The following is a 57,641-nucleotide window of genomic DNA, read 5'->3' on the forward strand; positions in this document are numbered from 1 at the left end:
CGGGACCATGCGGACGAGCAGGTCCATGCCCGTGTCGGATAACTCGTATTCGACTCTAGGGGGCACTTCTTCGAAATCGTGACGGAGCACCAGGCCGTCACGTTCGAGTTGTCGTAACGTGCGCGTCAACATCCGCTGAGTCACCCCGTGCATGCGCCTGCCGATTTCGGCGTGGCGCAGCCTGCCGTACACGCCGAGCGTGTGGACGACACCGAGCGACCAACGGCTTCCGGCGTGTGCGAGCACCTCCCGCCGCAGCCCGTCATCGTCGTCTCGCAGGCCGTCGCACACGGCCTGCGAATATTGGAGAAGTTCGTCTCGATCCAACTATCTGGCTCCCAGTATCACGCGTGTACCTTCTTTCATCCACGTCCATGCGCCGCTAGACTGCGTGCAACGCATTCCTCAACAGGCTGAACGATGAACCAGACAGATCCTAACGCAACGTCTCAAAACATTCTCGTGCTCGGTGCAGGCGAACTCGGCCTCCCGGTGCTACGCCATCTGGCGCGTCGAGCGAAGGACATTGCAGGCGCGAAGATCAGCGTGCTGCTGCGCGCGAGCGCCGTCGAGTCCAGCGCACCGGCCAAGCGGCACGATATCGCGGAGATTCGGGATCTCGGGATCGAGATCGTCGTAGGCGATTTCGTGAAGCACTCGATCGATGAGCTCGCCGCCCTGTTCGCGCGATATGACACGGTGATCGGTTGCGCGGGCATTACAGCCGGAATCGACACGCCGATGAAGCTGGCGCGGGCTGCGTTGCAGGCGCGCATCCCGCGGTACTTCCCGTGGCAGTTCGGGGTCGATTTCGACGTGATCGGCCGCGGCAGTCCGCAGGACATCTTCGACGCGCAGCTGGACGTGCGCGAGTTGCTGCGCAGTCAGCACAAGACCGAGTGGGTCATCATCTCGACCGGCATGTTCATGAGCTACCTGTTCGAGCCGGAATTCGGTGTCGTCGACCTGCAGAACGATGCCGTCCACGCGCTGGGCAGCCTCGACACCGCCGTGACGCTGACGACGCCCGACGATATCGGTGCGCTGACTGCCGCGATCGTGTTCGCGCAGCCTCGTATCCGGAACGAGATCGTGTATCTGGCCGGCGATACCGTGACTTACGCGGAGGTTGCCGACAAGCTGCAAGCGGGCCTCGGCCGACCGTTCAGCCGTTCGGTGTGGAGCGAGCAGTATTTGCTGGATGAGCTGGCGCGCGACCCGAACAACATGATGCGCAAGTATCGTGCGGCTTTTGCTCAGGGGCGAGGCGTCGCATGGGACAAGCGTGGGACGTTCAACCAACGCCACGCCATTCCGGTCACCGACGTGGCATCGTGGATCAATGCAAACCTTGTTTCGGGCCACGGCGAGGCATCGTAAGTCCGGCCATCGAGGCAAACAGGATCGAGGCTCGTCCCTCCGAGCGCAAAACCCGACCCCGGCCGATGGTCGCTGCGCATCGCCTGACTCGACCGCCTGCGCCCCCGGACGGCACCGCTGACGCAAGCGAGCCGTCCATTCTCGACGGCCACGCCTGCGGCAAGCCGGTGGCGACGTCCTACTTCTGCAACGAGATTTCCACCCGGCGATTGCGCGCCCGCCCTTCGGCGGTCTCGTTCGATGCGGCCGGGTTGGTCTCTCCGTGCCCCGTCGCCGCGAACGAATCCGCCTTCAGCCCGTGCTCGCGCAGATACCCGGCGACGGCATCGGCGCGACGCTTCGACAGTGCCTGGTTGTGTGCATCCGAGCCGGTCGCGTCGGTATAACCGTCCACTTCCACACGCGAAAAATGCCTGTCCCCCTGCTGGTTCAGCAACGTGTCGAGCGCGGCGGTGGCGGCGGACGTCAGCACCGCGGAGTCGGTCGCGAAGTACGCATCGCCGGTCAGGCTCACCTTCTCGACCGCGGCGGGCGCGGGCGCAGCCGCCGCGGCGACCGGCGCGGGTGCCGCACCGCACTGGAACACGATCGAGTGCGGATCGGCGCCGTCGCGGTACGGCGTCGTGGAATCGACCCTGCGCACGGCCTCGTTGCCGCACATACGCGTCGCGACCTTCATGCAGGTATTGGCGCTCGACAGGATGCCGTGGCAGTCGACGCGGAACGTCCGGATGCCGTCGCGCGGCTGAAGTTCGTATGCGTTGTACGTCGGCCCCGATGCGCTCGAACAGGCCGCGAGGGAAACGACGGACGCCAGCAGTGCAAGATGAATGTTTTTCACTTGATTACTCCGAAAATGCCAGGGGCGCAGCGCGGGCGGCGCAATGGCGCAGCCGCATCCGCGTGCGTTTGCGTTCAGCGCGGTCCGCTCCGGCAATGCGTGCCGGAACGAACCGCAGCGCGCGATTACTTCCACTGATACAGCATGCCCGCGCCGACGACGCGCTGGCTGCCGGCGAAGCCGCCGTTCAGCGTCGCCTTCAGGTTTTCCGTGACACGCGCCTGCACGCCGACCGCCATGGCCTTCTGCCCCTGGAACGTCGCCGTGCCGACCCCCATCGCGAAGTTCGAGTCGCGGTCCATGTGCGGGATCGACGCCATCGCGGCGGTGGCCGCGATCCCCTCGCGTGCCATCGAATCGGTCTGCTGGATCTGCTGCTGCATCTGCGTGAGCTGGTTGTTGACCGTGTTCAGCGACTGCGTGAACTGGTTCGACACCGCGTTCAGCTGGTTCACGTTCACCGCATCCGTGCCCTGCGTACCGGCCGCGACGTTGACCACCTGGCGCGCCGAATCCGCCGAACCGACCGCGACGACGTTCGAGCGCCCGCCGTCGTTGCTGCCCGTGCCGATCGCGGTCGAATTGTTGCCCGACGCCGTCGAGCCCACGCCGAAGGCAGTGGAACCGTTGCCCGATGCGAGCGAGTTGTTGCCGACCGCCGTGCTGTTCGAGCCCGATGCCACCGCCCCCGAACCACCCGCCGACGAATTCGCGCCGGTCGAGCCCGGCGGCACGTTCGTGCCGCTCGGGTTCGTCGTGTACTGGCCGCCGAGGTTGGTCGTGCGCTGGTCGATCAGCGTCGTCAGCTGGTTCGCGACCGAGTCGAGCTGCGACACGTTCACCGCGTCCGTGCCGTTCTTGCCGGCCGCGAGGCCCGTGATCTGCCGGTTGCCGATGTTCACTTCGCCGGCCGACGATTGCGGACTGCTCAGGCCGTACGCAACGTAGTTCGTCAGCGCGCCGACCGTCGTGAGCGAACCGGCGCCCAATGCCACGCTGTTCGCGAACGTCGCGGACGCCCCGGCGCCCAGCGCGAGCGCATCGGTTGCGTTGCCGAGCGCGCCGGAACCCAGCGCGACGCTGCCCACGCTGACCGCCTTCGCATTGGCGCCTTGCGCGACCGACTGCGCGCCCAGTGCCGTCGCGCCGCTGCCGAGCGCGATCGCGTCGGCCTGCGCGGAACTCGCCGCCTGCCCGATCGCAACGCCGCCAGGGGCGGTCTGGTCGACGATCGCGCCGTTGCCGATGCCCACGCCATTGTCGCCGTTGACGACCGACGTCGGTCCCACCGCGACCGATTCCGCGCCGACGGCGAGCGAATCGGCCGCCGTCGAATTCGCGTGGAAATACTTCTGGCCCGTGACCGCGAACGATTGCAACGCGCCGGCCAGCTGCCGCACGGTCACCGCATCCTGCTGCCCGGTGCCGTCCGCGACGTTGGTGATCTGGCGATACGTCTTGCCGGTTGCGTCGCCGACCGAAACCGCGCCGAGCAGCGTCTGGTCCGTCGTGTTGAACGGGATCGATGCGGTGCCGTTGCGGAGGATGCCCGACGCCGGCGTCGTCGCGCGGTCGGAGACCGACCCCGCACCGAGCGCGATGCTGCCGTCCACCTTCGAGATCGCATTCGGGCCGATCGCGACGCTGTCGAGCCCGACGGCCTGGCTGTCCGGCGCGGTCGAGTTCGCGTGGAAATACTTGATGCCGTGCGCGTTGATGTTGTCGATCGCCGAGCCGACGTTGTTGTTGATCGTCGTCGAGCCGTCGCTGTTGTACGTCACGTACGACGGGGCCGAAATCGTGCCGGTCGTCGGATCGTAGGTGGCCCCGCCGCCGATCGCGCCCGCCGTGCTGTTGCCGAGGTTGGTGTTGTTGTTGGCGATCGAGCTGAGGCCGGTGGACAGCGAGCTGATGCCCGTCGACGTCGCGGTGGACAGCGAAGTCAGGTTGCTGTTGGTGCTCGACAGCCCGGTGGACAGCGAACCGACGGTCGTCGAGGTCGACGTCGACAGCGACGCGATCGAGCTCGTCGTCGAACTGAGCCCGGTCGACAGCGAACCGATGCTCGTCGAGGTCGCGGTCGACAGCGACGTGACGGTGCTGTTCGTCGTGCTCAGGCCGGTGGACAGCGAGCCGACCACCGTCGAGGTGGACGTCGACAGCGACGTGATCGAACTGTTCGTCGAACTCAAACCGGTGGACAGCGAGCTGATGCCCGTCGACGTCGAAGTCGATAGCGACGTCACCGTGCTGTTCGTCGAACTCAGGCCGGTGGACAGCGAGCTGATGCCCGTCGACGTCGAAGTCGACAACGACGTCACCGTGCTGTTCGTCGAACTCAGGCCGGTGGACAGCGAGCTGATGCCCGTCGACGTCGAAGTCGACAACGACGTCACCGTGCTATTGGTCGAGCTCAATCCCGTCGACAACGAGCTGATCCCTGTCGAAGCCGACGTGGAAAGCGACGTGATCGAGCTGTTGGCCGACGACAACCCGGTCGACAGCGACGACACCCCCGTCGACAAAGAACTGACACTCGACGCCGTGGAAGTCGACAGCGAATTCACCGCCTGATTCGTCGCATCGAGCTGCGACCCGTTGATCGCATCCGTGCTCGCCGAACTGATGCGCCCGGCCGCGACGTTGGTGATCTGTCGCTCGGTACCCGCTGCGCCGACGCTGACGACGCTGGTCGGATTCGTGCCGTTGAACGTGTACGTCACGCCGCCGATCGTCGCGCTGGCGGTCGGGTTCGGCGCGGCCGTCGTCGAGCCCGAGCCGAGCGCGACGTCGCCTGCATTGTTTGCCACGGCCGACGCGCCGAACGCCAGCGCACCGGCCGCCGCGGCCGTCGACGTGTTGCCGAGCGCGACCGAACCGGTGCCCTGCGCGATGTTCGAATTGCCGATGGCGACCGCGCCGTTGCCGTTCGCCGTGTTGTTCGCCCCGGCCGTGACCGCACCGGTGCCGATCGCGGTGCTCGGGTCGCCGATCGCCACCGCACCGTTGCCGCTGACCGTCTGCCCCAGGCCCAGCGCGACGGCGCCACTGCCGCCCAGCACCTTCGAGTTGTTGCCGCCGGCAATCGAGCCCGCTCCCGCCGCTGCCGCGACCGAGTTGCTGTCGCCGATCGCCACTGTGGAACCCGCCGCCGCGACGCTGTTGATGCCGATGGCCGTCGCATTTGTGGCCGACGCCGTCGCACCGGGCCCCAATGCGCTCGCCGACACGCCGGTCGCACGGGCAAGATTACCGACCGCGGTCGCGAACTGCTGCGTCGCGGTCGACTGCACACCCATCGCGATCGAGCTGACCCCCGACGCGTTCGCGTTCAGGCCGACGGCCATCGCGCTATCGGCGCCGGCCGTCGTGGCCGAACCCAGCGCGATCGAACTGGTGCCCAGAGACTGCGTGCCCGAGCCCGGTACACCGGCTGTCCCGCCCCAGCCGATCGCAATCGACGACGTGCCCTTCGCACCGCTGTTCACCCCCATCGCCACGCCCGAATTGCCGGAAGCCAGCGCGCCGCTGCCCACGGCAACGGCGGCTGCGCCCGAGCTAGTCGATTGATTGCCGAGGGCCACCGAGCCCGTAAGGTCCGCATGCGACGCATAGCCGAGCGCGACGCTTTGCGCGCCGGCGGCACTCGCCCCAAGGCCGAGCGCGGCCGCGTACTGGCCGGAAGCCAGCGCATTGTTGCCGAGCCCGATGGCGGACACTCCGGTCGCGGCCGCGCCGCTGCCCATCGCCACCGCGCCGCTTTGCGTCGCACTCGACAGGTTGCCGATGGCAACCGAGTAGTCGCCCGAACCGATCGCCTGCACGCCCATCGACGTGCTGTTGACGCCCGTTGCCTGCGCGTTGATGCCGACGGCCGTCGAAGCGTCGCCCATCGCATGCGCACCCGGGCCGAGGGCAGTGGCCGATACGCCCTGCGCTGTCGACAGATTGCCCAACGCGGTGGAATTCGTCTGCGCGGCGCTCGACCCGACGCCGATCGAGATCGACGAGACACCGCCGGTAGCCGAGCCACCATCCGGCTGGTACTGCGCATGCGCACCGGCATGGAACAGCGCGAGATACGCGGACGCCATCAGCAGGGTGAGCCGCCTGAGCGACGGAGCCGCTCCTTCGGCGGCACGCTCCGCCGTGCCACGCGACGACGCAACGCGCTTTCCGCGTGCCCGATCAAGCTCCGAAGCCGCAACCCAGGCTCCCAGTGCTTCGTTCCAGATCGACTTGAACGTCTTGTTCATCTTGTCTTCCCTCGGTTCTCATGTGCTGGATGACGCAACGGCGAACACGGCGACCGGCGAGAACACCCTCTGTACGTTCCCGTCCGCCTCGCGACGCCCCGCAACTCACTTTGGATCACTAACTAAACAGCCGGGTAATGCTGCACGACACGCGCGATGGACATCGCGATCACGCGATCGCGCGCCGGCCGTGCCGGTCGACACGATGCGAGGCGACGATCGCCGCTTATCGAATCACGGAAGCCGACGCGGCAAGCCCGACAGGCCGGCGCTGGGCGTGCAGTTCATTCGCGCACGCGCGCGCCGTCGCGCCGAACCCGCGACGACCTCGAATCTCATGGGAAAGCGTCATTCAGACGCCGGATAGGCGAAAAGCCGGCCCGCACCCGGGGGCGGCCCGCCGTGTTTCATTCAGGAGGAGGAGGATGGCGCCGTGCGATCCCCGGGACTGAAGCATGCGCGGCCGGTTCGTGCGAACCGGTGCGTTGGCCTGTCATGCCTGTTGTGCTCATCGTTTTCGTACCCGCCTGATTCGAGAGCGCGCCGCGCGCGACCGTCCCCCGATGGATCGAACCCTCGGACGGCCCACGCGCAGCCACTCACCCTTTTCCGTCCGGCATTCAAACGCTTTTCCGGAATTCCGGAAAGCATCGACGACTTGCCTGACGACCCCTGCACCGAATTAATCGATCGAATTTCCTTGAAAATTTCGTCTCGATAGGTGCCCCACACCCCAACTGCATTCCAGAACTCACCGATTTCTCTTATATCGCTACGTATTCGGTGAACAATGAAATTTGCATCACCCTCGTGCCAGTTATTTGTTCGCCGCTGCCATCCCATATCCTGGAATGGAACATCGGTCAATGTCTCATTGGTATCGCATGCATCGGAATAAAATTTCGGCATGTGATCCGCGCGATCCCGACCGTTTCAAAGAACCGATTCCAGCCGCGCCGGGGCTAGTTTGCTGGCATCCGCCAGAACGAACCTTTTCCTGAGCGGAAAAATCCTTTTCCGGAGCGGACAGCATTTACATTCATACATTCCAACAAAAAATGCGATTTCGCGACTAACATGATTCCGACCGGACATCGAGAAAAAATTAATCAGGAGACCAACGATTTCTTCATTCTCTTTACATAGAAGGTGTCGGCTAATGAACGTACGTCGAACTGATTCCCCATCCCTGGCAATTCAAATTATTCCAAATTAATCCGGCAATAAAGACCGATTATTAAATTCCGGTTCGGCATGTTTTTCCACTTCCGTTTCTTCCGGCCGGACGCCGTGGCGGCAAACACGCAACACGGCACCGCACAAGCCCCCACGTGCCGCACGGAATCCTCACAATGTGACCTGTCGTCGGCATATAATTTTTCGCAACAATCGCGCAGACCGCGATGCACATCATCTGACCGGCCACCCTTCCAACGCTTCCGCAACCATGTCATCCCGCTCGTCCAGTCCGGCGTCGCCTCGTCCCACGCCGGATCTTGCTGACGCACATATTCTTGTCGTCGACGATCGCCCGAACGACTTGCGGCTTCTCACGGAAATCCTGCGTGCCGCACGGTGCCGGATCAGTGTCGCGTTCGACGGGCTGCAGGCGTATCACCGTGCCCAGGCGATCGCGCCCGACCTGATCCTGATGGATGTCCGCATGCCGCGCATGGACGGCTTCGCCGCGTGCCGGCTGCTGGCGTCGACGCCTTCGACGCAATCGATCCCGGTCATCATCCTGACGGCCGCGGGCGATCTCGAGGATCGCATCGCGGGGCTCGAAACCGGCGCGATCGACTACATCATCAAGCCGTTCGAGCCGACCGAAGTGCTGGCCCGGATCCGCAATCACCTGAAACGCGCGCGGCGCAGCCAGCCGTTCGCGCATCTGCCCGAGCTGCCCGACAACCCGGATGCGGCCCTCGTGCGCGCGGCGTCCGAGGTCCTGCTGCGCGACCTGCGCCATCCGCCGGCGCTCGAGGCGCTCGCCAGACAGGTCGGTACGCACGAGAAGCGCCTGTCCCGCGTATTCCGCGATCATCTCGGCCAGACCGTGTTCGAATATCTGCGCGACACGCGCCTGCGCGCCGCGATGCACTTCCTCGCGGAGACGTCGATGGGGATCGGCGACATCGCCGAGGAAATCGGCTTTTCCACGCCCGGCAACTTCGCCACCGCCTTCCGCGAACGCTTCGGCATCACGCCGTCCGACTGGCGGCGCCAGCGCCATGCGGTCAATGCCCCGCCCGCCACGCCCGGGGCGCACCATCACGATGATTAGGCGCCACGCGGCATGGGCATCCGGATGTCGCGCGGTGCTGCTGTTTCTGCTCGCGATGGCCGTCATGTGCGCGACGGCGCGCGCCGCGTCGGCGCCGAACCCCGCGCAACTGGACGCCGTGTCGGTATTCGAGGACGCGAGCACGACGATGTCCGCCGATCAGGTGGCCGCGCGGCTCGCCGATCCGGCGCATGGCACGCCGGTGGCCGGCACGTCGTCGTTCAACGTCGAGTTCTCGCGATCGGCGTGGTGGATCCGCGCGACGCTGACCAACCGCGACAACGCCGCGCGGCCGCTGGTGCTGGTGATTCGCGACGCCCGCGTCGACCGGGCGGACTTCTATATAGCCCGCAACGGCCGGTGGGCACTCGACAGCCGCTTCCCGGCCGCCGGCCCCGGCGGTGATGCTGCCGCGCCATCGTCGCGCTACCCGGCACTCGACGTCACGCTGAGCGCCGGCGAAAGCGTCCCCATGCTCATCCGCGTCACGTCGCGCAAGGAAATGCGGCTCGCGCCGGCTGCGTTCACGCGTGCGGCGTGGGATGCGCTGGAACGACGCGCGACGATGTGGGACTTCGGCTTCTTCGGTGGGCTGCTCGCGCTGATGTGGTGCGCGCTGCTGATCGGGTTCTTTTCGCGCAGCAGCGTGTTTCACGTGCTGGCCGCGGTCGCACTGGGCACGACGCTGTTCGAAGCGGCTTACCGCGGCTATCTGGCGATGGCGTTGCCGCCTGCGCTGCGTGAATGGTCGGCGCGCGGCGAAGTGATCTTCGCGTACCTGGCGGTTTCCTGCTTCTTCCTCTTCATCCTCATGGTCGCCCGGCGCGAGCAGGCGAAGCTGCCGATGCGCGCGATCTACATGGCATTCATTGCGCTCGAAGGTGTCGGCATGATCGGCGCCGCCTGCGGCGACCTGCTGACGTTCACGTGGTTCTGCCTGCGGCTGAACGCGTTGACCGCGATCGTCAACATCAGCCTCGCGCTGCTGCTCGCGATCCGCCGGACGCCGACCGGCCGCGTGATGCTGATCGCCATCGCGATCGCCACCTTCAACATGCTGATCCGCGTGCTCGACGGCATGAACGCGCTGCCGGCGGCGCTCGCCTGGCTGAAATCCGACATCTTCCCGAACCCCGTCATCCCGATCGTCGGGCTCGCCACGCACCTGCTGGTGCTGGCCGCGTGGATCCATCACGTCGGCCGCCAGCGCACCGAGGCCAGGAAGCGGCTCGAGCACTGGCAACTCACCGAACAGGATCGCCTGCGCGACGAAGTCGCACGACGCACGCTCGCGCTCAACGACGCGCTGCAACAGGTGACGACCCACATGCAGCAGAAGATCGAGACGCTCGGCTACGTCAGCCACGACCTGCGCGCGCCGCTGTCCACGATCAACGGCTACGCGAAGCTGCTGTTGCAAGGCGCGACGCGCGGGCAGGCGCGGCTGATCCGGTCGATCGACCGCAGCATCCGCTACCAGCTCACGCTGATCGACGAACTGCTCGCGTTCACGAAGGCCGAGCTGCAGCCGCTCGGCGTGACGCCGGACGCCACCGACCTGCCCGGCCTGCTCGACGACATCGGCCACTATGCGGTCGCGCTGTGCGCGCAACAGGACAACCGTTTCGTCTACCGGCCGGCCACGCCGCTGCCGCGCACGGTGTCGGTCGACGGCATGCGGCTGCAGCAGGTGCTGCTCAACCTGCTGTCCAACGCATCGAAGTTCACGCGCGACGGCACGGTCACGCTGTCGATTCATGCCGCGCGCGAAGGCGACACCTGGCGCCTGCTGTTCGAAGTAGCCGATACGGGCATCGGGATCGACATCAGCGGAAACCGCGACATCTTCCGCGCGTACCAGCAGGTGCAGGCCGTGAACGGCGGCACCGGGCTCGGCCTGTTCATCGCGCAGCGCATCGTCGGCGCGATGGGGGGCGAGCTGGCCGTCGCCAGCCAGCCGGGCGTCGGCACGGCATTCTCGTTCGCGATCGTCGCGCCGGCCGTCGGGCAGGCGCTCGTGCCGGTGTCGGAGCTCGTCCGGCGGTTCCATCCGGACGGCGAGGCCGAGCCGGACGCCCCCGCGCCCACGACGCCGTGCCCGCCCGACGATGCGCTCGACCGGTTGATCCTGCTGGCCGACAACGGGCAGCTGACCGATATCGAGGAATGGCTCGGCCCGTATGCGGACGAGCCGGATTACGCGGCCTTCGTGCGGGACGTGCGCGAACACCTCGATGCGCTCGATCTGGACGCGATCGGGAAACTGGCCGGCTCGCTGAAACATGCGCGCCGCGCCGCGACGACGTTCGACGCCGAAGCCGACGCAGCCGGATCGGCCTGACAGCAAAGGCCACCGCGTCGCACGCGCGCCGATCGGGCACCGGCGGGCCGCCGGATGCGGCAGCCCGCGCATCGGCACCGCCCGCCGTCGCGTCAGGATGCTTCGTGCCGCTGCCGCCCCCGCGGACCGATGCGCGCGCTACAGCCGCCGCATCGTCGAAACCAGCGCGGCATCCTCGTCGGGCGATGCCGGCCGCGCCTGTGCGGGGCCCCGTTTCGACCTCGGCGCCCCAAGCCCCGTGCCGCCCGTGCGCCGCCGCGCCGCGTGCCGTTCGATCACCCGTTGCAGCACGCAGAACACGCACAGCAGCGCGCCGACCACGATCCGCGTCCACCACGAACTCAACGTGCCGTCGAACGTGATCAGCACCTGGATCGTGCCGAGGATGCCGACCCCGAACACCGAGCCGATCACGTAGCCCACGCCGCCGGTGAGCAGCGTGCCGCCGATCACGGTCGCGGCGATCGCGTCGAGCTCCATCCCCTGTGCCTGCAACCCGTAGCCCGACAGCACGTACAGCGTGAAGACCACGCCGCCGAGCGCCGAACAGAAGCCGCTCAGCGCGTACACGCCGACCTTCGTGCGCGCGACCGGCAGCCCCATCAGCAGCGCCGAACGCTCGTTGCCGCCGATCGCGTAGACGTTGCGGCCGAAGCGCGTGAAATGCGCGACGTAGATCGCGCCGGCCAGCGTCGCAAGCGCGATCAACGCGCCCGCGCTCAACGTGCCGCCGCCCACCGGCACGCTGAAGCCCGCGATCGCATGAAACACCGGCTCGTTGATCGTGATCGACTGCGTCGTGATCAGGAAGCACGCGCCGCGTGCGAGAAACATCCCGGCCAGCGTGACGATGAACGGCTGCAGCCGGAAATAATGGATCAACGCACCCATCGCCGCGCCGTACAGCGCGCCGAACGCGAGCGCCAGCGGCACGATCACCCACACGGGCCAGTGCAGCCGCTCGGCGCCGACCGCGCAGAAGATCGTCGTCAGCGCGACGACCGAGCCGACCGACAGGTCGATCCCGCCCGACACGATCACGAACGTCATCCCGATCGCGACGATCAGCAGGAAGGCGTTGTCGACGAGCAGCCCGGTCAGCACCTGCATCGAGAAAAAGCCCGTGTAGGTCACGGACCCGAAGCCGAACAGCGCGGCGAACAGCACGACCGTCACGACGATCGGCAGTGTGCGCGGGTCGGCGAGCCGGCCAAGGAATCGGTTCATCGCGGCGTCGCTCCGGAGGTGGCGCGCGAACGCGCGGATGACAGCAGCCGCGACGCGTGCCGGACGACCAGCGCGCGCGCCGCGTCCGACTGGATCAGCGTCACGACGATCACGACGACTGCCTTGACGACGAGCGTCGCCTCCGGCGGCACGCCGATCGAATAGGTCGTGTAGGTGAGCGTCTGGATGATCAGCGCGCCGAGCACCGAGCCGGCGAGGCTGAAACGGCCGCCGAGCAGCGACGTGCCGCCGAGCGTCACCGCGAGGATCGCGTCGAGTTCGAGCAGCAGCCCTGCGTTGTTGCCGTCGGCGCTGCGCACGTTCGAGCTGGCCAGGATGCCCGCGAGCGCCGACATCACGCCCGAGCACAGGTACACGCCGAACACGATCGCGCCCGAGCGCAATCCCACGAGCCGTGTCGCGACCGGGTTCACGCCGATCGCGCGGATGAACAGCCCGAGCGCGGTGCGGTTCACCAGCAGCGCGGTCGCGGCGATCGTCGCCAGCGCGATCCACACCGCGCACGGCACGGCCGCGAGATAGCCGCCGCCGAGCGCGAGGTAGCCGGGCGCGCCGATCGGGATGATCTGGCCGCCCGTCAGCAGTTGCGCGACGCCGCGGCCGGCCACCATCAGGATCAGCGTCGCGATGATCGGCTGCATCCCGACGAACGCCACCAGCAGCCCGTTCCATGCGCCGGCCAGCAGCCCGACGCCGAGCGCGGCGGCCAGTGCCACGCCGACCCGCGACGGGTCCGCGTCGAGCACGATCGCCGCGGCCGCCCCTGCGATCGCGACGATCGCGCCGACCGAGATGTCGATCCCGCGGGTCGCGATCACGAGCGTCATCCCGAGCGACACGATCACGAGCGGCGCCGCGCGGTTCAGGATGTCGACCGGTGCGCCGAACAGGTGGCCGTCGAGCAGCGTGATCGACAGGAAGCCCGGGCGATGCGCGACGTCGAGCGCGAACAGCAGGACGAGCGTCAACACAGGCCACGCGAGCGAATGACGAAACAGCGTGCGCAGCAGCGTCATGACTGACCTCCCGCGATCAGCCGGTACACCTGCTCCTCGGATGCGTCGGCGCCGGTGAGTTCGGCGACCTTGCGACGGTCGCGCAACACCGCGATCCGGTGGCTCACGCGTACGACTTCGCTGATCTCCGACGAGATGAACAGGATCGCGAGCCCTTGCGCGCACAGCGCGAGCACGCGCTCCATGATGTCGAATTTCGCGGCGACGTCGATGCCGCGCGTCGGCTCGTCGAGGATCAGCAGCTTCGGCTCCGTCGCGAGCCAGCGCGCGAGCAGCACCTTCTGCTGGTTGCCGCCCGACAGCAGCCCGATCGGCTGCTCCGCGTCGCGCGCCTTGATGCCGAGCCGTGCGATGTACGTATCGGCGAGCTCGCGCTGCCGTGCCCGCCCGATCAGCCGCCACCAGCCGCGCCGCGCCTGCAGCGCGAGAATGATGTTCTCGCGGATCGACAGCGCGGCGACGATGCCCTCCTTCTTGCGATCCTCCGGGCAATACGCGATGCCGTTGCGGACCGCGTCGTGCGGCGACGCGAGCCGCGTGCGTGCGCCGTCGATCTCGATCGCGCCGGTGTCCGCACGTTCCGCGGCGAATGCCAGCTGCGCGGTTTCGGTGCGCCCCGAGCCGAGCAGCCCGGCCAGCCCGACGATCTCGCCGGGCCGCACGTCGAGGTCGAGCGGGCTCATCATCCCGCGCCGGCCGACCTGCTGCATCGACAGGAACGGTTCCGCCTCGCCGGCGGTGCGTTCGACCGCCGCCGCACCGGCCTGCAGCGTGTCGGACATCCGTTCGCGGCCGGTCATCTTCGCGACCAGCACGTCGACCGGCAAGTCGCGCGCGAGATACTCGCCTTCGCGCTCGCCGTTGCGCATCACGGTGATCCGGTCGGACACCGCATAGGTCTGCTCGAGAAAGTGCGTGACGAACAGGATCGCGATGCCCGATGCCTTCAGTCGGCGCAGCACGTCGAACAGCCGCGCGACCTCGCCGTCGTCGAGGCTCGACGTCGGCTCGTCGAGAATCAGCACGCGCGCGTCGACCGACACGGCCCGTGCGATCGCCACCATCTGCTGCACGGCGATCGGATACGCGTCGAGCGAGCGCGTGACGTCGAGCGACAGGTCGAGTTCGGCCAGCGCCGCGCGCGAGCGCGCATGGATCGTGTTCCAGTCGATCGCGCCGCGCCGCATCGGCTGCCGGCCCGCGAAGATGTTCTCCGCGACCGACAGGTTCGCGCACAGGTTCACTTCCTGGTAGAGCGTCTGGATGCCGGCGGCCTCGGCCTCACGCGGCGCGGCGAAATTCACCGGCGCGCCGCCGACGCGAATCTCGCCCGCGTCGTGCGCATGCACGCCGGTGAGCACGTTGATCAGCGTCGACTTGCCCGCGCCGTTCTGGCCCATCAGCGCGTGGATCTCGCCCGGAAACAGCCGGAAGTTCACGCGCTGCAGCGCGTTCACGCCCGGAAACGACTTGTCGATGCCGATCATCTCGACCACCGGCGATCTCTCCATGCATCCTCCCTCGAAGCGGTCAGTGCCCGGGCGGCCGCCACGCCGCCGCCCGCGCCGGATCGTCGGTACGTGGCTCAGTATTTGCGGGTCGGCAGCACCTGGGCCGCGACGTTCATCGGGAACACCGTCTCGTTCGTCACGATGCGCTTGGGCAACTGCTTGCCGGCGACGACGTCCTTCACCGCGCTCATCAGTTGCGGGCCGAGCAGCGGGCTGCATTCGACGTCGACGTTGATCTTGCCGGCGACCATCGCCTGGAAGCCGCCCTTCGTCGCGTCGAACGACACGACGCTCACGTCCTTGCCGGGTTTGATGCCGGCCTCTTCCATCGCCTGGATCGCGCCGAGCGCCATGTCATCGTTGTGCGCGTAGACGACGTTGATCTGCTTGCCGTAGGTCTTCGCGAACGCTTCCATCACCTGCTTGCCGCCGGCGAGCGTGAAGTCGCCGCTCTGCGACGCGATCACCTTGAATTTCGGATTGTTCTTGATCACTTCGAGCAGGCCGGCGCGACGATCGTTGGCCGGCGCGGAACCGACCGTGCCCTGCAGCTCGACGATATTGATCGGGCCTGCGTCGTTCTTGTAGCGCTCTTCGAGCCAGTGGCCCGCGCGCCGTCCTTCCTCGAGGAAGTCGGAGCCGATCATCGTCACGTACAGCGACGGGTCCTTCACGTCGACGCCGCGGTCGGTCAGGATCACCGGGATGTGGGCTGCCTTCGCTTCGGTCAGCACGGGCTCCCAGCCCGATTCGACGACCGGCGAGAACGCGATCACGTCGACCTTCTGCGCGATGAACGAGCGAATCGCACGAATCTGGTTCTCCTGCTTCTGCTGCGCGTCGGAGAATTTCAGGTTGATGCCGGCATCCTTCGCCGCGCCCTTCACCGACACGGTGTTCGCGGTGCGCCACGCGCTTTCCGCGCCGACCTGCGAGAACCCGAGCGTGATCGGTTTCTGCTGCGCGTGCGCGCCGCCGGCCAGCACCGCCGCCGCGGCAACGATCGCGCCGGCTGCCAGCTTCCTGATGAATGTCATGGTTCGTCTCCGATGATGTCGTTGTCTGCCGCTGCGCTGTTGTGTTTCTGCTTGGCGCGGGCGCGGATCGGGGCTGTGCGCCGGCCGGGGGCATCGCGCCGGCCCGGTCTGCATGCCCCGCATCAGTCTAGAAACAAGTCCGATAACCTTCTAATGAAATATTGGATTGCGGCGATATCGGATTCGGCATACGTATAAACACCTAAACGGGCGGTCCAACCCGTTCTAGCCGGCCTTGGCCGCGTTTGCGGCGACCTGTGCACGGGCCGCCTCGACCAGCGTGACGAGCGTTTCCATCTTCGTTTCCCCCATCCGCTTCGACGTGAGCCGCGCGTCGACGAGGCTCACGATCGCCAGATCGAGCGACGGCACGACCACCGCGTATTGTCCGAGATAGCCGTCGGCCCAGAAGGCCCGCCGCGACAGCAACGCATCCCGGCCGCGCGCGCCGCTCGCCGAGTCACTCGTCCACCACAGGTAGCCGTAGCCACCGGTACGCGTGTCGGAATACGGCCGCGTCGATTCGGCGACCCAGTCGGCCGGGACGACCTGCCGGTCGCGCCAGCGGCCGTCGTGCAGGTATAGCAACGCGAATCGGGCAAGATCGCGCGCGCTCATCGCGAACGGATAGGCCGGATAGCGCGTCGCGCTGCCGCCCGACACGTAATGCCCGTCCGACGGCGTGTAGTCCTGCATACCGACGGGAATCGCGATTTCGGTGAACAGCGCATCGAAGATGTGCGTGCCGGTGCTGCGCTCGTAGATCGCGCCGACCGTATTGAAATCCCAGTTGTTGTAGTACCAGAACGTGCCCGGCGGGTGACTGCCGCGCGGTGGACGCAACGCCTTCATCGGCACGGTTTCGTACGTCGCCGCGTGATAGACGCCCGAGCGCGCCTGCAGCAGCATCCGCACGGTCGCCTGTTTTTCGGCGGTCGAAAGCGCCGGCGCGGTGTCGTCGATTCCGAGCTGGGCGAGCGTATCGTCCAGGCGCATCTGGCCGCGCGCGACCGCAATGCCGACCAGCGCGCTCAGAAAGCTTTTGCGTGCGGAATGAAGGTTCGACTTGCGCGCGACGTCGCCCCACTGCGCGATCGCCGCTCCGTCGTGAACGATCATGCCGGACGTCGAGCCTTGCGCCTTCGCATACGCGACGGCGCGGTCGATGCCGTCCGGCGAGAAACCGTGCGCGGCGGGGGCCGCCTGCGTCCATTCGGCGCCCGGAAAGACCGGTAACTCGTCCTCTGTCGCGGCCAGCGGTGGCGCCGTAGGTGTCGGCGGCTCTGACTGACATCCGGCAAGCAGCGCGACAACGCCGGCAATGATCGGCACCCACCGGCGCGTTGCTGCGCGGCTTCGTAAAACGCTCGTTCCAGCCGACATCGTCGGTCTCCGCGGTCGCTTCGATGTTCGTTTAACGTGACACGGCGGCGAATCCGTCGCGGCTCAGCCCGGTTTCGCTGGCCGACGTGGCGCGCCCGCACGAAAACGGCTCCCGGCATATTACCGAAGCGGGCTGACAGCACGATCGGCATCGCAGCCGCGGCAGGGCCGGGAACGGCGCACGATTCTTGCTGCGCGGGGCTGGAACGTACGAACGAGAGGAGAACAACATGCGCGCAGGATGTCGACACGGAATGCAGTCGGACGATATGCCGGTCGGCACACCCGGCGATCGACGCGCCGCAGCATGAAGAAGCGCGCCACGTCGCAGCCGAATGCACGCATGCCCGCCGGACCGCTGCGTCATGTCGACGACCGTCGCCCCGGCTATACGCGCCGGCGCATCCGCAACGGCTTCGCGTATTACGGGCCGGACGGTGTGCGAGTGCGCGATGCCGACGAAATTGCCCGTATCAACGCGCTGGCGATTCCACCCGCGTACACCGACGTGTGGATCTGCATGGACCCGCGCGGCCATCTGCAGGCCACGGGCCGCGATGCACGCGGGCGCAAGCAGTATCGCTATCACCCGCTGTGGCGCGAGACGCGAGACGCGAACAAGTACACGCGGATGGCGGCGTTCGCGCGTGCGCTGCCGCGCATCCGCGCGCGCGTCACGCGCGATCTGGCGTTGCCGGGCATGCCGCGCGACAAGGTCGTGGCGACGATCGTCCGGTTGCTCGACACGACACTCGCGCGGATCGGCAACGCGGAATACGCGCGCCAAAACGGCTCGTACGGGCTGACGACGCTGCGTAAGCGACATTTGAAGATCCAGCCCGGCCAGGTGCGGCTGCGCTTCGCCGGCAAGAGCGGGATCGAACACGACGTGACGGTCGACGATGCGCGGGTCGCGCGCATCGTACGGCGCTGCGCGGAGCTGCCCGGGCACGAGCTGTTCCAGTATGTGGACGACGACGGCGCCCGCCATCCGGTCGGATCGTCCGACGTGAACGACTACCTGCGCGAGGCCGGCGGCGCGGATTTCACCGCGAAGGACTACCGGACGTGGGCCGGCAGCGTGCATGCGCTCGGGTTGTTGCGGCGCACCGAGCATCGTGGCGACACGCATGCGCGCAAGCAGATCGTCGAGACCGTGCGCGCGGTGGCCGAGCTATTGCGCAACACGCCGGCCGTGTGCCGGCGCTGCTACATCCATCCGGCCGTGCTCGACGCGTTCGAGGCGGGCACGCTCGCCGCGCTCGCAGTCCGGCGTACGCCGCGCGGCTTGCGCGCGGATGAAGCGGCATTCGTGGCGTTGCTCGGCGCCGCCAGGCGGCGAGCGGGGAGATGAGTGCTTGCGTCGTCCCGACGCCCGTTTCGGTACGACCGGCCCGGAACCCGTGTCGTTTTCAATCGAGTGCCGGGCGCATGACCGATAACTGGTTGCAAGCGCACCCCGCGAAAGCGCGATCTTCGCGGCGTGGATTATCCCGAACTACGGGTGGGGCGCAAAGCTACACTGATCAGTCGGTCACGTTCCCGCCAACAATCTCCGCAGTCAACGAGAAGAGAACGGCTTGTGTGCTATTGCCTTCAACGCAGCATTGACATCATCACGCGTGTCGACGATACGTCCTTCCACCTTGCAATCCGATTGCACCGGCTTCGCGCCGACTGCAAATCCCACACCGCCGAGATCGGTTGCTACCCATTGCGCGTTGCGCCTTTCCAGCGCGAACTTCATGATCTCAGCCTGGTCATCCGTCATCTCCAGGCTACCGTCCTTATCCGCCAATGCAACACATGCGAAGGCGGCATCATGATCCTTGATCAGATCGACCACGAAATAGTGGTAATCCTTCAGGTCCGGTTCGCCGTCGTTCAGCCGGTGAACGGCGGCCAGTATATGGGCGCGATCAGGGTCGCTCTTGTCCAAATCGCGGGCATACGTCACGTTGGGGACGGTCGCGCCGAGAATCAGTGCGCATGCAGCAAGCTTGGATATCTTCATCATCGACAATATTCGAGAATCAACAATTCGTTCAGCGGCGATTCGTCATTGAGAGGCGGCGAGATCCTTCCGAGTATCGGCGACAGGCTCGCATATTTCATCGACTCGGACGCTCGCGACATGTTCCGCCTGCCGATCGAACCGCATCGTACACCGTCGGGCGACGGGCGCATGACCGACAGTCGGCTGCGCCCATTTCTCTAAACCGGGTCTCACACAACCCTGCCCGGCGTCGCCCGCAACGCGCGACACGTCACCGACATCGTGTCGGTGCTCGCGCTACGCGAAACGGCGCGCCAGCCGCTACCCGGCTCCGCGCCGTGCATCGCGAGCCGCGCGGAGGCGCTGAGCCTCGTTCGTGGCCGGGCCGACGAAGCGCGCACACCGGCGTCAGCCTGCCGACAGCCGCTGCGCGTCGAACCAGTCGAGCAGCATGCGCGTGACGAACGCGGGATTTTCCAGATTCGAAATATGGCCGGCGTCCGGCACCAGCGCATGGGCGCACCCGATCACGCTCGCCATCTTCACCGTTTCCGACGGCGGGCGCGCCATGTCGCCCGCGCCGCACATCAGCAGCGTGCGTTCGGCGTCCAGTTCGGCGAGTGCCGGCAGCGTGTCGGGCCGGCCGAAGATCAGCCGGCCGAGCGGAACGATCGATTGCCGCAACCGGTCGGCCGGCAGGTTCGCCAGCGCGTCGCGAAACGCGGACGGCACCGGGCCCGCCAGATTGACATCCGGCCGGAAGAACAACGGCACGATCGCATCGAGCAGCGGCGGCGCGATACGGCCCGCCGTGGCGATGGCGTCAAGCATTCCGAAGTAGCGCAGCCGCGTCGCATCGGGCTCGGCCTCGAGCGACGCATCCATCAGCACCAGCGAACGCACACGCTGCGGTTCGCGCAACGCGAGCCGCGCGCCCCACATGCCGCCGACGCTGAGCCCGACCAGCGCGCACTGCTCGATCGCCAGCGCGTCGAGCAGCGCACTCGCCTGCGCGGCAAGATCGTCGAGCGTCTGCGTGCCTTCGGGCAGCGCGCCCGATGCGCCATGTCCCCACAGGTCCGGCACGATCACACGATACTGGCGCGACAGCGCGTCGATCTGCGGCGCCCACATCGCCGCATCCCACAGATAGCTGTGCCCGAGCAGCACCGGGAACCCGGTACCGTGATCCTGATAATGCAGGGTGCTGCCATGAATGTTCACTGCGGGCATGTCGTCTCCGGTGTCGGCGCGATCGGCAGCGGCCCGGAACCGGGCGCCGCGGTCGGCGGCGTGCTGCAACGAATGCGAAGCGGCGCATCATCGCACAGGTTGCGGGCGCGGCGCATGACGGATCGCACATGCGTTCGCGTCGAACCTGCCGCATGCCCTTCGCCACGCACCCGCGACGGCGTGGCGCGACCGTACTATCCGACGCGATACATCGGCACCACGTTGCTGTCGCCCGATTCCTGGTCCGACGCGAGCGGATGATTCGCCTGTTCGAGCAGCCAGTTGGTCAGCACCGCGATATCAAATTCGTTGCACGCATCCGGGTTCTGAACCAGCACGTAGCTGCCCGATGCGACCGTGCAGTGCGGGAACAGCTCGACGAGCCGGCCCTGCTTCAGCAGCCCGTCGACCAGCGGCCGCCGCCCGATCGCGATGCCATGCCCGTCGACCGCGGCCTGCACCAGCTGGTCGTACTGGCTGAAATGCAACGCGCCGGCGGGCCGAAGGCGCGGCACGCCCAGCTCCTTCAGCAGATGGCTCCATCCGTGCCAAGGCCACTCGCCGCGCGGATCGTCGAGATGCAGCAGCACGTGCTTGTCGAGATCCTCCGGCTTCATCGACGCGGCGTCGCTCGCCGCCGGCATCAGGCTCGGGCTGCAGACCGCCACGACACGCTCGCGAAACAGCACGTCCGTCTCGTCCGTCGACGTATACGGCCCTGCATATCGCACGGCCAGGTGCAAACGTTTGCGTTTAAGATCTTCAATTTCGCTCGTGGCCGATACGCGTACGTCGATGTCGGGGTAGCTGGCGCGGAACGAACCGAGGCGCGGAATCAGCCACAGTGCCGCGAACGACACGGTGGTCGACAACGAGATTGCACGCTGGCCCACACTCGACGACAGCTTGCCGATCACCGATTCCAGGTCGGACAACGCGAACGAGATCGCGTCGTACAGCTCCCGCCCCTTGTCGGTCAGCGTCAAGGAACGAATGTGCCGGTGAAAGAGCTCGATACGGAGTTGCTCCTCGAGTGCCTTGACCTGCCGACTCACGGCAGATTGCGTGACGTTCAGTTCCTGCCCGGCACGCGTAAAGCTCAAATGGCGCGCCGCGCATTCGAAGCCTCTCAGGAAATCCAGCGAAGGCATACTTCTCAATCGCTTTGCCAATCTCACATTAGCCATACCGCCGCCTCAAAGTTGCACCCACCGACAGACAAGTCGCCGTTCGTCTCCCTGATTCGTTTCTCCTTATTGGATTCGGAAACGATTTTATATTGAATCATGGATGCGGATCATTCTTATTTTCAATCGTGACACTCGTATTTATCTATCGATTTTCATCGGCCGGATATTCTTACATAAACCTTATCGAGTAGTGATTTTGTAAATCACCATGAAGTCGAAACGGCGCGAAATATGAGCGGCGAAGCGGCATAAAAACAGGGGATTACAGGCAAAATTCGACGTCATGTCAACCATACCGACGCTGCAGCAGACGCCCATCCGCATGCCTACAATCAAATTTCAATTACCAGACAATTTTATTCATTTACCGGATTGCGAAAAGAAAATGCACTTCAACATACACGCGGAATACCATTTAAATTCGCGTTTTCATGTTTACGAAAACATACTAAACGAATGAAATTGAATGGCGCCATTCAATTTCCGCAATTGATGAACCAATTATGTCCGCCAATGAATATTTCACCGACCGGAAAGGGCAACGCGCGTGCATGACGCGGCCCAATTGTCTGGAATCGGTTCCGCCTTTTACCGGACGGGATGTGCGTCGTTATACGCCGCCCACCACGTCGTCCGTCACATGGGGCATTCGCGTGGTCACTTCGCGGCGATAGCGGTTCAGCGCCTGCGCGGTCGTGAACGGACGCTCGAACAGGATCGACAGGTTGTGCAGGATCCGCTCGACCACCTTCTTTTCCCATTCGCCATCGAAGCGAATCTGCTCGTCGAGCCAGCGCTCGAGCCACTCCGGATCGGGCAGGCGCGATTGCACGGTGTCGCGCGGGAACAGCGCCTGGTTCACGTGCAGGTTGGTCGGGTGCAGCGGCTTCTCGGTGCGGCGCGCCGACGCCATCAGCACGCCGATCTTCGCGAACGCGGCACGTGCGACGTCGCCGCAGTCGTTCAGCGCCTTCTTCATATAGCGCAGGTAGGCGCCGCCGTGGCGCGCTTCATCGCGGGCGATCGTCTCGTAGATCTGCTTGATCACCGGCTCGGTGTGCCAGTCGGCCGCGCATCGGTACCAGTGGTTCAGGCGGATCTCGCCGCAGAAGTGCAGCATCAGCGTCTCGAGCGGCGGCGCCGGGTCGAATTCGAAGCGCACCGCGTGCAGTTCCGCTTCGGTCGGCACCATGTCCGGCCGGAAGCGGCGCAGGTATTCCATCAGCACGAGCGAATGCTTCTGCTCTTCGAAGAACCACACGCTCATGAACGCCGAAAAGTCGCTGTCGTGCCGGTTGTCGCGCAGGAACATTTCCGTCGCGGGCAGCGCCGACCATTCGGTGATCGCGTTCATCCTGATCGTCTCGGCCTGCTCGTCAGTGAGCAGCGAAGCGTCGAACTTGTCCCACGGAATGTCCGTCTCCATGTCCCAGCGCACCGCTTCCAGCGACCTGAAAAGTTCCGGATAGAGCATCGTCGTCACCGTCGTTGAAAGGCATTCGGGCGAGGCACCGGTCGGCACCATCGCGATCATGCCGATTGCGTGGACGCCGGCGCCGCCACGTCGGCGTCGGGCGCACGGTCGTCCGCGTCGTCGTCCACCGTGCGCGGCGACAGCCTGCCGCGCAGCAGCGCGTAATAGAACTGCCGGTAGGTGCGGTGGTAATAGCGGATGCGCGGTCCGATCGCGCCATGCAGGTCGTGCAGCCGCTCGATCGGCAGGTTCGGCATCATGTGGTGCTCCACGTGATAGTTGTTGCCGTTCGTGAACCACGTCATGAACGCATTGCTCTCGATCGTCCGCGTGTTGCGGAACGGGTCGGTGCTCGTCAGGTCGCAGCGGTAATGCTCGGGCATCTCGACCAGCGCATGCACGGGCGCGGCCACGAACACGAGCGGCACGACCCACACCCACACGGCGAACCACGTGTGCAGCGCGATCGACACGCCGGCCAGCAGCGCGATCGCCGCGACCATCAGCAGGTGATCGCGGCGGATCGCACGCGACACGAGCGGGTTGTCGCCGAAGCTTGCACCCGGCACGACGAGCTTCGCGACGTTCTTCGCGAACTGGATATAGTGCGCGGCCATCGACAGCCGCCAGGCCCACAGGCCGAGATTGACGACAGGGCTCGCGCCGTACTGGTCGCCGTAGTCGAAGAACTCCTTGTTCTCGGGCGTGCCGAGCAGCCGGTGGTGGCGCAGGTGGCTGTCCTGGTACGCATGGAACGACACGAGCATCGGCATGCCGAGCAGCACGCCGAACACCATGTTGAGCCGCTTGCTCCTGAATCCCTGGTAATGCAGCGCCTGGTGCTGCAGCTCGACCCCATGCGCGTACATCGCGCCGATCAGCAGGATGCCGACGATCTTCAGGACGACATACGTCGACAGCGCGAACAGCATGCCGTGCGCAATGAGCGCGACGTAGACCGCGAGCTTCAGCGAGAAGACGACGCCGCTCGGGCGGCTCTTCATGTCTGCAACCGGTTTCTGACGGGCGAGAAGCGATGAGGTGACGGACAAAATGCTCTCCTTGGCCGGACCCTGCCCGGCACGATGACGCGGCGACACTGGCGCGCTGCCGGGTTGCAATTCTTCTGTGAGTCGATGCTTCGGACAAACGAATTTTCCGAACGCATTGCATGACGCCCGCGCATGAGCACACCACATCGTGAACTAGACGACCGGTCGAATGCGTACCGACCATTCACCTCGCGCGGGCTCGCACGTATACGCACATGGCAGTGCCGAGTGGATGCGTGCTGCTCATGCATAGCCTGCAAATATTCCGTTTGTCGCGTCATGTCGATCCGGCAAGAATCCCCCTCACTCGACGAACGGCGCCGCCGGCACCGTGGCGCGAGCGGCCGTGTTCCTCAAGGGGAGAATCCTCGTGACGAAGTGCGCATCCACCATTCATCGCCTCATCGAATCGCTCGAGGACGTCGCGGGCGCCATGCATCGCATGACGTTCGTCGACGACGCCGGCAACGAGTCGAGCATCACGTACCGGCGCTTCGCCGAAGAGGTGTTTCGCCAGGCTGGCGCACTGCGCGAACTCGATGTGCGCGAGAACGACCTGGTGATGCTGGCGTTGCCCGCATCGGTCGAGCACGCGGCGGCGATGATGGCCTGCGTGATGACGGGCGCACTGCCCTGCACCGTGCCCGTTCCCGCGCGCCGCGCCACCGCCGGGCGGCAGGTGATCGACGTCGCATGCGAGCTGTACCGGCCGCGCCTCGTCATCGCCGCGGATGCGCAGTCCGCCGCGTGGCGCGACGAAGCGTTTCCCGCGTCATCGACGCGCGTCGTCGATCTCGACACGCTGTCGCTCGTCGCGGATGCCGGTGCGCGCGCGCTGATCAGCGCCAAGCATGGCCGCGATCCGCATCACGTCCAGCTCACGTCCGGCTCGACGTCGCATCCGAAAGCCGCGGTGCTCAGCCACGAGAACGTGATCGCGAACGTGCTCGGCATTGGCGGGTCGGTGCGTTTCGACATCGCGGCCGGCGACGGCACCGCGTCGTGGCTGCCGCTCTATCACGACATGGGGCTGCTCACGCTGCTGTCGAACATGCATTACCGCGCGCCGCTGCTGATGATGCAGCCGAACAGCTTCATTCGTAATCCGCTCGGCTGGTTGAAGCGCATCGCGTCGGCGCGCGCGACGACGACGTCGGTGCCGACCTTCGCGCTGCGCTACTGCGTGCGCCGTTTCAATGCCGCCGCGATGGAAGGTGTCGATCTTTCCGCGTGCCGCAACATCTTCATCGGCGGCGAACGCGTGGACGACGCGACGCTGCGCGACTTCGCCGCGACGTTCGCGCCGTACGGCCTCGCGGCCTCGGCACTGCAGCCGTGCTACGGCATGGCCGAATCGACGCTCGCGGTGTCGATGCATCGTGCGTGGCACGAAGGCGCCGTCGACGGTGCGCCGTACGTGATCGCCGACACGCTCGACCGGCGCGCGCTGATCGAGCGCCGCGACGCGCAACCGGCCGCCGCGAACGACGGTGCCGACACCGACACCGAAACCGTGCTCGCGATGGGCACGCCGATCGAGGGCATGGCGTTCCGGATCCTCGACGACGGCGACCACGCGCTGGCGAACCGCGCGGTCGGCGAAGTCGCGATCCGAGGCACGTCGGTGATGCTCGGCTACCTGAATCCCGACGACGGCTCGATCGCCGCGCCGCTGACGGCCGACGGCTGGTTCCGCACCGGCGACATCGGCTACGTCGCGGACGGCCAGCTCCATATCCTCGGGCGCAAGAAGGAAGTCATCATCATTCGCGGCAGCAACTACTTCCCGCACGAAATCGAGGAGGCGTTGGCCTCCCATCGCACGCTGCGCAAGAGCACCTGCATCGCGTTCGGGCTGCCCGATCCGGAGACGGGCACCGAGCGGCTGGTCGTCGCGATCGAAGCGCGGCCCGTCGATGCGACGCCGCAGACACGCGCCGAGTGCCAGCAACTGCTCGCGTCGCGGATCGGCTTCGCCGCGCAGGATCTGTGCTTCGTCGAGCCCGGCTCGCTGCCGCGCACGACGAGCGGCAAGCTGCAGCGCCTGAAGTGCCGCGACCTCTATGCGAACGGCGCGCTGCCCGTGATCCACGCGACCGCCGCCGCCGAAGCCGGCCAGGGGGCGTACGCATGACGACCGCCACGCTCACGCCGGTGCTCGAACTGCGCGACGTCTCGCGCGTGTACGAGGGCGCGGGCCGCGTCGTCGCGGTGCGCGGCGCGACGATCTCGATCGGCCAGCGCGACGTCGTCGCGCTCGTCGGCCCGTCGGGCAGCGGCAAGAGCACGCTGCTCAACCTGGCCGGTTTTCTCGACGTGCCGAGCACCGGCGAACGCTGGCTCGAAGGCCGCCGGATCGACGATGCGCCCGACACGCTCGAGCGGATTCGCCGCGAGCGCATCGGCTTCGTGTTCCAGCAGTTCAACCTGATTCCGGTGATGTCCGCGCTCGAAAACGTCGAACTCGGCTGCTTCGCATGGGGCACGCCGCGCACGCGGCGCGAGCGCGCCCGCGCGATGCTCGACGCGGTGGGGCTCGCCGCGCGCGAACGCCACCGCCCAGGCGAGCTGTCCGGCGGCGAGCAGCAACGGGTCGCGCTGGCCCGCGCGCTCGCGAAGGAGCCGGCGATCGTGATCGCGGACGAACCGACCGCCAGCCTCGACAGCACCAACGCCCGGGCGGTGGCCGAGCTGATCCTCGACACCAACCGCACGCTGGGCACCGCCTTTCTGATTGCGTCGCACGACGATCGTCTGTGCGCGCACCTGCCGCGCCGCATCGAGATGCGCGACGGCGTACCGGGAGTGAATCGTGAACTGGTCGACGTTTGCGTGGCGTAACCTCTGGCGCAACAAGCGCCGCACCGTGCTGACGATGGCGATGATCGGCGTCGCCGCGTTCGCGTCGAGCCTCGCGCTCGGCTACGTGATCGCGACCTTCGACGCGGTGCGCGAAGGGTCGATCGACAGCGGCGTCGGCCACGTGCAGGTGCTGCATCACGGTTATCTCGACCTGATCGGCGAGCGGCCGCTGCAGTACGGGCTGACCGCCGACGAGCAGGCCACCGCCACGCACGCGATCGCCGCGTTGCCCGGCGTCGCGACCACCGCGCGCGGCATCGACTTCGACGGGCTGATCTCGAACGGCGATCTCAGCTACGGTTTCGTCGGCGAAGGCATCGAGCCGAACCGCGAGCCGCCCGGCTTCTTCGACTATCACACGGTGCTGTCGGGCCGCTACCTGTCGCCGACGAATGCCGGCACCGAAGTCGTCGTCGGCGCCGAACTCGCGCGCAAGCTCGGCGTGCACGTCGGCTCGGTCGTGCAGCTGATGGCGTCGACCGCGCACGGCGGCATCAACGCGACCGATGCACAGATTGTCGGCGTGATGAGCACCGGCAACAAGGACGTCGACGAACGGATCGTCAACGTGACGTTCACCGCCGCGCAGGCGCTGCTGCGCACCGACCGCGCGTCGCGCATCGCGGTGTTCCTGTCGGACACCGCACACACGCCGGCCGCCGCTGCGACGCTGCGCGCCGCGCTGCCCGCGCTCGACGTGAAGACCTGGGACCAGCTCGTGTCGCTCTATCACCAGGTCGTCGCGCTGTACAAGAACCAGTTCTCGGTGTTCGGCGCGATTCTCTGCCTGACGATCCTGCTGTCGATGAGCAACTGGATCCTGATGAGCATCGTCGAGCGCCGGCGCGAGATCTCGACACTGCGCGCGCTCGGCGTGCCGGCCGCGACGGTGCGCGGCGTGCTGATCCAGGAGACCGCCTTCCTCGGCCTGCTGGGCGCGGCCGCCGGCATCGCGGTGGCACTGCTGACGATGGTTGCGCTCAATCACGCGCAGATCCACCTGCCCCCGCCGCCGGGCCGCGTGAAGTCGATCCTGCTCGAATTCACGGTCTCGCCGGCCGCCGTGGCCGCCGTCGAAGGCGCGTTCGTCGTGCTCGGGGTGGCCGCCGCGCTGCTCGCGACGCTCGGCCTCGCCAAACGCAACATCCTCGAAGGACTCGCCCCATGATTCGCATTCGCCACCTGGCCGCCGCGCTCGTCGCGTGTGCGCCGCTCGTGCATGCCGCCGACGCCCCGACGGCCCAGGCCATGCTCGCCCGGGCCGACGCATACCGCAGCACGGCCGCCGATACGCAGACGAACATCCAGATCACGAACGAGGTCGGCGGGCAGTCCGGCGACGCGACGCGCTACCTCGTCTATACGCGCGGCAACGGCGACACGCTTGCGCTGACGCGCAGCGGCGAGAACGACGGCCAGAAATATCTCGCGACGACGCGCGGCCACTGGTTCTACGTGCCGAACACGCGCAGCGCGGTACGCATCAACGGGATGCAGCGGCTGCAGGGCGAGGTCGTGATCAGCGACATCACGCGCACGCACTGGGCGGACAGCTATCACGCGTCGGCCGCGCCGGGCGCGACGACGATCGCCGGCAAGCCGGCCACCGAGCTCGACCTGACCGCGACCGATCCCGACAACGTCTACCCGACGATCAAGCTGTGGGTCACGCCCGACACCGACGTGCCGGTGCGCGCGCAGTTCTTCCTCGCGAGCGGCCTGCTGTTCCGCAGCGCCGACTTCTCCGCGCCGGTCGACGCGAACGGGCGCAAGGTGATCCGCAAGATCACGTATCGCAACGAGATCGAAAAGCAGCGCGCGAGCGTCGTCGACATCCTCGACGGCCAGCCGCGCAAGATTCCGTCGGGCTGGTTCAACCCCGACACGCTTGCCGATGGCCAGTGACCACGACGCCCATGTCGACGCCCATCGTGACCGCCTCCGCCCATCATCCGGCCGCATCTGGCCCGCCGCCGCGCTCGCCGTCCCGCTTGCGCTCGGCTGCACGCTCGCGCACGGAGAATCGCTGATGGAACAGTTGAGCACGCTGAACGGCATCGCGTACGCACGCACCGTCGATAGCATGGACGGACACGCGCTGCTGGGGAACCTGATCGGCGACCAGCCGCGCAACCTGCAGGAAGCCGGCCTGCTCGCGCGCATCGACGGCGAGAACCTGTTCATGAGCGCACGCGCCGTGGCCGGCAATCACTCGCTCGGCGCGCAGGCCACCCGCTTCAACGAGGCCGGCGTGCGCTACGCGTTCGACAACGGCATCACGCTCACCGCCGGCAAGCGGATCGATCCGCTCGACACGTCGCAGGCGTTCTTTCCGCTCGGCTTCTTCCAGAAGCGGGCAGCTACGGCCGACATCTATGACCGCTATGGCGATGTCGAAGGCACGCCGCTCGTCGAAGCGAAATGGGCCGGCGAGCAGACCACGCTGCAGTTCATCGCCGGCGAAAACCGCACGCTGCGCAGTGACGTCGACAACCGCGACGTGCAAGGCGCGACGCAGCTCGTGCGCGGCGCATACAACTGGTCGGGCGGCTCGGCCGCGTTGCTCGCCGGCCGGCATGCGGGCCACGGCGGCGCCGGTGCGACGCTGTCGTTCGACGTTGCGCGCTCGAACACGGTCTATGCGAGCGCATGGCTCGAACGCGGCACGACGCGGCCGCTGCCGGCGTTCATCGCGAACGGCACGCCGCTCGATTCGCCCGCCGCGTACGACGCGGTCGATCGCCGCAACGATCGCCAGATCATGTGGCGCAGTGCGGTCGGCATGCAGAGCGCCCTGCCCGGCAACTTCTCGCTGATCGTCGAGTGGTCGCACGACGAGGCGCGCTACGACGCGAACCAGTGGCGCCAGATGGTCGGCGCGGCGCGCGTGAACAACGCGCTGCTGCCCGTCGCACCGGGCGCGGCGCTGGCCGGCCTCGGCGGCACGGCCGATTTCGTGAGCGTCGACGGCAACCTGCGCGACTACCTGTTCGCGCGGCTCGGCAAGAAGATCGGCCGCGTCGAGTATTCGCTGCGCGGCGTCTATTCGCCGCAGGACAAGGGCCTGCTCGCGATCGCGCAGGTCGTCGCCGACGTGAACAAGCGCGTGAGCGTCGATGTCGCGGTCACCCGCGCGTTTTCCGACAGCAACTCCGAGTACCGGATGGTCGGTCTCGGCACCCGTATCGACGCCGCCGTGCGCGTGCGCTTCTGACAGGAACCCTGACCCATGTCCACGCTTTCCGCTCCCGCTTCGTCCGCCAGCCCGCTCGCGACCGCACCGCTGCTGCTGCGCGTGGCCGACCAGGCCGCGTATCCGGTGCTGCGCCACTTCGACACGATCGCGTCGCTCGGCACGCCGCCGCGCGCGGCGGCCCGGCTCGTCGAAGCGGCCGCCGTGCGGCTGCTCGACAGCGAGATGGTGATCGCGCTGCATGCCGCCACGCCGGACGTGCTGCCCGATTCGTCCGCATCGACGCCGCTGCGGCACGACGAAGCGCCGCTCACCGAAGCGCTGCTCGAACAGATCGGCCGCGAAGGGTTTCATCACCTGTTCAAGCCGTTCATGCGCGCGTTCATCCGCATCATGTTCGGGCTGTTCTTCTCCGACGACCAGAACCGTCGCGCGTGCGAATGCATCGACAGCGGCCACAACTTCGCGTTCCTGATGAGCGACGGCGGCGGCCCGACGCTCGCCGCATGGCGCACCGTCGTGCGCAGCGACGACCACGGCCTCGCGCTCACCGTCGACAAGGTGTGGGGCATCGAAGCGCATCGCGACTGCATGGCGGTGGTCGCCGCACGGCTGCCGGGCGTCATGTTCCCGGCTGCCTACCTCGTGTGGCCCGACGAATACCGGAAGCTGAAGCGCACGACCTGCGGCGCGCCGTTCCTCGCGGGCAACCTGCAGCTCGCGAACGTCGGCGGCCAGGTGCGCGTGAACGCCGAAGATCGCCTGCGGATCGGCGGCCCGACCGTCTTCAACAAGTACCTGACCGTCGTGCGCCCCTACTTCGTGCGTGCGCTGATGGCGCACGTCGGCTGGCTCGAACGCACCGGCCGCGTCGAACTCGATGCCGACGCGCGCGCCGTCCACCAGTTCATCGCCGACGCCGCGCGCAGCCAGACCGACGACGCGCACTACAGCTTCGGCAAGGTGCAGCGCGTGCTCGCGATCAAGCTGCTGTCGAACGAATTCCTGACCGCGCTCGTGCGCGACGGCAGGGTCGCCACGTTCGACGACCAGCGCGACCTGCTGGCGTTTTCGAAGATGGAAGGCAGTTCGTACCGTTGTTATCACGAGCTTCGCAAGAGCCTGCGCTGCGAAGCCGGCAGTTGACCCACGCGACAGGCCGATCGATCCCGATCAACCCACTTCATTATCAGGAGCTCCTCTCATGACGACCCAGAACGTTCCGGCCGACGCGCTCGACATCCTGTCCCGCGAAGTCGCGAAGATCCTCAACGTCGAGACCGTCGACACCGACGCCGGCATCGGCGAACTCGGCATCGATTCGCTGAACATCGTCGAGCTGATCGTGTTCTGCGAACAGCTCTACGGTTCGATCGACCCGGAAGCGCTGAACATCACGCAGTACACGACGCTGCAGCAGCTCGACGCGCAACTGCGCCGCCAGCAGCACGCCGCCTGACACGACGATGCTCGCGCCCCTTGCGACCGTGGCGGCTCCCGCCGCCCAGCCGGCCCCGGCGACCGCGCTGACCGTGCAGGCGCTCGCGTACCGGCGCGTCGCGCCGTCGCGCGACGGCGCGGCCGTGTCGCTCGACGACACGGCCCGCGCGATCGGCACGCTCGCGTGCGCCGAACGCGAGCGGCTGTGCGGCGCGGTCGGCGCGGACGACTACGTGGTCAGCTCGACGATCCTGTCGATGCTGCTGATGAACGATTCGCCGCAGCATCGCGTGTTCGCTCAGGCACTGGCCGGTGCAAACGACTACACGCCCGACTGGATGACCTGCTCGTACGAATGCGCGGGCTGGGGCTACGTATTGCGCCGCTCGCTCGCCACCGCGGCCGAGACCGGGCCGCGCACGCTGCTGCTGCAGATCGTCGACATCGACGTGCACGGCTACACGTACTGGCACGGCAACCCCGCCTGGGGACGCTCGGGCTTCGGCGTGTGCACGCTGCTCGTCGATGTCGGCCGCGAAGCGTCATCGTCGGCGCCGTCGGTGCTGGCCGAGGCCGCGCCGCCTGCCAGCGCGGTCGTGCGGCTGGGCCGCGACATCCGCACCTTCTGCGCGGCCCGCCCCGGCTTGCACGCGGCGCTGCCGTTCTTTCCGGCGACGTCGCGCCGTGCGCTGCTCGCGTCGGTCGGCAAGACGCCGCTGCTGCCGGACGGCCACGGGGTGTTCGGTCATGCGTTCGGCAGCGATCCGTGGCTGTCGGTGCTGCTCGCGCATCGCGACGGCGAAACGCCGCGCCGTGCGGCCGTCTGCTCGCTCGCGCTGAACGGCTATTACGCGGTCGCCGACGTCGCGTTCGCGCCGGACGCGACGTTCTCTCTCGACGACGAGGCGTGACATGGTGCGACCCGTTCATTTCACCTACCGGATCGAGCGCGACGCGCGGCGGCCGGTCGCGGTCGCCGCGAGTGCGTACCGGATGCCGCTCGACACGCCGGCCGACTATGCGCGTGCCGCACTCGCGGAAACGGCCGGCGACGTGTACGACGCCGGCGCCGTGCATGCGGGCGATGCTCTCGGCGGCGATCGCCGTGTGCTGCTCGACCACGTCCAGTACTTCGCATTCCTCGCCGAAATCACCGCGCGGATCCGCGACGCCGTGCATCCGGACGCCCGCCTGTTCATCGAAGTCTGCGCGCCGTACTTCGGCGCGCTGCCGGCCGAACTGCTCGCGCCGCACGTGCTGCTCGGCGTGCACCTGTACGACGAGGCATTACGCGATGCCGCGCGCGGCGCCCCCGTCGTGTGGATCGGCGACCGGATCCTGCGCGATGCGGAGTTCGCCGGCGACAACCGCGTGTGCTGCGCGATCTGGCCCGCGCGGCTCGCCGACGCGTTCGACGCGCAGTTGCGCGGCCCGTGGCCGTCGTATGCGATCCGCCTCGACCCGCACCCGGCCGCCCCGCGCGGCGCGGCTGCGCCGCTTACCGATTCCGCCCATCATTCCGGCGCCGCCGCGCGGCCGGGGAGACCTTGAAATGACTGACACGCTCACCGTTATGCAGGACACGGCCGACATCCGCTGGTCGATGCCCGTCGACGCCCTGATGTCGAACGACTACGCACTGCGCGAAGAGGCGCTGAACCGGTTGTACGAAAAGGCGAAGGCCGCGCAGTGGGACGTCGCGACCGATGTCGACTGGAGCCACGATCTCGATCCGGCGAACCCGCTCGGCATGCCCGACCCGACGCTGCTGATCTACGGCACCGAGCTGTGGGGCAAGCTTTCGGACACCGACAAGCGCGAGGTGCGCCACCACGCGCAGGGCTGGCTGCTGTCGCAGATCCTGCACGGCGAGCAGGCCGCGCTGATCTGCGCATCGAAACTCGCATCGGCCGAGAACGGCCTGAGCGCGCGGCTGTGCGCGGCCGCGCAGATGATGGACGAAGCGCGCCACGTCGAGGCGTACGCGAAGCTCGTGAACGAGAAGCTCGACGTCAGCTACCCGATGAGCCGCTCGCTGAAGGGGCTGCTGCACGACACGATCACGAGCAGCGCGCTCGACATGACGAACCTCGGGATGCAGGTGCTCGTCGAGGGCATCGCGCTGTCGATCTTCCAGAGCGTCGTCGCGTACAGCACCGATCCGTTCATCAAGGACCTGTTCGTGCGGATCCAGCGCGACGAATCGCGTCACTTCGCGGTCGGCCGGATCACGCTGTGCCGCGTGTATGCGGAGATGAGCGCGGTCGAACTGCGCGAGCGCGAGGAATTCGTCTGCGAAGGCGCGGCCGTGCTGTACGAGCACCTGTGCGCGGACGACATCTGGGAACCGATGGGGCTGTCGAAGCGCGAATGCAGCGCGATGGTGCGCGAGTCGCCGGTCTCCAGCTCGATCCGCCGCTCGATCTTCCGGCGCCTGGTGCCAACGATCCGCGAGATGGGCCTGCTCACGCCGACCGTGCAGGCGACCTTCGAAAAACTCGACGTCCTCGACTACGCGGCAATGCCGCTCAACTGAACCATGACGACGACCTCCTCCCAAGCGTCACGCGATTTCTGGATCGGCATCGATGCGGTGGCCTACGAGCTGCCCGGCCTGCCCGTCGACATCGAGGCCTGGGCCGCCGAGCGCGACTACCCGGCGCAGCGGGCCGCGGCGATCGCGCAGTCGGGCAGCCGCTATTTCCACATGGCGCTCGACACGAGCGAGACCGATCTCGCGATCGCCGCGGCCGGTCGCCTGCTCGACACCGCGCGCGTGCATCCGTCCGACATCGGCGCGATCGTGCACGTCCACACGCAGCAGTTCAGCGTGCCGCCCGCGCCGCGCAGCCTGCCGCACGAGCTGGCCGCGCAGCTCGGCATCGAGCCGTTGTGGCTCGGCTCGGTCGCGCAGCTGAACTGCGTGTCGGTCGCGGCCGGCATCGAGACGGTGCGCGCGCTGATGCGCCGCTATCCGCAGCTCGACGCGGCGCTCGTCGTGTCGTCCGACCGCGTGTACGGCGAGGATTACCGGATGCGGCAGATGACGGGCGTGCAGTGCGACGGCGCGGCCGCGATGCTGATCGCGCGCAACAGCACGAAGAACCGGCTCGGCGGCATCGCGATCGAGACGCATGCGAAATGGCATCGCGGCTCGGATACCGTCGCCGCGAACGAGGCCGACCTGATCATGATGGAGTGGCCGTACACGCGCAAGGCGATCGACGCGGCGGTCGCGCTCGAGCCGCACGCGCTCGACGCGTACGAGCTCGTGCTGCCGCACAACGCCGACCTGCCCGGCTGGAACGCACTGTGCCGCGCGATGCGCGTGCCGGCCGAGCGGCTTTATGCGGAGAACATCCATGCGCGCGGCCACGCGTGCTGTTCGGATTTTCCGATCAACCTGGCTGACGTCGGGCTCGACGCGGTCGCGCGCGGCCAGCGCGTGCTCGGCGTGATGCAGTCGAACTGCGGCGCGTACGCGGCCGCCACGCTCCATCCGGTGGGCCGCCATGACGCCTGAGCGCCCGCTTCCGCCCGCCGGCGACCACGCGTGGATCGCCGACCTGCGCACGCCGTGCTACGTGTACGAGCCGGAAGTCGCGATCGAGCGCTACCGGTCGCTGAAGGCGCGGCTCGGCACGCGGCTGATCGTGTCGCTGAAGGCGAACCCGAACCAGGACATGCTCGCCCGCTGCGCGCATGCGTACGAGGATGGCGTCGAACTCGCGAGCCGCGGCGAACTCGATGCAGTGATCGGCCGGATCAAGACACCGCGCTACCTGAACAACCCGTCGATGGACGAGATGTTCATGCGCGCCGGGCTCGCGTCACGCTGCCATTTCGTGCTCGACAACCCGGACGCAGTCGCGCGCTTCGTGCCGCTGGCGCGCGAGGCGGCGGCCGGCGGCAGCACGCCGGGCTCCGTGCTGCTGCGCGTGAATGCCGGTGCGCTGGCCGGCGACGATGCGCGCGCACTGTGGCACGACCACTTCGGGATGATGCCGAACGAGGCCCACGACGCGGTGCGCACGCTCGCCGCCGCCGGTTTCCCGGTGGCCGGGCTGCACGTGTTCTCCGGCCCGCATTCGTTCATCCGCCAGGACGCGACGCAGCCCGACACGCTCGTGCTGCCCGAGCGGCTCGCCGCGCTCGCTCGCGATCTCGCGCCCGCCAACGGCGCGCCGCTCGCGTCGCTGAGTCTCGGCGGCGGCTTTGCCGACGATCATCCGGGCGATGCCGCGTTCGAACGCTATGCGACCGCACTCGCGCCGCTCGCCGGCCAGTACTCGCTCGCGCATGAATCCGGCCGCGCGATCTTCGCCGATGCGGGCGTGTTCGCGACGCGCGTCGTCGCAGTGAAGACGTGGCAGGACCGCACGATCGCCGTGTGCGACGGCGGGCTGTCGCATGCGTTCCTGCTTGCGCAGACCGAGTCGGTGATGCGCCGCCTGGCCGCGCCTTCACTCGTGCGCCGCTCGCCGGCTCAGCCGGCGCGTGGTGTGCCGACGATCTACGTCGGCAGCACGTGCAGCCGTGCGGACGTGATCGGCCGCGACGACACGAGCGCGCCGCCGCAGGTCGGCGACATCGCCGTGTTCGCGCGCTGCGGCGCCTATCACCGCACGTACTCGATGGCGCATTTCCTGTCCCACGAAGCCGCGCACGTGTACGTGCGGCCCGCCTAGACCAACCTGAGAGAGAAGCCGATCATGAACGCCCTGATCAGCGTCGCCGACCTGCTCGAACACGGCGCCGCGCGCTGGCCGCAGCATCCCGCGTATGCCGACGGCGGCGGCACGATGACCTACGAACAGCTCGCACGCGCGGTCCGCCGCGCGGCCGCCGCGCTCGCGTCGCGCGGCGTGCAGCCCGGCGAGCGCGTCGCCATCTACGCGCCGAAACGCATCGAAACCGTGGTCGCGATGCTCGCGGCCAACGCGCTCGGCGCGATCTTCGTGCCGGTCAATCCGCAGTTGAAGGAAGCGCAGATCGAACACATCGTCGCCGACAGCGGCGCGGCGCTGTTCATGACCGGCGCGCAGCGGTTGAAGCGTCTGCCTGCGCTCGCCGCGCTCGTCGGCGAACGCGCGATGCTGATCGAGGAACTGGCCGACGCGATCCACGCAGCCGGCACCGACACACCGGCACTGGCATCGCTTCCCGCCGGCCGGCCGGTGGACGACGACCCCGCCGCGCTGCTCTACACGTCCGGCTCGACCGGCAAGCCGAAAGGCGTGGTCGTGTCGCACCGCAACCTCGTGTCGGGCGCGTTCAGCGTCGCGGCGTACCAGGGGCTGGCCGACGACGACGTCGTGCTCGGCGTGCTGCCGCTCAGCTTCGACGCGGGCCTGAGCCAGCTCACGACCGCGCTGGCCGCCGGCGCGTGCTATGCGCCGCTCGACTTCCTGCAGCCGGCCGAAGTGCCGCGCCATTGCGACGCGTTCGGCGTGACGTCGATCACCGGCGTGCCGCCGTTGTGGATGCAGCTCGCGTCCGCCGGCTGGAGCGACACGGCCCGCACGCGGATCCGCCGCTTCGCGAACACCGGCGGCCATCTCGCGACGCCGCTGCTGCACCGCCTGCAGGCGGTGTTCACGAACGCCGCGCCGTACCTGATGTACGGGCTGACCGAGGCATTCCGCTCGACCTACCTGCCGCCGGCCGACGCAGCGCTGCGCCCGACGTCGATCGGCAAGGCGGTACCGAACGCCGAAATCCTCGTGCTGCGCGCGGACGGCAGCGAATGCGCGGCCGACGAGCCCGGCGAACTGGTGCATCGCGGCGCGTTCGTCACGCTCGGCTACTGGAACCGGCCCGAGCTGACCGCGCAGCGTTTTCGCCCGCTGCCGCGCCGGCACGGCGAGATCCCGCGCCCCGACGTCGCCGTGTGGTCCGGCGACATCGTGCGGCGCGACGCGGACGGCTACCTGTATTTCGTCGCGCGCGGCGACGACATGATCAAGACGTCCGGCTATCGCGTCAGCCCGACCGAAGTCGAGGACGTGCTGTTCGCGCTGCCCCACATCCGCGAGGCCGCCGTGTTCGGCGTGCCGCACGCCTCGCTCGGCGAAGCGATCGCCGCCTGCGTCGTGTCGACGCTCGACGCCGACGCGTGCCGCGCCGACATCGCGCGCGCCTGCCGCGACGCACTGCCGACCTACATGAGCCCGCTCGTCGTCGAGCCGCTGCCGGCGTTGCCGCGCAACCCGAACGGCAAGGTCGACCGCCCCGCGCTGAAAAACCAGTATCGCGACGCGTTCGCGCCCACGAACGAGGAGACCGCCGCATGACCCTGTCGACGCTCGATGAAACCTGCCTCGGCGCGCGCCGCGTCGCCGAGCCCGGCACGCTGGCCCTGTCGGGCGGCGTCGTGGTGCTGCCGCCCTCGGTCGTGTTCAGCGCGATCCAGGCGCAGGAACGCCATCCCGGCTACCGGCACCTGCTGCTGCCGCAGGCGCGCTTTGCCCGGCCGCGCGGAATGGGCGCACTGACCGCTGACGAAAGCACGCGCCTCGCACCGGGCGGGCGGCCCACGCTGCGCGTCGCGCCGCCCGGGCGCAGCCTCGCCGATCTCGCCGCCGACGCGGCGCTCGACCTGCGCGACCAGCTCGGCTCCGGGCAGCTAGCCCGCACGACCCACGTGATCGTCGCGAGCTGCGCGCTCAACGAAGGCATCGGCGATTCGGTCGTCGGCCGCATGCAGTACGAGCTCGGCCTGCAGCGCGTGACGCCGTTCGCACTCGGCCAGAACGGCACGCTCGGCTGGTATTCGGCGCTGATGCTGCTCGACGGGCTGCTCGACGAAGGCGACCAGGCGCTCGTGATCCTCAGCGACAAGTGGCTCTACCCGTTCTTCCGCCAGTTCGGCGACCTGGTCGGCTACGGCGACGCGGCCGCCGCGCTGCTCGTGTCGCGCGCGGGCCCGGCGCCCGAGCCGGCAGACTGGGGCGGCGTGCGGTCCGTCGCGGTCGAATTCGGGCCGTCGATCGCCGATCCATGGGCCGACGCGCCCGGCACGTTGCGCGACACGCTCGCGCCGGTCGCCGCGCGTGCGATCCGCCGCGCGCTCGACATGGCCGGGCTGCGCGCCGGCCAGATCGACTGGTGCGTGCCGCCCGGCTTCGATCCCGGCTTCGCGGCGCGCGTGGCCGACGCGGCGTCGATCCCGGTCGCCGCCCGCATCCAGCATGAAGCGGACGGCCATCTGTCGTCGGCCGAATCGGCGGCCGCGCTGATCCGGCTCGCCGGCGCGCTGGACGAAGGCGAACGCCGCACGGTGCTCGTGTGGGATGCGGCACTGCATGGCGCGGCGGCAGCGGCCGTCGTCGACCTCGCCGGCGGCCTCGATGCCGCGCTCGATATCGAAGGAGACGCGTGATGAGCGCCTACAAGGTGAGCCTGCGCGAGCTGCGCTTCTTTCTGTGGGAACTGTTCGAAGCCGACAAGCGGTTCCTCGCGGAACACGGCCTGTACGGCACGCATGACCGCGCGTCGATCGATGCGCTGCTCGAGCGCGCGCGCGATTTCGCGCTCGACCTCGGCCGCAGCTACCAGCAGGCGGACGTCGAAGGCTGCACGCTGCTCGACGACGGTCAGGTGCGCATTCCGTCGCATTTCCACGCGCTATGGGCGCGCTTTCGCGACGAATGGTCGAACACGCTGTTCGGCACCGCGCACGGGCTGCCGCCGATCGTCACGCAGATGATCTACGAGATGTTCATGGGCGCGAACCCGTCGTTCATGACGTATGGCGGCTTCACGCGCCCCGCGATCAAGCTGCTGCAGATGCACGGCACGCCGCACCAGAAGGCGCTGATCGCCCCGCTCGAGGCGTACCGCTGGGATGCGTGCTTCTGCGCGACCGAACCGCAGGCCGGCACCGACCTCACCGCGGTGGCGCTGCGCGCGACGCCGCTCGAACGCGACATCTATGCAATCGACGGCGAGAAGGTCTACATTTCGGCCGGCATGCACGAGCTGACCGAGAACACGCTGTATTTCGTGCTCGGCCGCATCGACACCGCGTCGCCGGACTCGTTCTCGCTGTCGTGCCTCGTCGTGCCGCGCTTCTGGCCGGACGAGGAAACGGGCGAGCTGCAATCGAACCATGTCGACTGCATCGGCCTGCCGCGCAAGATGGGGCTCAAGGGCTGCGCGAACACGCACCTGGTGTTCGGCGCGAACGGCACGACCAGGGGCTGGCTGCTCGGCGGACGGCGCAACGTCGGCCTGCTGCAGCTGATGCCGCTGATGAACCAGGCGCGGATGAGCACCGGGATGTTCGGCGTCGGTGTCGCGTCGAGCGCGTACCTGCATGCGGTCGAGTATGCGGGCCGCCGGCTGCAGGGCCGGCCGATCGAGCGCGCGTCGAACACCAACGCAGCGCGCGTCGCGATCGTCGAGCACGCGGACGTGCAGCGCATGCTGGTCGACATGAAGAGCCGCGTCGACGGCTGCCGCGGCCTGCTCGGCAAACTCGCCGCAACCGCCACGCGCGCGGCGATGCTCGAAGCGACGCCCGATGCCGATCCGGCCGAGATCGAGCGCCACCGCAAGCTCCAGCTGCTGCTGACGCCGATCTGCAAGGCGTTCATCTCCGACCAGGCGTGGCGGATCTGCGAAACCGCGATCCAGGTGCACGGCGGGCTCGGCTATACCGATGCGAGCCCCGTCGAGCAGAACGCGCGCGACGTGAAAATCCTGTCGATCTGGGAAGGCACGAACTACATTCAGGCGCAGGATCTCGTGCGCGACAAGCTCGGTTTCGGCCGCCATTCGCGGCTGATCCAGTACTACCGCGACGAACTCGACGTATTCCTCGCGCGCCAGCATCACACCGGCACACATGCGGAGCTGCGCCCGCTGTTCGATGCGCTGCGCACGGGCGCCGACCGGATCGCCACCGCGCTCGACGACATCGCGCGCGACGTGCAGGACGGCCATACGCACCGCAGCAGCCAGTTCTACACGCGCTTTCTCGAGATGTTCGGCGTGGTCACATCGGCGTGGGTGCTGCTCGAATCGGCGACGATCGCCGCGCGCCGGCTCGACGCACCGGACACGGCAGATACGCCGGCCGAACTCGCGTTCTATCGCGGCAAGCTGAAAAGCGCGCGCTACTACTTCGCGAACGTGCTGCCCGTGGTCGATCAGCACGCGGCCGTGATCGCCGCGATGGCGCATGCGGCAATCAGCGTCAGCAGCGACGAACTCGCGCAGGTGGAATGACATGGATACGACGCTCGATTCCGGCGCGACCGCTTCGACCGCCATGCCTACTTCAGTTGGCGACGCGCCGCGCAACCTGCTCGGCCGCCCGGCGACCCGCCATCGCGGCACCGACATCGACGGCGCGACGCTCGAACCCGAAGCGCTGCGCGTGCGCGATCTCGACCTGAACGCGCTGATCGGCGCGACGACGTTCGAAGGCGCGCTCGCGCACCTGTGGTTCGACGTCGCGCCCGGCAGCGCCGAGCATCGCGCACACGAGGCGGCAATCGGCGCGCGGCTCGCCGCGTTCGCCGATGCACTGGCGCCCGGCTCCGCCGCGCAGTCCGTCGCCGCGGATCTCGGCGCGGCGGGTGTCGCGCCGGTGTTCGCGTCAGCGTCCGGCCTGCTGCGCGGCTTCGACGACGTGGCGGCCGGTGTGCACGGCGACGCACCGGACGACGCGGATCTCGACACGATGCTGCTATGCGCGGCCGCCGCGCCGTTCCTGCTGCACGCGGCAATCGAAGGCCGTCCGTTCGCGGCACGCGACGACTCGACCGGCGCATCGCTCGCCGGCGCGTCGAGCCACGCGCAACGCATGCTCGTGCTGACCGGCGCGACGCGCAACGACGCCCCGGCGCAAGCCGCAATGGACATGCTGCTCGTCGCGTGGCACGCCGGCTTCGGCTACATCACGCCGACCGTGCTCGCGCCGCGTGTCGCGATCGGCACCGGCGTCACGCTCACGCAGGCCATCGCGTCCGGTTTCCTTGCGAGCGGGCCGTCGCACGTCGGCGCGGCGCTCGAAGCGATGCACTGGCTCGCCGCGCTCGCGCAGTCGATCCCGGGCGGCACCGGCGCGCCGCCTGCCGCGCTCGACGCAACCGGGCGCGCGGCAATCGATGCCGCGCTCGATGCGAAACGCACGCTGTACGGCTTCGGCCATCCGCTGTTCGTCGCCGATCCGCGTCCGCCGCACATGCGCGCGCGGTTCGCGGCGCAAGGCTTCGACGGCGCGTACATGACGCTGTTCGACGCGTGCTGCGCGCAAGCCGACGCCCGCCGCGCGTTGCGCCCGAACATCGATTTCCTGACGGCCGCGACGTTGCTCGAACTCGGTGTTGCCGCGCCGTCGTGGGGCGTCGGCGTCGGGCTCGGCGCGCGCATCGCGGCGATGGCCGCGCATGCGGTCGAGCGCCGCCGCCGCCCTGCTTTCGGCGTCAACAGCGCGACCGCGCGACGGCTGCTGGCCGCCGTGCCGGTCGGCTGGCTGTGAACCCTCATCCCTCCGCACTCCGCAAAAGGACCGTCATGCTGCTCAAGAACCTGCGCCCGGCGAACGACTACGATCGCTTTGCCACCGAAACGCTCGAACCGTGGGACCTGCTGTTCATCAGCCGCATTCGCCAGCTCGCGCGCGGGATGACGCCCGGCGTGATCGCCGACATCGGCACGGCCACCGGCGTCGTGCCGGTGCGGCTCGCGACCGACCCGGCGATGCGCGGCTGGCGCTACGTCGGCATCGACCTCGATCCGGCGATGCTCGACGAAGGCCGCCCGCGCATCCATGAACTCGACCTCGACGACACGATCGAGATGCGCGTCGGCGACGCGCTCGCGCTGCCGTTCGACGACGGCACGCTGACGATGGCCGTCGGCCGCGCGACGCTGCACCACCTGCCTGACAAGGCGCTCAGCCTCACCGAGATGTACCGTGTGCTGGAACCGGGCGGCATCGCGCTCGTGCACGACATGCGCCGCGACGCGCCGCAGCACCTGCTCGACCGCTTCACCGAGATGCGCGCCGCCGCCGACTATCCGCCGACCCACGTCGAGGAAAAGATCACGCTCGACGAGGCGCACGCGCTCGTCGCCGAAGCCGGTCTCGCGGCAGTCGCGTCGATCTACAGCCCGAGCGCCGGGCTCGGTGCGCTCGGCTTCGAGATCCTGCTGAAGAAACCGGCGCTGGCCTGAGTGATGACCGACCTCGCCTTCCTCGCCGCGCACGCCGCCGCACGGCTCGGCGCCGACGACGTGCACTGCTCGGCGGTCGCGCCCGGCGCGACGCTGCCGCTGTGCGTGACGCCGCGCAGCGCCGAACTCGCGACCTCGCCGGAAATGTTCGTCGCGTGGTACCGCTCGCGGCTCGACACGATCGACACGCTGCTCGACGCGTGCGGCGCGCTGCTGTGGCGCGGCTTCGCGGTGCCCGACACCGCCGCGTTCGGCCAGCTCGGCGCGCTGTATCCGGCGTACGCGAACGGCTACACGGCCGGCGCCGCGCCGCGCAAGCAGATCGACGGCCAGGTGTACGAGTCGACCCGCATGCCGCCGCCGTTCAAGATCGGGCTGCACCAGGAGATGGCCTACATGCCAGCGTTCCCGCGCCTCGTTGCGTTCTATTGCCGGCAGCCGGCCGATGCGGGCGGCGAAACGCCGATCTGCGACATGCGGCGCGTGACGGCACGCGTGCCGGCCGCGCTGCGCGAGCGGTTCGCCGAACGCGGCGTGATGTACCTGCGCAATTTCGCGGCGCCCGGCGAGCGCGCGGACGGCCTCGCCGCCAATCCGGGCATGCCGTTCGCCGAATACCACCGGCCGTGGGATGACGCATTCGGCACGCGCGAGCGCGACGAGGTCGAGCGGCTGTGCGCGGAACGCGGTGTCGGCTGCCGCTGGCTCGACGACGGCAGCGTGACCGTATCGCACGTCGGCAGCGCGCTGCGCGCGCATCCGCGCACCGGCGAAACCGTGTGGTTCAACCAGGCGAGCGCGCAGCACCCGAACCCGCGCTCGATGGGCGAGCTCAGCTACCGCTACCTGCAGCGCATGTACGGCGGGCGCGCCGCGTTCCCGTACGAGATCCGCTATGGCGACGGGTCGCCGATGCCGTTCGACGATCTCGTCGCGATCTACGACGCGCTCGACGACGAGGAGCTCGCCTTCCCGTGGCAGGCCGGCGACGTGCTCGTCGTCGACAACATGCTGGTCGCGCACGGCCGCAACCCGTACCGGGGCGCGCGCGACACGCAGGTCATGCTGTTCGACTGACAGGAAGCCGACGATGAGCGATTCGTTCCTCGCCTCCGTGCGCGCGCTGTTCGGCCCGCACACCGCGTTCGACCGGCCGCTGCGCACGGCCACGCAGCCGCTGCCCGATGCCCACGCGCCGGGCGCGGCGCTCGGCGCGCGCGCGATCGACGTCGCAGCCGGCGATTTCCGTTTTTCCGCGCGGCACGTGCGGTTCCGGCTCGGCGCCGTCACCGCGATCGTCGGGCCGAACGGCTCCGGCAAGACCACGCTGCTCGAAACGCTGCTCGGCTTCCGGCGCGGCGGCACCGACGTGCGCGTGCTCGACGTGCCGGCCGCGCGCTTCATGCGCGATACGCCGTCGCTGCGGCGCATCGGCGCGCAATTGCAGAAAGTCGAATATCCCGACCATCTTCGCGTGTCGGAGATCGTCGCGCTGCACCGCGCGATGTACGTGCACGCGGATGCCGCGGTCACGGATGCGCTCGGCGTCGCCGAACTGCTCGACAAGCCGTGCCGCGCGTTGTCGAAGGGGCAGCGCCAGCGCATCGACCTCTACGTGGCGCTTGCGCACCGGCCGGAACTGGCCGTGCTCGACGAGCCGTTCACCGGCCTCGACCGTCGTTACGCGGGCGTCGTGATCGACCTGCTGCGCCACCGTGCGCGCGGCACGAGCGTCGCGATGATCTGCCACGCCGAGGAAGAGCTCGCCGTCGTCGACGATCTCGTGTGGGTACGCGACGGCGGCGTGCGCTACCAGGGCGACAAGGACGCGCTGCGCGCCGAACTCGTCGGCGAGGCGCGCGCGGTCCTGCACTGCCGCGACGAAGCCGATGCACGTGCGCTGCGCAAGCGGCTTGCAGCGCTGCCCGGCGTGACCGGCGTGCGCGTATCGGCCACGCATGTCGTCGAGGTGTTCGGCGATGCGACGCTGCATCCGAACGTGCACCGCATCGTCGGCGAACGAGGCATCCAGCATCTCGCGCTCGCACCGAGCACGCCGGGCGACCTGCTGCGCCTCTGTACCGAGGGTCCTTCCCATGACTAAGGTGTTCCTGATCCTCGTGCGCAACGAGCTGCTCGGCTATCTGCGCAGCCGCTCGTCGCTGTTCTGGACGCTCGTGTTCCCGGTGTTCCTGCTGAGCGTGATGCTGTTCGCGTTCGGCGGATCGGGTTCGCTCGGCACGGCCGACGTCGCATTCGTCGTACCCGGCGGCGCGACCCCGTACAGCCGCGCATGCGAAGCGCAGATCGTCGAGAGCCTCTCGCACAGTGACACGGTGAAGGCGACCTTCGACGGCCGCGGCGCGGCAGCCGATCGCGTGACCGTCGTGCTCGGCAACGACGAGCGCACGCCTGCGACGATCCGCTACGACTTCAACGGCTCGCTCGCGGTCAAGGCTGCGTCGCGCGTCGTCGAGATCGCGCTCGCGCGCTGCGCCGCGCAGCGGCTCGGGTTGCCCGCCGCGCAGGCGCGTTTCGAGAACGCGGCACCCGCGCGCCGCCCGTTCGACTACGGCGCGTTCTTCGCGACCGGCATTCTCGTGATGGCGTTCATGGCGATCGGCCTCAACTCGACGACGACCGCGATCGCGTCGCTGCGCGAACGCAATACGTTCAAGCTGTACGTGTGCTTCCCGGTCTCGCGCGGCGTGTTCCTCGCGGCGCTGATCGTCGCGCGGATGATCATGATGGCGCTGTCCGCGCTCGTGCTGCTGACCGTCGCGCGCGTGGCGTTCGGCATCGCGCTGCCGATCGCCACGCCCGACGGGCTGCGCGCATTGCCGATCGTGCTGCTCGGCGCGGCGATGGTGCTCAGCATCGGCGTGCTGCTCGCGAGCCGCGCGAAGTCGCTGGCCGCGGCCGAACTCGCGTGCAACGTCACCTACTACCCGCTGCTGTTCTTCAGCGACCTGACGATCCCGATGCATGACGCGCCGGCCTGGCTGAAGGCGGTGCTCGCGTTCCTGCCGACCAACCAGTTCGCGGTCGCGCTGCGTGGCGCGCTGGTCGACGGCGCCCCGTATGCGCAGCTCGCGCCGCAACTGCTCGGCATGGCCGCGAGCACGGCGCTGTTCCTGTTCGCCGCCGCGCGGCTGTTCCGCTGGCACGACGCTTGACGCGTCGCCCGCCGTTTCGAATTTCGACGTTTCGACGAAGGAGAACCCCCCGATGAAATCGAGCAATCCCATAACCGACTACCTGCTGCACGCGAGCAACTTCCTGCCGGCGATCGTGTTCCTGTTCTACGGCCGGCTCGGGCCCGAGCAGCCGGACGTGCGCTGGACGCACGCGTTTCTGATCGGCGGCGTGCTCGCGCTCGCGCACGGCGCGTGGCTGCTGCGCCGCGCGGACCGCAACAGCATCGCGCTCGGCGTCGACCTGTTCCTCGTGATCGGTGCGGTGCTCGCGCTCGTGTCGCCGACAGGTAGCCGCCTGTGGGGCGAGGAACTCGGCCCGGCCGCGATGCTCGTCTGCGTGCTGGTCGTCGGCATCGTGCACACCGCGTGGTCGGACGGCGGTTTCGTCGACGGCACGTTCGTCGACCATGCACGCGCACGGTCGCTGTCGATCGTGCTGCTCGCCGTCACCGTCGTCGCGCTCGCGGTGTCGATCACGATGCGCCACAGTCCGCTGTGGGGCGGCGTCGTGCCGCTGATCGCGCTGGTCGTCGTGCGCGGCCGCCTGCGCAAGCAGCTCGTGCGGGCCGGCTGACGATGAGCGCGCTGCCCGACCGCGCCGCGCAGCGGCACGCACTCGCCGCAACGCTCGGCGACGGCTGGCTCGATGGCGCATCTCCTGACGCGTGTTCATCGTATGAAACGGACGTGACACTGCACGGCGGCATCGCGCTCGGCATCGCCCGGCCCGCGTCGACCGCCGACGCGAGCGCACTCGCCCGAGTCGCCGTCGCGCACCGCATCGCGCTGGTCGCGCAGGGCGCGCGCACCGGGCTCGTCGGCGCGGCCGTGCCCGATCGCAGCGGCACGCAATGCGTGGTGTCGTTCGACCGGATGCGCGCGGTGCGCGCGTTCGACGCCGCGAATCGCAGCATCACGGTCGAGGCCGGCGTGCGGCTGTCCGACATCAATCGCGTGGCGGCCGAAGCCGGCCTGTGCCTGCCGATCGACCTCGGCAGCGATCCGGCGGCCGGCGGCCTCGTCGGCGCGAACGCGGGCGGCAGCCGCCTGATCAAGTATGGCGACGTACGCCGCAACGTGCTCGGCGTCGAAGCCGTGCTCGCCGACGCGGCGGGCACCGTGATCGATGCGCTCGCGCCGCTGCGCAAACGCAACGCGGGCTTCGACGTCAGCCAATGCTTCATCGGCGCGAACGGCGCCAACGGGCTCGTGACGGCCGTGTCGTTCGCGCTCGCGCCGCTCGAACGGTCGTCGTGCGCCGCGTTCGTCGCGTTCGCGTCGTACGACGCGGCGCTCGCCGGCCTGCTCGCGTTCGAACGTGCGTTCGGCGAGATGCTGTCGGCATTCGAATTCATGTCCGCGGCCGCCGTCGGCTGCGTCGCGGCCGCGTATCCGGCGTCGCGCATTCCTTTCGAAGCCGACGCTGCCGCGTGCTATGCACTGGTCGAGATCGCAACCGGCATGCCGGGGCTCGATGCGCTGCTCGAGGAACGGACGATCGCGACGCTCGACACGCTGGCGGGCGAACACGTGGTGCTCGACGCGGCCTGCGCGCCGGCCGAACGGTTCTGGCGGATCCGCGACGCACTGCCGGCCGCGGTGGCGCAGGACGGCATTCCGTTGTCGTTCGACGTGTCGTGTCCGCGCGGCGCGCTGGCCGCGTTCGTCGCCGACGCCGAGCAGTGGATCGCGGCCGCGCATCCGTCGCTGCGCTGTCACACGTTCGGGCATTTCGGCGACGGCGGCTGCCATCTCGTCGTGTCGATCCCGCACGCCAGTGCGGACCGCTACGGGCCGCTGCAGCAGGTGGCGCTGCGCGGCGCGCTGTACGACCGTGTCGTGCGGGCCGGCGGCTGCTTCAGCGCCGAGCATGGCGTCGGGCCGGTCAACGTCGCGTATTACCGCAAGCATGTGCCGGCCGCACAACGGCAGGTCACCGCCGCCATCCAGCACGCCGTCGACCCGCTGGGTCTGATCGGGCGTGTCCGCTATTGACGCGCCGCTGCGCGGCGCCACGGAGAATTCGCATGATCCTTCGACATCCACCCGGCCCGGATTCCGATTCCGTACCGGATGCCGACCCGCCGTTCTCCGGCATCCCGGCCACGCTGCCCGACTCGGGCGTCGTGGTCAACGTGCGAGGCGTGGCGTACGTCATCAAGCTGCCGCCGCGCGATCATGCGCGCCCGGCGCTGTGGCGCGAGCTGGAAGATTGGCGTGACGACCGGTCGGCGGGCGGTAACGGCGAGCCGGACGCGCGGCAGGATTGAACGTTCATGTGCGCTCCGGTGCCTTGAAGGGCCGCCGCCAAAACGACCGCGGCGCCGGACAACCCAGGTCGTCCGGCGCCGCAGTCGGGCGAAGCATGCGATCGGAGAATCAGAACACCGCGTGCCCGCTGATGACGCTCGGCAGCCACGTCGAGAAGAACGGCAGGTACGTGACGATGTTGATCGCACTGAAGATCGCCAGGTAGTACGGCCACGCCATCTTCGTGGTCTCGCCGATCGACACGTTGCCGATCGCGCAGCCGACGAACTGCACCGAGCCGATCGGCGGGTGCACGAGGCCGAGCGAGCAGTTCAGCAGCAGCATGATCCCGAACTGCACCGGCCCGACGCCGCACGCCATCGCGATCGGCAGGAACAGCGGCGTCGTGATCAGGATGTGCGCGGCCATGTCGACGAACGTGCCGAGGAACACCTGGATGATGTTGATGTACAGCAGCATCAGCCACGGCGCGGCGGTCGACTGCTTCAGCAGCCCTTCGATCGCATCCGGAATCTCCAGGTACGACATCTGGAAGCGCAGCATGTTCGACACCGCGATCAGCAGCAGCACGACACCCGTCGTGCGCGCCGCATGCGACAGCGCGCGGCGCAGCTTCTCGGCCGTCAGCGTGCGGTACACCACCGCGGTCAACACGAGCGAGTACACGACGGCGATCGCGGCGGCTTCGGTCGCGGTGGCAATCCCCTTCGCGACGCACACGAGGATGATCGCGATCACCATCAGCCCGGGCACCGCGCCGACGAAGCTGCGCAGCACCGCATACCAGCCGGGAAACGCGGGCAGCGCGGACGAACCGTCTTCACGGCGCGGATAGCCGTGACGCACGGCCTGCCAGTACGCGGCGGCCAGCACGAAGCCCATCACCCACAACACCGGCAGCAGCCCCGAGAACAGCAGGTCGCCGATCGACACGCCGCTCACCGGCTGGCCGTGCAGCATCCCGGTGATGCCCTGCGCGGCGAACGCGTAGATGATCATGTTGGTCGACGTCGGCATCAGCGCGCCGGCGAGCGACGCATGCGTCGTCACGTTGACCGCGTACGCCGCGCTGTAGCCTTCGCGCTTCATCAGCGGAATCACCACGCCGCCCATCGCCGACGTATCGGCGGTCGGCGAGCCCGACACGCCGCCGAACAGCGTGCAGGCGACGACGTTCGCCATCCCGAGGCCGCCGCGGAAGTGGCCGACCGTCGCCTGCGCGAAGCGCAGGATCCGGTCCGCGATGCCGCCATGCAGCATCAGTTCGCCGGAGAAGATGAAGAACGGCACCGCGAGAAACGAGAACGCGTTCATTCCCGAGATCATCGCCTGCATCGCGGTCGCGATCGGCAAACCTTCGACCATGTAGGTCAGCACGCACGCTATCCCGAGCGCGAACGACACGGGCACGCCCAGCACGAGGAAAATCAGAAAACTGACGGACAGGATCGCGAGTTCCATGGCGTTATTGTCCCGGCGAAGAACGACGAAGCGCGAGCAGGTGCTCAAGCGAGAAGAGGATGATGGCGATCGCCGCGGGCATCGCGATCAGGTAGCGCACGCCTTCGGGCAGCCCGATGATCGGGATGCGGTCGCCCATCGTCTCGGCGGCCATGCTGCCGCAGCCGACCATGATCATGATCGCGAACGCGATCAGGCTCAGGTGCTGGATCGCGATCACCACCGTGCGCGACTTCGGCGGCAGCCTGCGCACGAGCGAATCGAGGCCGATATGGCCGCCGTCGCGCACCTTCATCGCCGCACCGAACATCGCGATCACGATCACGAGCAGCAACGCGATCGGCTCCACGAAATCCGGCGCGTTCTCGAACACGTAGCGCATCACGACCGCGTAGAACACCAGCACCGTCAGCACCGCGAGGCACGCCGACGCAATCACGGCCAGCACGCGGAACAGCACGTCGTTCACGCAGCGCAACAGCGGCGCGGCATGCTGCCGCGCCGGCGCGGTGCCGTCCGGCGCGTCGCCGGGCGAACCCGCCGCCGACGCGCCGTTCAGGGAAGTGTGACGTGTCACTTGGTGGCCTCGATCTCGTCGACGATCTGCTTCATCTGCGGCGTCTTCTCGTACTTCGTCCACAGCGGCTGCATCGCCTTCACGAACGCCGCGCGGTCGATCTGCGCGGCCGGCAGCACCTTCGCGCCGCCCTTCGTCACCGTCTGCTGCGCGGACGCTTCACGCGCGGTCCACAGCTTCTGGTAGTACGGCACCGAATCGGCCGCCGCCTTCCTGATCGCGGCCTGCTCCTGCGGCGACAGCGTGTCCCACACCTTCTTCGAGAACACCAGCACTTCCGGCGTCATTGCGTGCTGCGTCTCCGAGTAGTCGGGCGCCACTTCGTAGTGCTTGGTTTCCTCGTACGACGGCATGTTGTTTTCGGCCGCGTCGACGAGGCCCGTCTTCAGGCCCGTGTACACCTCGGCGAACGGCATCGGCGTCGGCGTGCCGCCCATCGCCTTGATCTCGTCGACCATCAGGTCCGACGGTTGCACGCGCACCTTCAGCCCCTTCATGTCGGCCGGCGAGCGCACCGGGCGCTTCGCGTAGATCGAGCGCGCGCCGCTCTCGTAGAACGTCAGCGCGATCATCCCTTTCGCGGTGAACGCGTCGAGGATCTTCTGGCCGGCCGGGCCGTACATCGCCTTGCGGAAATGATCGACATCGCGGAACAGGAACGGGAACGACGGGATCAGCGATTCCGGCACGATCTCGTTGAACGACGCGCCGTTCACGCGCGCCATGTCGATCGCGCCGATCCGCACCTGGTCGACCGTGTCCTTCTCCGAGCCCAGCGCGCTGTTGCCGAACACCTTGATCGAATCCTTGCCGCCAGTCAGCTTCGACAACTCGTCGCCCATGGACTTGACCGCCATGTTGGTCGGGAAGCTGTCGCCGTGCACGTCCGCCGAGCGGAACACGCGCGCCTGCGCGGACATCGCGAAGCCGGCCATCAGCGCGACGGCCAAGGCGATACGGGAGCGGTTGAATCGGTGCTTCATCGTCAGTCTCCTTGATGGTTGTGCTCGTTGTTGCGCGGCGATCCGCCGACATGCGCATTCTTCGGCGCCGTGCTCGCTGACCGCTGAGTCATACGTCGTATGACATGTTGACGCGAATGTACGTCGGTTAATCGTTTAACTCACTTGGTGCATACCCGTAGAGCTATCTCCATGACAGGTTTCGGGTGAGTTTCAGGGAATCGTTTTCTCTGTTTAGATGAATTTACGCGAAACGTTTTCCGGGAACGGGTTCGTGTTTGAGCTGGATGGTCAGCTGGCCGCTTCCACCGGCACCGGAAACCAAACTTTCGCTTCGTTTTCAATTGTTGTAGGATGACTGATCACATCATCGGCAGGTCGGCGCGATGTCAGGAGCACACGCCGGCCATGCACCGCCGCGTGCGGCACGACCGGAAGGAACGAAAGGGAATCCGGGCAGCGGCTGGCGCCTGCGCCTGCCCCGCCGTAGGGCGCCAGAGTACGCGTGACTCTGCGTGCCTAAATTACTGCGACTGCCCAACGCATTGTCGACAACACCTCGCGAAATCGACGTCCGGAGTCATCCCTCCCAAGTCGCGTGTTCGCGTAGGGCGCACGGCTGGCGCCATGCTTTTCCGACTTTCGACCCAGTCGATTTAACCGGCTTAGCTCGCAACTCCGGCGGGGGTGTACGGCCATTTTCGGACATTCGACATCGCAGACTAGATCGTCGACAATCGGGTCCGGGGCTATTCCGGTAACCCACTGCCTCTTCATGAAGCCGGCCGAGATACGACAGAATGACTATTGATCAGTTATTGCTCGATGATATTTCCGATGAGTTGGCCGGTGGTAGCTTGAATTACGGCGTGTTTCTCAAGGCCTACGCCGTTGTACATGCCGAACCGCTTCAATCTACGGAGATAGTCTCAACAGCTCTTGGAGGCGAAGCGATTGCGATCGATTTTGCGGAGATAAGTTCTGACTCAGTTATTGAGATGGTGAAATGCTGTCTCCTTTACGCCGGGGACGATGCTGCTGGACCATCGAAAGAAACGCTCGAATCGGACGTTTTGTCGGGGATGATCGAGAAGCTTGTATCCGACTTACGGCTCACAATATCGCACGCGATAAAGGTAGAGGCGTTCACGCTAGAAGAGGGGCACCCCTTCTATCCGGTTTTCTGGGACTTTGCCTTCTTGTTCCAAGCTGCTTCGGAAGCCACCATCTTCATCGGAGCTAGCTCAGATTGATTTGAGCCATGCCGAGCGACCAGTGGCCGAGAAATTTCCCGGCAGGTCCGGAACGTGCTCGATGAGGTTTCGTGGAGAATCGACGGAGGCCGCAACAACTGGCTCCATCGGTCGGCAATCGACCACGAACGGTCGGTCGACATGTGCGATGCACTTCGTTAATAATTTGACGTCCACCACGCTCGAACGAAAGGGCTGTGAACTCATGCAGTTCGAATTCATTGATGTTCAATGGCGCCATCATTTTGAAGCGGAACCCACGCGTCTCGTCTCGGAGCTTGACGAACATCGCATGGAAACCCGAAAGCTCGAATTTTTTAGGGATGGACAGGTCGGCTATGCGTGCGCCGGCCACGCGACGTGTGGGACTGCGCTAGGCTTGGTTCCCGTTCCGTCGCTCTCAGAGATCAATGCGGATCCCGAATTCGCTGGCGCCATGATTTCCTCAGCCGAGTTTGAAGCCCTATGGTCAACGCACGTGCGCTGATGCCAAGTACGTAGCACCGACCGGTTGAATCCGCAGTCGGAAGTCGCCCGTCGCAGGGCAGCGGCCGGCGGAATTCAGCCAGCAAGCGTGTAGACCTCGCCTTCATCGCCCCGGATGACGGCAGAAAGCGCCACGGCCAGTCGCATAGCCGCCGCCATCGTTGGATCGACCGCGGATAGATTCCGAGGCGCGTTGAAACTTGCATGGCCCCGATTCCAGCTAAAGGTCTTGATCCATTCGCCATCGACAAGGACCGCGACATCGCCGGGCCTTCCCGGAATCGAAATCCTTTCGCCCGTCACTGGATTCACCGACGTGACCGGGTGCTCGTCTTCTTTTAAAGAGGCTTGCCCGAGGATAGCGGCCCGCCATTCATCCAGCGAGATGGACGGATCACGTTCGATGTGCAGTCGATAAGCCATGGCAGAAACCGGAACGGTAGGGGGTGGGTTACGCTAACACGAATGACGGCTTAGGAGAAAACCGGGTGGTCGCAGGGGGGGCACGAAGGTGTCGTCGAGCGGCGCGGGGCGCGCATTGGGCGGCATCCGGCCACGAAGCGACATTCACTGCGCTATCCAGAATAGCCGTTAGTCGCCTCTGAGAAGCCGATCGCACGCTGCTGAAAGCGGTAACGAAATTGCGGACAGGTTCGGCCCAGTTGACAACTGCATTACGGAAATCCAATACTTCCTTTCCTCAGACGTTGTCGACGCGACATTGCCGGGTAATCAATGCGCAGCAGGCGAACGTGAGTCGCCTTCGCAGCGAGCGTCGGCGTCGAGCAATCTGCAATCACCAACACAGCGTGAGGAATTGCCATGCGCCGCCCTATTCGCGTCGTTCTGACCTGTCTCGCCGCAGCAGCGACGCTCCTCGCCGATTCGGCCGGATCGCTAGCCTGCACACGCGTCGTCTATCTCGGCAACAACGACGACGTCATCACCGCCCGATCGATGGACTGGAAACTCGACGTTGCCACCAATCTTTACATCCTGCCGCGTGGCATCGCCCGCACCGGTGAATCCGGTCCGAACTCCATTAAATGGACCGCCAAATACGGTAGTGTCGTGGCGACGGGTTATGACGTTTCCACCACCGATGGCATGAACGAAAAGGGGCTGGCCGCTGAACTGCTCTGGCTCGTCGAGTCGCAATATCCCCCCTTCGACAAGAACTCGAAACCGGGGCTCACCATCGCCGCATGGGCGCAGTACGTGCTGGACAATTTTGCGACCGTCGCGGAAGCCGTGGCTGCGCTCGAGAAAGAGCCGTTCACGATCGTGACTGACAACGTCCCTGGAGAACAGCGCCTCACCACACTGCACCTCGCCATGTCGGACGCGACTGGCGACAGCGCCATCGTCGAGTACATCGGCGGAAAGCAGATCATCCATCATGGTCGGCAGTATCAGGTCATGACCAACTCACCGACCTTCGACGAGCAGCTTGCACTGAACGAATATTGGAAGCAGATAGGCGGCACCGTCTGGCTGCCCGGCACCAATCGCTCGGCTGACCGGTTCGCGCGCGCCTCGTTCTACGTCAACGCTATCCCCAAGAGTGAAGACCCCGCCATTGCACTTGCCAGCGTTTTCAGCGTGATTCGTAACGTCTCGGTGCCGTTCGGGATCACCACCCCGGGCGAGCCGAATATATCGTCCACACGCTGGCGCACTGTTGCCGATCACAAGCGCATGCTTTACTTCTTCGAATCGGCCGTCACGCCGAGTACTTTCTGGGTCGATCTCAACAAGGTCGACTTCTCCGCCGGCGCACCCGTCAAACGTCTCGACCTCGGCAAGGATCAGCGCAATGCATTCGGCGGCGAAGTCTCGAAGGACTTTCAACGCGCACCCGCGTTTCCGTTCCTCGGCCCCGGCGCGAGCAAGTCCCTCTGAGGCGGGGCGTCAAGGCTTCGTCGTGGACGCACTCTGCAAGTGCCATGACGCGTGCCGGCCGGATGCCTTTCGCCAGCATGTTATATCTCGCGGAGATATCGCCGGCGCTGAGCCGGCAACCTGGCCCTGTTGCGCCCGTTGGGTTCCGTTGGTGGGTAGCCTCTGGAAACGGACATCGAGAGCGGCGGCAACCAACGACTGCCCTGGGTCGACTGCTGTCGACTCATACTGCGGAAGTGGCAATTCATGCACAATGTCGAACCGTCGCCATTTTGGCGGGAGTCGGCGTTCAAACAGCGTGAGGTTCCGCAGGCCATTGTCCGTTCGCTCACACTTTCGCACGAACGGATTGCCCATACGGAGCTGCGACCCAGCGACAGTGCAGCCACTGTTGCAGCGCGCTCCTCACGTGCGTGCGAACCGCGTATAAGTCCTTCAACTCATGCGGACGTTCTTGTCATGCCAGAAGATTTCGAAGTTCACGGCCCACACGATCATGCAGTAGAGCACCCTGCGGCGCATGAAGAGAGCCACGGAGCGGCGCGCATCGCCGTGATGACCGCTGTCCTCGCCTGCGTCGGCGCGATTTCCGCGTACCAGAGCGGTGCGGAAGAGAATTTCGCGTTGCTGCACAAGAACGAGGCCGCGATCCAGAAAACCGAGGCAGCTAACCTGTGGGGCTATTACCAGGCAAAGGGCGAGAAGCAGAATCTAGCCGAGCTCGGTGCGGCGTTGAGCCAGGAAGCGTCGCCGCAAAGAAAGCGTTTCGAAGCAGACGCGGCGCGGTATCGCGAAGAGAAGGAGCCGATCCGCAAGCGCGCCGAAGCGCTCGAGCAAGAAGTCGTGAAGAGCAATGCTGCAAGCGAGGAGCGGCTACACCGGCATCATCGTTGGGCGCAGGCCACTACCATCATCCAGATCTCGATCGCGCTTGCGGCGATCACGATTCTCACGCGGCGGAAATGGATGCAACACCTGTCGATGGGTGCTGCCGCGATCGGCGTCGTGCTGGCAGGGCTGGCGCTCTTTGGTGTGTAGCGGCCCGACGAGCGGGCGATTGTCGGCCAGCTTGAGACATTCGACGCAGCCACTTAAATCGCGGACAATAGGTTGTCCAATCGCCTTGATGCACTAACCACACAATACTGTTTCGAATCGTATATGTGGCCTTTCAAAAAGCGTGTGACGGCTTCGGCTGCAAACCCCGCCTCATCCTCAGATAAGGTCCTAGAGCCGGCCGCCGCTCCAAGCGATCCGGTTTACTGCTACGTTGAATTCGAATCGAATGGCGAGAAGGCCTTACAGCGGCTAACGAAATTCTTTGACCTCGTGAAGGCTGCAAAGGATAGCGATGAGCCCGCCGACGAGTCGCAATTATCAGCTTATCTGATCGAGGCTGAACGTGCCTACTTTCCGAGCCTGACCGCGGAAGAGGTGGCTGAGTGGAACGAATATTGGTTTTCCACTCCGCTGCCGAAGCGACATTCTCCTGAGATGCCGACGCCTGGATGGGACTTTGCGTCCATGCTGGACGCATTCTGGAATGGGGACTACGACCTCATTGCAATCCGACTGCGAGCAACACGGCATGTGTTGGAGTTCAACCCGCATGGTTATCCATATGGCGGCATCGGCAGCCTAGTTGCGATGGTTGAATGTTTCGGGCATCAGGTCGTCGGCGTCGATGACGGAACGGGGTATGAGAAATACGTGCCACGTACGAACATCTGGAAGCCACGTGCTCGCCGTGTTGTCTGACCACGTATTGCGGCCGCATCGGATGACTGCTTCGGAGCCGGGCCAATGACCGCTCCGGGTTGCGGATTCAACCGGTCGCGCGTCGCATCGACGGGTTGAATCCGCGACCCCAAAACAGTCGTTCGACGCCGTCATCGAAATCGTCGACGATCGACCACGGTGTTGTCACTATAGCGGCAGACATCCAACACTCAGGTCCGCAGGGCAATGGCAAAACCTATCGTAGTCGTATTGCTGAAAAATCCATTTCCGGAAGCTTTTCGCTACGTTGAGACTTTACTCCAACCTCTCGGATTTCTGCTTGCCAATCCTGATAGCGGTCAGATAACTCATTGGACCGATGGCGGCCGGCAGAAGGCGATATCCCGCACCGAGATCGTAGATAAAGCATCGACCGGTGAAGTAAAGAACGTTCAGTTTTGGCAGTCCGACAGCGATGATCTATTAGTGTCCTGGATCGATGCGGTGCCGGGATGGGAATTTTCCTTTCATCTCAATGGCGTCACGCCAGAACTGAAGATCGCGTTGGCGATCGCACTGTCTCGTACTGTCCTGGTTGACTTGAAGCTGCAATACGTCGACGAGAGTGCCTTGAGAATCGATTTCGACTAACGTTCCGGTCGAAAGCCCAATCCAAATCCTCAGGTTGGATCCAGCGACCGCTTCAAGAACATTCGACTGGCTGTCCAGGGTCGGCTGCACTCAACCGCGCACAACGAAATGCCACCACGTCGGCGCCGCAATGATCCATTCGCACAAACTCCGACACACCACGCCAGCATCGGTGGCGCGACCGGCCGTCAGTCGCCGATTTTATGCGCACGCAGTTGCCGATACCCCAGCCCCCTAC

The 57,641-nt window shown here is 67.0% G+C and carries 50 protein-coding genes (1 of these 50 only partly in view); 33 read left to right on the forward strand and 17 right to left on the reverse strand.

Features of this window, described 5'->3' with window-relative positions; all coding sequences use genetic code 11:
• A protein-coding gene (locus FFS49_RS26735; protein ID WP_105817693.1) for a helix-turn-helix domain-containing protein crosses the window boundary here: on the reverse strand, positions 1–327 show its 5' portion. The gene continues 87 nt to the left of window position 1, outside the view; only the first 327 of its 414 coding nucleotides appear in the window; its start codon is at positions 325–327; its stop codon lies off the left edge, out of view.
• A 93-nt stretch (positions 328–420) separates the two neighbouring features.
• On the opposite strand from FFS49_RS26735, the gene FFS49_RS26740 reads away from it, so the two are divergent.
• Positions 421–1,380: an aromatic alcohol reductase gene (locus FFS49_RS26740; RefSeq protein WP_105817694.1), complete on the forward strand. Its 960-nt coding sequence runs from the start codon at positions 421–423 to the stop codon at positions 1,378–1,380.
• Positions 1,381–1,558: 178 nt separating this feature from the next.
• Here the strand turns inward: FFS49_RS26740 and FFS49_RS26745 are convergent, their stop codons facing one another.
• Both FFS49_RS26745 and FFS49_RS42985 read right to left on the reverse strand, forming a co-directional pair.
• Positions 1,559–2,221, reverse strand: coding sequence for an OmpA family protein (locus tag FFS49_RS26745; protein WP_105817695.1), 663 nt, complete (start codon positions 2,219–2,221; stop codon positions 1,559–1,561).
• Positions 2,222–2,346: 125 nt separating this feature from the next.
• Positions 2,347–6,477 carry a YadA-like family protein gene (locus tag FFS49_RS42985; protein WP_137909928.1) on the reverse strand — a complete coding sequence of 1,377 codons (4,131 nt, stop codon included), beginning with the start codon at positions 6,475–6,477 and terminating at the stop codon, positions 2,347–2,349.
• Positions 6,478–7,924: 1,447 nt separating this feature from the next.
• On the opposite strand from FFS49_RS42985, the gene FFS49_RS26755 reads away from it, so the two are divergent.
• Together FFS49_RS26755 and FFS49_RS26760 are read left to right on the forward strand one after the other, a co-directional pair.
• A complete protein-coding gene (locus FFS49_RS26755) occupies positions 7,925–8,761 on the forward strand; it encodes a response regulator (RefSeq protein ID WP_105817697.1) in 837 nt (278 codons plus the stop codon).
• Positions 8,754–11,102, forward strand: a complete 2,349-nt coding sequence (locus FFS49_RS26760; RefSeq protein WP_105817698.1) for a sensor histidine kinase — start codon at positions 8,754–8,756, stop codon at positions 11,100–11,102. Before FFS49_RS26755 ends, FFS49_RS26760 begins: the two co-directional genes overlap by 8 nt.
• A gap of 138 nt (positions 11,103–11,240) precedes the next feature.
• Here the strand turns inward: FFS49_RS26760 and yjfF are convergent, their stop codons facing one another.
• The 5 genes from yjfF to FFS49_RS26785 all read right to left on the reverse strand — a co-directional run bounded on the left by yjfF (position 11,241) and on the right by FFS49_RS26785 (position 17,246).
• Positions 11,241–12,329, reverse strand: a complete 1,089-nt coding sequence (gene yjfF, locus FFS49_RS26765) for a galactofuranose ABC transporter, permease protein YjfF (RefSeq protein WP_039355702.1) — start codon at positions 12,327–12,329, stop codon at positions 11,241–11,243.
• Positions 12,326–13,366, reverse strand: coding sequence for an ABC transporter permease (locus tag FFS49_RS26770; RefSeq protein ID WP_071335870.1), 1,041 nt, complete (start codon positions 13,364–13,366; stop codon positions 12,326–12,328). The genes yjfF and FFS49_RS26770 overlap by 4 nt, the downstream gene beginning before the upstream one ends.
• The gene (locus FFS49_RS26775; RefSeq protein ID WP_039355706.1) at positions 13,363–14,877 is read right to left on the reverse strand and encodes a sugar ABC transporter ATP-binding protein; all 1,515 of its coding nucleotides are present in this window, start codon (positions 14,875–14,877) and stop codon (positions 13,363–13,365) included. Before FFS49_RS26775 ends, FFS49_RS26770 begins: the two co-directional genes overlap by 4 nt.
• 74 nt (positions 14,878–14,951) lie before the next feature.
• Positions 14,952–15,914 carry an ABC transporter substrate-binding protein gene (locus FFS49_RS26780; protein ID WP_039355709.1) on the reverse strand — a complete coding sequence of 321 codons (963 nt, stop codon included), beginning with the start codon at positions 15,912–15,914 and terminating at the stop codon, positions 14,952–14,954.
• Between the two features lie 225 nt (positions 15,915–16,139).
• Positions 16,140–17,246 (reverse strand): serine hydrolase, encoded by a 1,107-nt coding sequence (locus FFS49_RS26785; protein WP_171026842.1) that lies wholly within the window; start codon positions 17,244–17,246, stop codon positions 16,140–16,142.
• 358 nt (positions 17,247–17,604) lie between these two features.
• Between FFS49_RS26785 and FFS49_RS26790 the strand changes: the two genes are divergently transcribed.
• On the forward strand, positions 17,605–18,651 hold the full coding sequence (locus FFS49_RS26790) for a DNA topoisomerase IB (protein WP_105817700.1): 1,047 nt from the start codon (positions 17,605–17,607) through the stop codon (positions 18,649–18,651).
• A 207-nt stretch (positions 18,652–18,858) separates the two neighbouring features.
• Here the strand turns inward: FFS49_RS26790 and FFS49_RS26795 are convergent, their stop codons facing one another.
• The 5 genes from FFS49_RS26795 to FFS49_RS26815 all read right to left on the reverse strand — a co-directional run bounded on the left by FFS49_RS26795 (position 18,859) and on the right by FFS49_RS26815 (position 24,194).
• A complete protein-coding gene (locus FFS49_RS26795) occupies positions 18,859–19,314 on the reverse strand; it encodes a hypothetical protein (RefSeq protein ID WP_105817701.1) in 456 nt (151 codons plus the stop codon).
• Positions 19,315–19,701: 387 nt separating this feature from the next.
• Positions 19,702–20,526, reverse strand: a complete 825-nt coding sequence (locus FFS49_RS26800) for an alpha/beta fold hydrolase (RefSeq protein WP_105817702.1) — start codon at positions 20,524–20,526, stop codon at positions 19,702–19,704.
• 194 nt (positions 20,527–20,720) lie between these two features.
• On the reverse strand, positions 20,721–21,713 hold the full coding sequence (locus tag FFS49_RS26805) for a LysR substrate-binding domain-containing protein (protein WP_105817703.1): 993 nt from the start codon (positions 21,711–21,713) through the stop codon (positions 20,721–20,723).
• A gap of 613 nt (positions 21,714–22,326) precedes the next feature.
• Entirely contained in the window at positions 22,327–23,199 is an 873-nt protein-coding gene (locus tag FFS49_RS26810; RefSeq protein ID WP_105817728.1) for a diiron oxygenase, read from the reverse strand.
• A 47-nt stretch (positions 23,200–23,246) separates the two neighbouring features.
• Positions 23,247–24,194 (reverse strand): fatty acid desaturase, encoded by a 948-nt coding sequence (locus FFS49_RS26815; protein ID WP_047853210.1) that lies wholly within the window; start codon positions 24,192–24,194, stop codon positions 23,247–23,249.
• A gap of 418 nt (positions 24,195–24,612) precedes the next feature.
• Between FFS49_RS26815 and FFS49_RS26825 the strand changes: the two genes are divergently transcribed.
• From FFS49_RS26825 to FFS49_RS26935, 23 genes are read left to right on the forward strand one after another with little or no spacing between them, the layout of a single operon-like run.
• A complete protein-coding gene (locus FFS49_RS26825) occupies positions 24,613–26,376 on the forward strand; it encodes a fatty acyl-AMP ligase (protein ID WP_226285414.1) in 1,764 nt (587 codons plus the stop codon).
• On the forward strand, positions 26,373–27,083 hold the full coding sequence (locus FFS49_RS26830; RefSeq protein ID WP_039347725.1) for an ABC transporter ATP-binding protein: 711 nt from the start codon (positions 26,373–26,375) through the stop codon (positions 27,081–27,083). Before FFS49_RS26825 ends, FFS49_RS26830 begins: the two co-directional genes overlap by 4 nt.
• On the forward strand, positions 27,055–28,272 hold the full coding sequence (locus FFS49_RS26835; RefSeq protein WP_047853209.1) for an ABC transporter permease: 1,218 nt from the start codon (positions 27,055–27,057) through the stop codon (positions 28,270–28,272). The genes FFS49_RS26830 and FFS49_RS26835 overlap by 29 nt, the downstream gene beginning before the upstream one ends.
• Positions 28,269–29,009 carry an outer membrane lipoprotein-sorting protein gene (locus tag FFS49_RS26840; protein WP_039347732.1) on the forward strand — a complete coding sequence of 247 codons (741 nt, stop codon included), beginning with the start codon at positions 28,269–28,271 and terminating at the stop codon, positions 29,007–29,009. Before FFS49_RS26835 ends, FFS49_RS26840 begins: the two co-directional genes overlap by 4 nt.
• Positions 28,999–30,318, forward strand: a complete 1,320-nt coding sequence (locus tag FFS49_RS26845; protein ID WP_105817705.1) for a hypothetical protein — start codon at positions 28,999–29,001, stop codon at positions 30,316–30,318. Before FFS49_RS26840 ends, FFS49_RS26845 begins: the two co-directional genes overlap by 11 nt.
• A gap of 15 nt (positions 30,319–30,333) precedes the next feature.
• A complete protein-coding gene (locus tag FFS49_RS26850; protein ID WP_039347738.1) occupies positions 30,334–31,443 on the forward strand; it encodes a hypothetical protein in 1,110 nt (369 codons plus the stop codon).
• A 58-nt stretch (positions 31,444–31,501) separates the two neighbouring features.
• The gene (locus FFS49_RS26855; protein ID WP_011350104.1) at positions 31,502–31,756 is read left to right on the forward strand and encodes an acyl carrier protein; all 255 of its coding nucleotides are present in this window, start codon (positions 31,502–31,504) and stop codon (positions 31,754–31,756) included.
• A 7-nt stretch (positions 31,757–31,763) separates the two neighbouring features.
• The gene (locus FFS49_RS26860; RefSeq protein ID WP_105817706.1) at positions 31,764–32,648 is read left to right on the forward strand and encodes a hypothetical protein; all 885 of its coding nucleotides are present in this window, start codon (positions 31,764–31,766) and stop codon (positions 32,646–32,648) included.
• Between the two features lies 1 nt (position 32,649).
• On the forward strand, positions 32,650–33,288 hold the full coding sequence (locus FFS49_RS26865; protein ID WP_105817707.1) for a hypothetical protein: 639 nt from the start codon (positions 32,650–32,652) through the stop codon (positions 33,286–33,288).
• A gap of 1 nt (position 33,289) precedes the next feature.
• The gene (locus tag FFS49_RS26870) at positions 33,290–34,273 is read left to right on the forward strand and encodes a ferritin-like domain-containing protein (RefSeq protein ID WP_046547055.1); all 984 of its coding nucleotides are present in this window, start codon (positions 33,290–33,292) and stop codon (positions 34,271–34,273) included.
• A 3-nt stretch (positions 34,274–34,276) separates the two neighbouring features.
• Entirely contained in the window at positions 34,277–35,260 is a 984-nt protein-coding gene (locus FFS49_RS26875; protein ID WP_046547056.1) for a ketoacyl-ACP synthase III family protein, read from the forward strand.
• On the forward strand, positions 35,250–36,425 hold the full coding sequence (locus FFS49_RS26880; protein WP_105817708.1) for a PLP-dependent decarboxylase: 1,176 nt from the start codon (positions 35,250–35,252) through the stop codon (positions 36,423–36,425). The genes FFS49_RS26875 and FFS49_RS26880 overlap by 11 nt, the downstream gene beginning before the upstream one ends.
• A 24-nt stretch (positions 36,426–36,449) precedes the next feature.
• Positions 36,450–38,030, forward strand: a complete 1,581-nt coding sequence (locus FFS49_RS26885; protein ID WP_105817709.1) for an acyl-CoA ligase (AMP-forming), exosortase A system-associated — start codon at positions 36,450–36,452, stop codon at positions 38,028–38,030.
• Positions 38,027–39,118 (forward strand): hypothetical protein, encoded by a 1,092-nt coding sequence (locus FFS49_RS26890; protein ID WP_071335846.1) that lies wholly within the window; start codon positions 38,027–38,029, stop codon positions 39,116–39,118. Before FFS49_RS26885 ends, FFS49_RS26890 begins: the two co-directional genes overlap by 4 nt.
• A complete protein-coding gene (locus tag FFS49_RS26895) occupies positions 39,118–40,968 on the forward strand; it encodes an acyl-CoA dehydrogenase (RefSeq protein ID WP_171026843.1) in 1,851 nt (616 codons plus the stop codon). Before FFS49_RS26890 ends, FFS49_RS26895 begins: the two co-directional genes overlap by 1 nt.
• A 1-nt stretch (position 40,969) precedes the next feature.
• A complete protein-coding gene (locus FFS49_RS26900) occupies positions 40,970–42,226 on the forward strand; it encodes a citrate/2-methylcitrate synthase (RefSeq protein WP_105817711.1) in 1,257 nt (418 codons plus the stop codon).
• 35 nt (positions 42,227–42,261) lie between these two features.
• Complete coding sequence (locus tag FFS49_RS26905) at positions 42,262–42,924, forward strand: class I SAM-dependent methyltransferase (protein WP_039347774.1); 663 nt, start codon at positions 42,262–42,264, stop codon at positions 42,922–42,924.
• Positions 42,925–42,927: 3 nt separating this feature from the next.
• A complete protein-coding gene (locus FFS49_RS26910) occupies positions 42,928–44,001 on the forward strand; it encodes a TauD/TfdA family dioxygenase (RefSeq protein ID WP_039347901.1) in 1,074 nt (357 codons plus the stop codon).
• A 13-nt stretch (positions 44,002–44,014) separates the two neighbouring features.
• The gene (locus FFS49_RS26915; protein ID WP_137909929.1) at positions 44,015–45,028 is read left to right on the forward strand and encodes an ABC transporter ATP-binding protein; all 1,014 of its coding nucleotides are present in this window, start codon (positions 44,015–44,017) and stop codon (positions 45,026–45,028) included.
• The gene (locus FFS49_RS26920) at positions 45,021–46,100 is read left to right on the forward strand and encodes an ABC transporter permease (RefSeq protein ID WP_039347779.1); all 1,080 of its coding nucleotides are present in this window, start codon (positions 45,021–45,023) and stop codon (positions 46,098–46,100) included. Before FFS49_RS26915 ends, FFS49_RS26920 begins: the two co-directional genes overlap by 8 nt.
• A 52-nt stretch (positions 46,101–46,152) precedes the next feature.
• Positions 46,153–46,695: a permease gene (locus tag FFS49_RS26925; protein ID WP_105817713.1), complete on the forward strand. Its 543-nt coding sequence runs from the start codon at positions 46,153–46,155 to the stop codon at positions 46,693–46,695.
• A 2-nt stretch (positions 46,696–46,697) separates the two neighbouring features.
• Complete coding sequence (locus tag FFS49_RS26930) at positions 46,698–48,116, forward strand: FAD-binding oxidoreductase (RefSeq protein ID WP_105817714.1); 1,419 nt, start codon at positions 46,698–46,700, stop codon at positions 48,114–48,116.
• Positions 48,117–48,148: 32 nt separating this feature from the next.
• Positions 48,149–48,391: a hypothetical protein gene (locus tag FFS49_RS26935; protein WP_105817715.1), complete on the forward strand. Its 243-nt coding sequence runs from the start codon at positions 48,149–48,151 to the stop codon at positions 48,389–48,391.
• Positions 48,392–48,500: 109 nt separating this feature from the next.
• Here the strand turns inward: FFS49_RS26935 and FFS49_RS26940 are convergent, their stop codons facing one another.
• The 3 genes from FFS49_RS26940 to FFS49_RS26950 are packed head-to-tail and all read right to left on the reverse strand — an operon-like array spanning position 48,501 to position 51,413.
• Entirely contained in the window at positions 48,501–49,853 is a 1,353-nt protein-coding gene (locus FFS49_RS26940) for a TRAP transporter large permease (RefSeq protein WP_039347791.1), read from the reverse strand.
• Between the two features lie 4 nt (positions 49,854–49,857).
• Positions 49,858–50,430, reverse strand: coding sequence for a TRAP transporter small permease (locus tag FFS49_RS26945; protein WP_105817716.1), 573 nt, complete (start codon positions 50,428–50,430; stop codon positions 49,858–49,860).
• Positions 50,427–51,413: a TRAP transporter substrate-binding protein gene (locus FFS49_RS26950; RefSeq protein WP_039347796.1), complete on the reverse strand. Its 987-nt coding sequence runs from the start codon at positions 51,411–51,413 to the stop codon at positions 50,427–50,429. Before FFS49_RS26950 ends, FFS49_RS26945 begins: the two co-directional genes overlap by 4 nt.
• 779 nt (positions 51,414–52,192) lie before the next feature.
• On the opposite strand from FFS49_RS26950, the gene FFS49_RS26955 reads away from it, so the two are divergent.
• Together FFS49_RS26955 and FFS49_RS26960 are read left to right on the forward strand one after the other, a co-directional pair.
• Complete coding sequence (locus FFS49_RS26955; RefSeq protein WP_105817717.1) at positions 52,193–52,645, forward strand: hypothetical protein; 453 nt, start codon at positions 52,193–52,195, stop codon at positions 52,643–52,645.
• Positions 52,646–52,793: 148 nt separating this feature from the next.
• A complete protein-coding gene (locus tag FFS49_RS26960; RefSeq protein ID WP_224755624.1) occupies positions 52,794–53,132 on the forward strand; it encodes a hypothetical protein in 339 nt (112 codons plus the stop codon).
• A gap of 74 nt (positions 53,133–53,206) precedes the next feature.
• On the opposite strand, the gene FFS49_RS26965 is transcribed toward FFS49_RS26960, so the two are convergent.
• Entirely contained in the window at positions 53,207–53,554 is a 348-nt protein-coding gene (locus FFS49_RS26965; RefSeq protein ID WP_137909930.1) for a hypothetical protein, read from the reverse strand.
• A 399-nt stretch (positions 53,555–53,953) separates the two neighbouring features.
• Between FFS49_RS26965 and FFS49_RS26970 the strand changes: the two genes are divergently transcribed.
• The 4 genes from FFS49_RS26970 (at position 53,954) to FFS49_RS26985 (ending at position 57,403) form a co-directional block, all read left to right on the forward strand.
• Positions 53,954–55,033, forward strand: coding sequence for a linear amide C-N hydrolase (locus FFS49_RS26970; protein ID WP_105817718.1), 1,080 nt, complete (start codon positions 53,954–53,956; stop codon positions 55,031–55,033).
• Positions 55,034–55,492: 459 nt separating this feature from the next.
• Entirely contained in the window at positions 55,493–56,071 is a 579-nt protein-coding gene (locus tag FFS49_RS26975) for a DUF4337 domain-containing protein (protein ID WP_105817719.1), read from the forward strand.
• A 123-nt stretch (positions 56,072–56,194) separates the two neighbouring features.
• Positions 56,195–56,791, forward strand: a complete 597-nt coding sequence (locus FFS49_RS26980; RefSeq protein ID WP_105817720.1) for a hypothetical protein — start codon at positions 56,195–56,197, stop codon at positions 56,789–56,791.
• 207 nt (positions 56,792–56,998) lie between these two features.
• Positions 56,999–57,403 (forward strand): hypothetical protein, encoded by a 405-nt coding sequence (locus FFS49_RS26985; protein ID WP_105817721.1) that lies wholly within the window; start codon positions 56,999–57,001, stop codon positions 57,401–57,403.
• Positions 57,404–57,641 lie beyond the last annotated feature (238 nt).

The sequence above is a fragment of the Burkholderia sp. 4NA327C6 genome (assembly GCF_005502655.1).
Taxonomy (GTDB): Bacteria; Pseudomonadota; Gammaproteobacteria; order Burkholderiales; family Burkholderiaceae; genus Burkholderia; species Burkholderia contaminans.

Bases quoted from the DNA above. Each gene is read 5' to 3' on its own strand.
- FFS49_RS26740 (WP_105817694.1), top strand. From the start codon at position 421: ATGAACCAGACAGATCCTAACGCAACGTCTCAAAACATTCTCGTGCTC.
- FFS49_RS42985 (WP_137909928.1), bottom strand. From the start codon at position 6,477: ATGAACAAGACGTTCAAGTCGATCTGGAACGAAGCACTGGGAGCCTGG.
- FFS49_RS26755 (WP_105817697.1), top strand. From the start codon at position 7,925: ATGTCATCCCGCTCGTCCAGTCCGGCGTCGCCTCGTCCCACGCCGGAT.
- FFS49_RS26760 (WP_105817698.1), top strand. From the start codon at position 8,754: ATGATTAGGCGCCACGCGGCATGGGCATCCGGATGTCGCGCGGTGCTG.
- yjfF (WP_039355702.1), bottom strand. From the start codon at position 12,329: ATGAACCGATTCCTTGGCCGGCTCGCCGACCCGCGCACACTGCCGATC.
- FFS49_RS26770 (WP_071335870.1), bottom strand. From the start codon at position 13,366: ATGACGCTGCTGCGCACGCTGTTTCGTCATTCGCTCGCGTGGCCTGTG.
- FFS49_RS26775 (WP_039355706.1), bottom strand. From the start codon at position 14,877: ATGGAGAGATCGCCGGTGGTCGAGATGATCGGCATCGACAAGTCGTTT.
- FFS49_RS26780 (WP_039355709.1), bottom strand. From the start codon at position 15,914: ATGACATTCATCAGGAAGCTGGCAGCCGGCGCGATCGTTGCCGCGGCG.
- FFS49_RS26790 (WP_105817700.1), top strand. From the start codon at position 17,605: ATGAAGAAGCGCGCCACGTCGCAGCCGAATGCACGCATGCCCGCCGGA.
- FFS49_RS26795 (WP_105817701.1), bottom strand. From the start codon at position 19,314: ATGATGAAGATATCCAAGCTTGCTGCATGCGCACTGATTCTCGGCGCG.
- FFS49_RS26800 (WP_105817702.1), bottom strand. From the start codon at position 20,526: ATGCCCGCAGTGAACATTCATGGCAGCACCCTGCATTATCAGGATCAC.
- FFS49_RS26805 (WP_105817703.1), bottom strand. From the start codon at position 21,713: ATGGCTAATGTGAGATTGGCAAAGCGATTGAGAAGTATGCCTTCGCTG.
- FFS49_RS26815 (WP_047853210.1), bottom strand. From the start codon at position 24,194: ATGAAGAGCCGCCCGAGCGGCGTCGTCTTCTCGCTGAAGCTCGCGGTC.
- FFS49_RS26830 (WP_039347725.1), top strand. From the start codon at position 26,373: ATGACGACCGCCACGCTCACGCCGGTGCTCGAACTGCGCGACGTCTCG.
- FFS49_RS26840 (WP_039347732.1), top strand. From the start codon at position 28,269: ATGATTCGCATTCGCCACCTGGCCGCCGCGCTCGTCGCGTGTGCGCCG.
- FFS49_RS26845 (WP_105817705.1), top strand. From the start codon at position 28,999: ATGGCCAGTGACCACGACGCCCATGTCGACGCCCATCGTGACCGCCTC.
- FFS49_RS26850 (WP_039347738.1), top strand. From the start codon at position 30,334: ATGTCCACGCTTTCCGCTCCCGCTTCGTCCGCCAGCCCGCTCGCGACC.
- FFS49_RS26855 (WP_011350104.1), top strand. From the start codon at position 31,502: ATGACGACCCAGAACGTTCCGGCCGACGCGCTCGACATCCTGTCCCGC.
- FFS49_RS26860 (WP_105817706.1), top strand. From the start codon at position 31,764: ATGCTCGCGCCCCTTGCGACCGTGGCGGCTCCCGCCGCCCAGCCGGCC.
- FFS49_RS26865 (WP_105817707.1), top strand. From the start codon at position 32,650: ATGGTGCGACCCGTTCATTTCACCTACCGGATCGAGCGCGACGCGCGG.
- FFS49_RS26870 (WP_046547055.1), top strand. From the start codon at position 33,290: ATGACTGACACGCTCACCGTTATGCAGGACACGGCCGACATCCGCTGG.
- FFS49_RS26875 (WP_046547056.1), top strand. From the start codon at position 34,277: ATGACGACGACCTCCTCCCAAGCGTCACGCGATTTCTGGATCGGCATC.
- FFS49_RS26880 (WP_105817708.1), top strand. From the start codon at position 35,250: ATGACGCCTGAGCGCCCGCTTCCGCCCGCCGGCGACCACGCGTGGATC.
- FFS49_RS26885 (WP_105817709.1), top strand. From the start codon at position 36,450: ATGAACGCCCTGATCAGCGTCGCCGACCTGCTCGAACACGGCGCCGCG.
- FFS49_RS26890 (WP_071335846.1), top strand. From the start codon at position 38,027: ATGACCCTGTCGACGCTCGATGAAACCTGCCTCGGCGCGCGCCGCGTC.
- FFS49_RS26895 (WP_171026843.1), top strand. From the start codon at position 39,118: ATGAGCGCCTACAAGGTGAGCCTGCGCGAGCTGCGCTTCTTTCTGTGG.
- FFS49_RS26900 (WP_105817711.1), top strand. From the start codon at position 40,970: ATGGATACGACGCTCGATTCCGGCGCGACCGCTTCGACCGCCATGCCT.
- FFS49_RS26905 (WP_039347774.1), top strand. From the start codon at position 42,262: ATGCTGCTCAAGAACCTGCGCCCGGCGAACGACTACGATCGCTTTGCC.
- FFS49_RS26910 (WP_039347901.1), top strand. From the start codon at position 42,928: ATGACCGACCTCGCCTTCCTCGCCGCGCACGCCGCCGCACGGCTCGGC.
- FFS49_RS26915 (WP_137909929.1), top strand. From the start codon at position 44,015: ATGAGCGATTCGTTCCTCGCCTCCGTGCGCGCGCTGTTCGGCCCGCAC.
- FFS49_RS26920 (WP_039347779.1), top strand. From the start codon at position 45,021: ATGACTAAGGTGTTCCTGATCCTCGTGCGCAACGAGCTGCTCGGCTAT.
- FFS49_RS26925 (WP_105817713.1), top strand. From the start codon at position 46,153: ATGAAATCGAGCAATCCCATAACCGACTACCTGCTGCACGCGAGCAAC.
- FFS49_RS26930 (WP_105817714.1), top strand. From the start codon at position 46,698: ATGAGCGCGCTGCCCGACCGCGCCGCGCAGCGGCACGCACTCGCCGCA.
- FFS49_RS26935 (WP_105817715.1), top strand. From the start codon at position 48,149: ATGATCCTTCGACATCCACCCGGCCCGGATTCCGATTCCGTACCGGAT.
- FFS49_RS26940 (WP_039347791.1), bottom strand. From the start codon at position 49,853: ATGGAACTCGCGATCCTGTCCGTCAGTTTTCTGATTTTCCTCGTGCTG.
- FFS49_RS26950 (WP_039347796.1), bottom strand. From the start codon at position 51,413: ATGAAGCACCGATTCAACCGCTCCCGTATCGCCTTGGCCGTCGCGCTG.
- FFS49_RS26955 (WP_105817717.1), top strand. From the start codon at position 52,193: ATGACTATTGATCAGTTATTGCTCGATGATATTTCCGATGAGTTGGCC.
- FFS49_RS26960 (WP_224755624.1), top strand. From the start codon at position 52,794: ATGCACTTCGTTAATAATTTGACGTCCACCACGCTCGAACGAAAGGGC.
- FFS49_RS26965 (WP_137909930.1), bottom strand. From the start codon at position 53,554: ATGGCTTATCGACTGCACATCGAACGTGATCCGTCCATCTCGCTGGAT.
- FFS49_RS26970 (WP_105817718.1), top strand. From the start codon at position 53,954: ATGCGCCGCCCTATTCGCGTCGTTCTGACCTGTCTCGCCGCAGCAGCG.
- FFS49_RS26975 (WP_105817719.1), top strand. From the start codon at position 55,493: ATGCCAGAAGATTTCGAAGTTCACGGCCCACACGATCATGCAGTAGAG.
- FFS49_RS26980 (WP_105817720.1), top strand. From the start codon at position 56,195: ATGTGGCCTTTCAAAAAGCGTGTGACGGCTTCGGCTGCAAACCCCGCC.
- FFS49_RS26985 (WP_105817721.1), top strand. From the start codon at position 56,999: ATGGCAAAACCTATCGTAGTCGTATTGCTGAAAAATCCATTTCCGGAA.